Origin of the sequence: Clavibacter sp. VKM Ac-2873 (assembly GCF_015351075.1) — a bacterium.
Classification (GTDB): domain Bacteria; phylum Actinomycetota; class Actinomycetes; order Actinomycetales; family Microbacteriaceae; genus Clavibacter.
This window is the reverse complement of record NZ_JADKRS010000005.1, coordinates 3,577-61,110: the sequence shown is the minus strand read 5'-3', so window position 1 is coordinate 61,110 and position 57,534 is coordinate 3,577. Positions and strand designations below refer to the sequence as shown.

General features: G+C 72.8%; 48 protein-coding genes, 1 tRNA gene, 1 rRNA gene, 1 riboswitch and 1 other annotated feature (2 of these 52 cut by a window edge). Of the genes, 24 read left to right on the top strand and 26 right to left on the bottom strand.

The window, feature by feature from the left end; translation table 11 throughout:
• The 5 genes from ITJ44_RS13660 to ITJ44_RS13640 form a co-directional block, all read right to left on the bottom strand.
• A protein-coding gene (locus ITJ44_RS13660) for a zinc-dependent metalloprotease family protein (protein ID WP_194636099.1) crosses the window boundary here: on the bottom strand, positions 1–80 show its beginning. Its footprint begins 1,276 nt before the window's first position; only the first 80 of its 1,356 coding nucleotides appear in the window; it begins with the start codon at positions 78–80; the stop codon falls past the left edge of the window.
• Positions 81–289: 209 nt separating this feature from the next.
• Positions 290–1,411 (bottom strand): FUSC family protein, encoded by a 1,122-nt coding sequence (locus tag ITJ44_RS13655; RefSeq protein WP_194636098.1) that lies wholly within the window; start codon positions 1,409–1,411, stop codon positions 290–292.
• The gene (locus tag ITJ44_RS13650; protein ID WP_194636097.1) at positions 1,395–2,549 is read right to left on the bottom strand and encodes a folate-binding protein YgfZ; all 1,155 of its coding nucleotides are present in this window, start codon (positions 2,547–2,549) and stop codon (positions 1,395–1,397) included. The genes ITJ44_RS13655 and ITJ44_RS13650 overlap by 17 nt, the downstream gene beginning before the upstream one ends.
• Positions 2,539–3,138, bottom strand: a complete 600-nt coding sequence (locus ITJ44_RS13645; RefSeq protein WP_194636096.1) for an FABP family protein — start codon at positions 3,136–3,138, stop codon at positions 2,539–2,541. The genes ITJ44_RS13650 and ITJ44_RS13645 overlap by 11 nt, the downstream gene beginning before the upstream one ends.
• Positions 3,139–3,310: 172 nt before the next feature.
• Positions 3,311–3,577, bottom strand: coding sequence for a hypothetical protein (locus tag ITJ44_RS13640; protein WP_194636095.1), 267 nt, complete (start codon positions 3,575–3,577; stop codon positions 3,311–3,313).
• A 53-nt stretch (positions 3,578–3,630) separates the two neighbouring features.
• Here ITJ44_RS13640 and ITJ44_RS13635 point away from each other — a divergent pair, with 53 nt between their 5' ends.
• The 8 genes from ITJ44_RS13635 (at position 3,631) to pstB (ending at position 12,811) form a co-directional block, all read left to right on the top strand.
• A complete protein-coding gene (locus ITJ44_RS13635) occupies positions 3,631–4,323 on the top strand; it encodes a response regulator transcription factor (protein WP_194636094.1) in 693 nt (230 codons plus the stop codon).
• Positions 4,292–5,215: a mycothiol synthase gene (gene mshD, locus ITJ44_RS13630; RefSeq protein WP_194636093.1), complete on the top strand. Its 924-nt coding sequence runs from the start codon at positions 4,292–4,294 to the stop codon at positions 5,213–5,215. The genes ITJ44_RS13635 and mshD overlap by 32 nt, the downstream gene beginning before the upstream one ends.
• A gap of 93 nt (positions 5,216–5,308) precedes the next feature.
• Positions 5,309–7,492, top strand: coding sequence for an RNA degradosome polyphosphate kinase (locus ITJ44_RS13625; RefSeq protein ID WP_194636092.1), 2,184 nt, complete (start codon positions 5,309–5,311; stop codon positions 7,490–7,492).
• Between the two features lie 32 nt (positions 7,493–7,524).
• Positions 7,525–8,475 (top strand): NUDIX domain-containing protein, encoded by a 951-nt coding sequence (locus tag ITJ44_RS13620; RefSeq protein WP_194636091.1) that lies wholly within the window; start codon positions 7,525–7,527, stop codon positions 8,473–8,475.
• 199 nt (positions 8,476–8,674) lie between these two features.
• Positions 8,675–9,772, top strand: coding sequence for a phosphate ABC transporter substrate-binding protein PstS (locus ITJ44_RS13615; protein ID WP_194636090.1), 1,098 nt, complete (start codon positions 8,675–8,677; stop codon positions 9,770–9,772).
• 106 nt (positions 9,773–9,878) lie between these two features.
• Complete coding sequence (pstC, locus tag ITJ44_RS13610) at positions 9,879–10,889, top strand: phosphate ABC transporter permease subunit PstC (protein ID WP_194636089.1); 1,011 nt, start codon at positions 9,879–9,881, stop codon at positions 10,887–10,889.
• Positions 10,889–11,989, top strand: coding sequence for a phosphate ABC transporter permease PstA (gene pstA, locus ITJ44_RS13605; protein WP_194636088.1), 1,101 nt, complete (start codon positions 10,889–10,891; stop codon positions 11,987–11,989). The genes pstC and pstA overlap by 1 nt, the downstream gene beginning before the upstream one ends.
• A gap of 42 nt (positions 11,990–12,031) precedes the next feature.
• Complete coding sequence (pstB, locus tag ITJ44_RS13600; protein ID WP_012298002.1) at positions 12,032–12,811, top strand: phosphate ABC transporter ATP-binding protein PstB; 780 nt, start codon at positions 12,032–12,034, stop codon at positions 12,809–12,811.
• Positions 12,812–12,888: 77 nt separating this feature from the next.
• Here the strand turns inward: pstB and ITJ44_RS13595 are convergent, their stop codons facing one another.
• The 3 genes from ITJ44_RS13595 to ITJ44_RS13585 form a co-directional block, all read right to left on the bottom strand.
• On the bottom strand, positions 12,889–13,746 hold the full coding sequence (locus tag ITJ44_RS13595; RefSeq protein ID WP_194636087.1) for an anti-sigma factor: 858 nt from the start codon (positions 13,744–13,746) through the stop codon (positions 12,889–12,891).
• The gene (locus ITJ44_RS13590; protein WP_086514237.1) at positions 13,743–14,345 is read right to left on the bottom strand and encodes a sigma-70 family RNA polymerase sigma factor; all 603 of its coding nucleotides are present in this window, start codon (positions 14,343–14,345) and stop codon (positions 13,743–13,745) included. Before ITJ44_RS13590 ends, ITJ44_RS13595 begins: the two co-directional genes overlap by 4 nt.
• Positions 14,346–14,891: 546 nt before the next feature.
• Positions 14,892–15,524 (bottom strand): DNA-directed RNA polymerase subunit beta, encoded by a 633-nt coding sequence (locus ITJ44_RS13585; RefSeq protein WP_194636086.1) that lies wholly within the window; start codon positions 15,522–15,524, stop codon positions 14,892–14,894.
• Between the two features lie 92 nt (positions 15,525–15,616).
• Here ITJ44_RS13585 and ITJ44_RS13580 point away from each other — a divergent pair.
• Both ITJ44_RS13580 and ITJ44_RS13575 read left to right on the top strand, forming a co-directional pair.
• Positions 15,617–15,689: transfer RNA gene (locus ITJ44_RS13580), tRNA-Lys, on the top strand.
• Between the two features lie 276 nt (positions 15,690–15,965).
• Positions 15,966–16,118, top strand: coding sequence for a hypothetical protein (locus ITJ44_RS13575; RefSeq protein WP_194636085.1), 153 nt, complete (start codon positions 15,966–15,968; stop codon positions 16,116–16,118).
• 17 nt (positions 16,119–16,135) lie between these two features.
• On the opposite strand, the gene ITJ44_RS13570 is transcribed toward ITJ44_RS13575, so the two are convergent.
• The gene (locus ITJ44_RS13570; RefSeq protein WP_194636084.1) at positions 16,136–17,176 is read right to left on the bottom strand and encodes an acyltransferase; all 1,041 of its coding nucleotides are present in this window, start codon (positions 17,174–17,176) and stop codon (positions 16,136–16,138) included.
• Between the two features lie 185 nt (positions 17,177–17,361).
• Between ITJ44_RS13570 and ITJ44_RS13565 the strand changes: the two genes are divergently transcribed.
• Positions 17,362–18,141: an SGNH/GDSL hydrolase family protein gene (locus ITJ44_RS13565; protein ID WP_194636083.1), complete on the top strand. Its 780-nt coding sequence runs from the start codon at positions 17,362–17,364 to the stop codon at positions 18,139–18,141.
• 17 nt (positions 18,142–18,158) lie between these two features.
• Here ITJ44_RS13565 and ITJ44_RS13560 read toward each other — a convergent pair whose 3' ends face one another.
• Positions 18,159–19,535 (bottom strand): hypothetical protein, encoded by a 1,377-nt coding sequence (locus ITJ44_RS13560; RefSeq protein ID WP_194636082.1) that lies wholly within the window; start codon positions 19,533–19,535, stop codon positions 18,159–18,161.
• Positions 19,536–19,776: 241 nt separating this feature from the next.
• On the opposite strand from ITJ44_RS13560, the gene ITJ44_RS13555 reads away from it, so the two are divergent.
• Entirely contained in the window at positions 19,777–20,022 is a 246-nt protein-coding gene (locus ITJ44_RS13555; protein ID WP_228495124.1) for a hypothetical protein, read from the top strand.
• On the opposite strand, the gene ITJ44_RS13550 is transcribed toward ITJ44_RS13555, so the two are convergent.
• Positions 20,019–20,939, bottom strand: a complete 921-nt coding sequence (locus ITJ44_RS13550; RefSeq protein ID WP_194636080.1) for an aldose 1-epimerase family protein — start codon at positions 20,937–20,939, stop codon at positions 20,019–20,021. The two genes, ITJ44_RS13555 and ITJ44_RS13550, sit on opposite strands and share 4 nt — an antisense overlap.
• Before the next feature lie 10 nt (positions 20,940–20,949).
• Positions 20,950–21,774 carry a DeoR/GlpR family DNA-binding transcription regulator gene (locus tag ITJ44_RS13545; RefSeq protein ID WP_194636079.1) on the bottom strand — a complete coding sequence of 275 codons (825 nt, stop codon included), beginning with the start codon at positions 21,772–21,774 and terminating at the stop codon, positions 20,950–20,952.
• Between the two features lie 93 nt (positions 21,775–21,867).
• Here ITJ44_RS13545 and galT point away from each other — a divergent pair, with 93 nt between their 5' ends.
• The 4 genes from galT to ITJ44_RS13525 are packed head-to-tail and all read left to right on the top strand — an operon-like array spanning position 21,868 to position 25,738.
• On the top strand, positions 21,868–23,010 hold the full coding sequence (gene galT / locus ITJ44_RS13540) for a galactose-1-phosphate uridylyltransferase (RefSeq protein WP_194636078.1): 1,143 nt from the start codon (positions 21,868–21,870) through the stop codon (positions 23,008–23,010).
• Positions 23,007–24,167: a galactokinase gene (gene galK, locus ITJ44_RS13535; protein ID WP_194636077.1), complete on the top strand. Its 1,161-nt coding sequence runs from the start codon at positions 23,007–23,009 to the stop codon at positions 24,165–24,167. The genes galT and galK overlap by 4 nt, the downstream gene beginning before the upstream one ends.
• A gap of 40 nt (positions 24,168–24,207) precedes the next feature.
• Positions 24,208–25,122, top strand: a complete 915-nt coding sequence (locus ITJ44_RS13530) for a GNAT family N-acetyltransferase (protein ID WP_194636076.1) — start codon at positions 24,208–24,210, stop codon at positions 25,120–25,122.
• Positions 25,123–25,144: 22 nt separating this feature from the next.
• On the top strand, positions 25,145–25,738 hold the full coding sequence (locus ITJ44_RS13525) for a gamma carbonic anhydrase family protein (protein ID WP_194636075.1): 594 nt from the start codon (positions 25,145–25,147) through the stop codon (positions 25,736–25,738).
• 48 nt (positions 25,739–25,786) lie between these two features.
• Here ITJ44_RS13525 and ITJ44_RS13520 read toward each other — a convergent pair whose 3' ends face one another.
• Both ITJ44_RS13520 and glyA read right to left on the bottom strand, forming a co-directional pair.
• Positions 25,787–26,689, bottom strand: a complete 903-nt coding sequence (locus ITJ44_RS13520) for a bifunctional methylenetetrahydrofolate dehydrogenase/methenyltetrahydrofolate cyclohydrolase (RefSeq protein WP_194636074.1) — start codon at positions 26,687–26,689, stop codon at positions 25,787–25,789.
• Complete coding sequence (gene glyA, locus ITJ44_RS13515) at positions 26,686–27,963, bottom strand: serine hydroxymethyltransferase (RefSeq protein WP_194636073.1); 1,278 nt, start codon at positions 27,961–27,963, stop codon at positions 26,686–26,688. Before glyA ends, ITJ44_RS13520 begins: the two co-directional genes overlap by 4 nt.
• A gap of 32 nt (positions 27,964–27,995) precedes the next feature.
• A riboswitch (ZMP/ZTP riboswitch) is annotated at positions 27,996–28,079 on the bottom strand.
• A gap of 214 nt (positions 28,080–28,293) precedes the next feature.
• Here glyA and ITJ44_RS13510 point away from each other — a divergent pair.
• On the top strand, positions 28,294–29,985 hold the full coding sequence (locus ITJ44_RS13510; RefSeq protein ID WP_194636072.1) for a DUF3459 domain-containing protein: 1,692 nt from the start codon (positions 28,294–28,296) through the stop codon (positions 29,983–29,985).
• 40 nt (positions 29,986–30,025) lie between these two features.
• Positions 30,026–30,565: a hypothetical protein gene (locus ITJ44_RS13505; protein WP_194636071.1), complete on the top strand. Its 540-nt coding sequence runs from the start codon at positions 30,026–30,028 to the stop codon at positions 30,563–30,565.
• Between the two features lie 7 nt (positions 30,566–30,572).
• Here the strand turns inward: ITJ44_RS13505 and ITJ44_RS13500 are convergent, their stop codons facing one another.
• Complete coding sequence (locus ITJ44_RS13500; protein ID WP_194636070.1) at positions 30,573–31,430, bottom strand: LysR substrate-binding domain-containing protein; 858 nt, start codon at positions 31,428–31,430, stop codon at positions 30,573–30,575.
• A 39-nt stretch (positions 31,431–31,469) separates the two neighbouring features.
• Between ITJ44_RS13500 and ITJ44_RS13495 the strand changes: the two genes are divergently transcribed.
• Complete coding sequence (locus ITJ44_RS13495) at positions 31,470–33,056, top strand: MFS transporter (RefSeq protein ID WP_370551703.1); 1,587 nt, start codon at positions 31,470–31,472, stop codon at positions 33,054–33,056.
• Here the strand turns inward: ITJ44_RS13495 and ITJ44_RS13490 are convergent.
• Entirely contained in the window at positions 32,965–33,996 is a 1,032-nt protein-coding gene (locus ITJ44_RS13490; protein ID WP_194636068.1) for an aldo/keto reductase, read from the bottom strand. The genes ITJ44_RS13495 and ITJ44_RS13490 overlap by 92 nt on opposite strands.
• Before the next feature lie 118 nt (positions 33,997–34,114).
• On the opposite strand from ITJ44_RS13490, the gene ITJ44_RS13485 reads away from it, so the two are divergent.
• Positions 34,115–34,789, top strand: coding sequence for a metal-dependent transcriptional regulator (locus tag ITJ44_RS13485; RefSeq protein ID WP_194636067.1), 675 nt, complete (start codon positions 34,115–34,117; stop codon positions 34,787–34,789).
• A 21-nt stretch (positions 34,790–34,810) separates the two neighbouring features.
• Here the strand turns inward: ITJ44_RS13485 and ITJ44_RS13480 are convergent, their stop codons facing one another.
• From ITJ44_RS13480 to ITJ44_RS13470, 3 genes are all read right to left on the bottom strand, one after another.
• On the bottom strand, positions 34,811–36,055 hold the full coding sequence (locus ITJ44_RS13480; protein WP_194636066.1) for an Nramp family divalent metal transporter: 1,245 nt from the start codon (positions 36,053–36,055) through the stop codon (positions 34,811–34,813).
• 134 nt (positions 36,056–36,189) lie between these two features.
• On the bottom strand, positions 36,190–37,110 hold the full coding sequence (locus ITJ44_RS13475; protein ID WP_194636065.1) for a hypothetical protein: 921 nt from the start codon (positions 37,108–37,110) through the stop codon (positions 36,190–36,192).
• Positions 37,111–37,185: 75 nt separating this feature from the next.
• Positions 37,186–38,487 carry an MFS transporter gene (locus ITJ44_RS13470; RefSeq protein ID WP_194636064.1) on the bottom strand — a complete coding sequence of 434 codons (1,302 nt, stop codon included), beginning with the start codon at positions 38,485–38,487 and terminating at the stop codon, positions 37,186–37,188.
• Between the two features lie 78 nt (positions 38,488–38,565).
• Here ITJ44_RS13470 and purU point away from each other — a divergent pair, with 78 nt between their 5' ends.
• Entirely contained in the window at positions 38,566–39,438 is an 873-nt protein-coding gene (gene purU, locus ITJ44_RS13465; protein WP_194636063.1) for a formyltetrahydrofolate deformylase, read from the top strand.
• Between the two features lie 133 nt (positions 39,439–39,571).
• Here purU and ITJ44_RS13460 read toward each other — a convergent pair whose 3' ends face one another.
• The 3 genes from ITJ44_RS13460 to ITJ44_RS13450 form a co-directional block, all read right to left on the bottom strand.
• Positions 39,572–43,189: a S8 family serine peptidase gene (locus ITJ44_RS13460; RefSeq protein ID WP_194636062.1), complete on the bottom strand. Its 3,618-nt coding sequence runs from the start codon at positions 43,187–43,189 to the stop codon at positions 39,572–39,574.
• Between the two features lie 318 nt (positions 43,190–43,507).
• Positions 43,508–47,107: a S8 family serine peptidase gene (locus tag ITJ44_RS13455; RefSeq protein ID WP_194636061.1), complete on the bottom strand. Its 3,600-nt coding sequence runs from the start codon at positions 47,105–47,107 to the stop codon at positions 43,508–43,510.
• Positions 47,108–47,351: 244 nt separating this feature from the next.
• A complete protein-coding gene (locus tag ITJ44_RS13450; protein ID WP_194636060.1) occupies positions 47,352–48,566 on the bottom strand; it encodes an NADP-dependent isocitrate dehydrogenase in 1,215 nt (404 codons plus the stop codon).
• 236 nt (positions 48,567–48,802) lie between these two features.
• Between ITJ44_RS13450 and ITJ44_RS13445 the strand changes: the two genes are divergently transcribed.
• From ITJ44_RS13445 to ITJ44_RS13435, 3 genes are all read left to right on the top strand, one after another.
• Positions 48,803–49,255 (top strand): N-acetyltransferase, encoded by a 453-nt coding sequence (locus ITJ44_RS13445; RefSeq protein ID WP_119402348.1) that lies wholly within the window; start codon positions 48,803–48,805, stop codon positions 49,253–49,255.
• Between the two features lie 3 nt (positions 49,256–49,258).
• The gene (locus tag ITJ44_RS13440; protein WP_194636059.1) at positions 49,259–49,579 is read left to right on the top strand and encodes an MGMT family protein; all 321 of its coding nucleotides are present in this window, start codon (positions 49,259–49,261) and stop codon (positions 49,577–49,579) included.
• A gap of 158 nt (positions 49,580–49,737) precedes the next feature.
• Positions 49,738–50,175, top strand: a complete 438-nt coding sequence (locus ITJ44_RS13435) for a hypothetical protein (protein ID WP_228495123.1) — start codon at positions 49,738–49,740, stop codon at positions 50,173–50,175.
• Positions 50,176–50,251: 76 nt separating this feature from the next.
• Here the strand turns inward: ITJ44_RS13435 and ITJ44_RS13430 are convergent, their stop codons facing one another.
• The 4 genes from ITJ44_RS13430 to rrf form a co-directional block, all read right to left on the bottom strand.
• Positions 50,252–52,060, bottom strand: coding sequence for an ABC transporter ATP-binding protein (locus ITJ44_RS13430; RefSeq protein ID WP_194636057.1), 1,809 nt, complete (start codon positions 52,058–52,060; stop codon positions 50,252–50,254).
• Positions 52,057–53,823, bottom strand: coding sequence for an ABC transporter ATP-binding protein (locus ITJ44_RS13425; protein ID WP_228495136.1), 1,767 nt, complete (start codon positions 53,821–53,823; stop codon positions 52,057–52,059). The genes ITJ44_RS13430 and ITJ44_RS13425 overlap by 4 nt, the downstream gene beginning before the upstream one ends.
• Before the next feature lie 681 nt (positions 53,824–54,504).
• Complete coding sequence (ddaH, locus tag ITJ44_RS13420; protein WP_370551702.1) at positions 54,505–55,833, bottom strand: dimethylargininase; 1,329 nt, start codon at positions 55,831–55,833, stop codon at positions 54,505–54,507.
• Between the two features lie 295 nt (positions 55,834–56,128).
• Positions 56,129–56,245: ribosomal RNA gene (gene rrf / locus ITJ44_RS13415) — 5S ribosomal RNA — on the bottom strand.
• A 119-nt stretch (positions 56,246–56,364) separates the two neighbouring features.
• Positions 56,365–57,534 (bottom strand) — a sequence feature (mutual gap in cmsearch alignment for this rRNA model is longer than 100); it runs 1,603 nt beyond the window's last position.

The following is a 57,534-nucleotide window of genomic DNA, read 5'->3' as shown; positions in this document are numbered from 1 at the left end:
GGCGGCTGGGCATGCGCCGAGACGGCGACGAGCGCGACGGCTGCCGCGGCGGAGATGAGCGTCGATCGGGCCCTGCGCACGCGGTGTCCTGTCGTTCGAGCACGCCGGTCGGCCGTGCGGGGAGGAGGTCGTGCAGGACGTGGCGCCATCGAGCGCCCTTTCGACCGCGGGTGGATCACGCGGATCCCGGCACGGTACCGCTCACCAGACGATCGCCTGGGGGATGCTCAACACGCGACGTCGGGGCGACGGCGCACGCCCCCGGATGGCGCGGGCGCCAGCCCGGTGCTCAGACGTCGGGCAGCGCCGCCCGTGCGGCCACCGCGTCGACGCCCGCCGCCACCTGCAGGTCGACGAGGAGCGGGCGCAGCAGCATCACGAGCATCACCTCGCCGACGGGGGCGCCGGGGATGAGCTCGCGCGGATCCAGCCGCACGGCCACGAGCACGAGGTTCTGCTGCGCGAGGGGCGCGGCCGATGGGTCCGAGAGGCTCTGGCCGAGGAGGTTCACGCCGTTCGACACGGTCGCGAGGAGCTCGGCGAGCACGGGCCGGCGCACCCCGTCGACCACGAGGAAGTCGATGCGGCGCGAGATGACGCGCAGGTTCCGCACCGCGAGGTCCATGCCGTCGAGCACGCGCCGCTGGGCGCGCAGCTCCGGCAGGTGCCGGCGGAGGAACGGCGAGATGCGCGCGATCGACAGGGCCGAGTCGGCCGCGGCGCTCCACGCGTCGATGAGCGGCTGCGTGCGCCGGAGCCGGTCCAGCGCGCGGTCGGCGGCGGTCGCGTCGCCGAGCCGCAGCGCCGTGACGAGCGAGGTGAGCGCGTACGAGCACTCGGAGAACACGCGGCGGGCCTCGCGCAGGGCCTGCCGCCGGGGATCCCGCGGGATGAGCGCCGTCGCGAGGAGCGCCACCGCGCCGCCGACGAGCCCGTCGACGCTGCGGACGAACACGCCGCCGGGCGGCGCGGGCAGCAGCGCCACGAGCACGGCCTGCACCCCGGCGGCGACCGCGAACGCGGAGTTCGACGACAGCAGCCGCGCGACCAGCAGGGTCGCCAGGATGATGACGAACAGCTGCCACGCCCCGCGGCCGATGCCGAGCAGCAGCACCTCGCTGAGCGTGATGCCGACCGTCATGCCGATCGCGGTCTCCAGCACGCGCACCGGCCGCGCGTCGCGCACGAAGCCGAGGCTCGTGATGGTGACGGTCGTCGCGAGGAGCGGGGTGTCGTGGCCGAGGACGTGGTGCGCGAAGGCCCAGCCGCCCGTGGCCGCGATGGCGATCTGCAGGGCGGCGGGCGCGGATCCCCAGAGACGCAGGATCGCGGCGCGCGGATCCGCCCGGTGCCTCAGGGTGCGGGCGGCACGGGCCGACCGCTCCCGCGCGCGCTCAGCGGCGGACCGCACCGAGCCGCGGCAGGCGGGGGACGTCGGCGGAGCGGCCGGCGTCGGTGGGCACGATCACGTCCTGCATGGCCTGCACGCGCACGTCGTCGGCGACGACCTCGAGCTGGAGCGCGGGATCGACGCCGCGGCGGACGACCGCGAGCGCGACCGGCCCGAGCTCGTGGTGCAGCGCGCTCGAGGTGACGGCCCCGACGACCTCGCCCGCGGTGCCGTCGGCGGCGGCGGGGAGCCGCACCTCGGATCCCGCGCCCGGCAGCACCGCATCGGATCCGTCGAGCTGCAGGAGCACCAGGCGGCGCGGCGGCCGGCCGAGGTTGTGCACCTTGGCGACCGTCTCCTGTCCGCGGTAGCAGCCCTTGCTGAGGTGCACGGCGCTCCGCAGCCAGTCGAGCTCGTGCGGGATGGTGCGGTCGTCGACCTCGGTGGCGAACCGCGGACGCCAGGCGGCGATCCGCAGCGCCTCGGCCGCGAGGACGCCCGCGACGGGCAGGTCGCCGGCCGCGGCCCGCGCGACGACGCCCGGCAGCTCGGACCGCGGCACGAGGCGCTCGCTCCAGCTCCAGCCCTCACCCGGGTGGGACGCGGCGGCCGCGTACTGGTGGCCTCCGGGCACGACGTGGGCCCACGGGTCGCGCCACACGAGCGGCACCCCGGCGGGCGCGGCGACGGGGAGGTCGGGCTCGCCCAGCGCGCCGATCACGGCGAGCTCCGCCGTGCGGTCGGCGGGCTCCACGCGGAGCATGAAGCGCATGCGCTGCAGGTACGCGAGCAGCGACGCCGCGTCTCCGGCACCGAGGAGCAGCCACGTGGTGACGCCGTCGTCGAGCACGCCGACCGCGTGCTCCAGGCGGCCGTTCTGGTCGAGGAAGAGCGTCTCGGCCGAGTCGCCCGGCGCGAGGCCGCGCAGCGACTGGCTGGTGATGGAGTCGAGCCAGGTGAGCCGGTCCTCCCCTGTGACCGAGAGGACGGCACGGTGCGACAGGTCCACGATGGCGGTCCCCGCGGCGAGCGCGCGCTGCTCCTGCACGAGGGATCCGAGGTGCGCGGGCACGCCGGCGTCCGGCCCCTCGGCGGCGACGGCGCCGGGCAGGTCGAGGAAGGGCGAGCGGGCGATGGCGGGATCCGGGTCAGTCGACATGCGACACCCGCCCGGAGGCGTGCGTGCGCAGCGGCTGGCCGAGCGCCGCGATGTCCCACGCCCAGAGCAGGTCGCGCTCCACGAGGCCGTAGAGCCGCGTCGCGCCCGTGTACGGCTTGGCGCCCTCGGTGCGGAGCACCGCGTCGGTCGCGAGGTCGATGCGCGCGCTCTTCACCTGCCCGACGTAGAGCTCGCTGACGCCGCCCGGGTGCACGAGCGCGACCTCGACGTCGAAGCCGCCCTCCGCGTTGCGGAGCGTCTCGACCTCGTCGGCCGTCGTGAAGGGGCGCTCCCCGGTAGGCGGCAGCATCGCGGGCCCCGGGTCGCCCTCGGTGACGCGGCGCCGCAGCCGCCAGTAGCCGGTCTCGGTGACGAAGGGGACGGGTCCGTCGTCGCCCTCGACCCATGCGTACGACGAGTAGTTGAGGTGCGGCAGGCCGTCGTGGCTGAAGCTGATGCGCTGTCCGAACTCCCGGCGGACGACCTCGTCCCCGACGGCGTACTCGACGACGCCCGTGCCCTCCCAGACGCCGAGCAGCCAGGACAGGGGGACGAGCTCGGCGGGGAGGCCGGTCGGGATCTCGATCATGCGGCGCGCGGTCAGCGCTGGCCGCGGAAGAGGTTGTAGACCACGACGAGCGACACCCAGCCGATGGAGAGGCTCGCCAGGACCAGCAGTCCGGTGAAGAAGAGTTCCAGAGCAAGCAGCGACGACATGGTGCCCAATCTACCCCACGGGTCGCCGGATCCGGCCGGCCGACCTAGGCGGCGACGGGCACGAGCAGCACGACGGCCGTGGCCGCCGCCAGCACGAGCACGGAGCCGACGACGCTGCCGACCGCCCGGTCGACGAAGCCGGTCTTGCGGGGCAGCGCCAGCTGGATCACGAAGGTCGCGATGACGCACGCGGCGAGGACGAGCGGGAACCACCGCGGGGCCGCGTCGGGGCCGACCGCGACCGCCACCACGACCGCGCCGACGGCGGCGGCCAGCCAGACGGGGAGGAGGCTGCGCAAGGGGGAGGTCACCCTGCAATCCTGCCCCACGTATCATGGGGGGAATTCATCCATGGAGGATCCCTGTGGCCCAGCTGTTGATCCTGACCTCGTCCGCGGACACCGACGTGCTCCCGGCGCTCGGGCTCCTCAGCCACCGGACGCGGCACATCCAGGCGGATGCGTCGAGCCTCGTGAACGCCCCCGCGGCCGATCTCGTGCTCGTCGACGCCCGCCGCGACCTCGCGAGCGCGAAGTCCCTCTGCAAGATCCTCACCACCACGGGCGGCGGCACGCCGCTCATCCTCGTGCTCACCGAGGGCGGGCTCACCGCGGTCAGCGCCGACTGGGGCGCGACCGACGTGATCCTCGACTCCGCCGGTCCCGCCGAGGTCGACGCGCGCGTGCGCCTCGTCATCGGCCGGGCGGCGCTCGAGCACACGGGCAGCAAGATCCAGGCCTCGGGCGTGGTCATCGACGAGGCCAGCTACTCCGCCAAGGTGCACGGCAAGCCGCTCGACCTGACCTTCAAGGAGTTCGAGCTGCTGCGCTTCTTCGCGAGCCACCCGTCGCGGGTCTTCACGCGCGAGCAGCTGCTCAGCGAGGTGTGGGGCTACGACTACTTCGGCGGCACGCGCACGGTCGACGTGCACGTCCGGCGCCTGCGGGCGAAGCTCGGCGACCTCGAGTCGCTCATCGGCACGGTGCGCAACGTCGGCTACCGCTTCAACGTCTACGAGGAGGACGGTGAGCGCGATCCCGCCCCCGCAGGAGCCTGACGCGCCTGACGCCGTCCGCGTCGACCGCGCCCGCCCGACGCCCGACGCCGTGCGCCGGGCCCTCGCGCTCGCGGACCGCGCCCGCGAGGCCGACGGCGTCGCCCCGTTCAACGAGCAGACCCGCCTCACGCTCGGCACCGAGGGCGGGCCCGCCCTCCTCGGCATCGACGGGACGGACGACCGCACGATCGGCGCGGCCGTCGTGGCGCGCGGCGACGGCGGCGTCGAGGCCGAGCTCGTCGTGGATCCCGCCCACCGCCGCCGAGGCATCGGCCGTGCGCTCCTCGACGCCGTGCTCGGGGAGGCCGCGGGATCCCCCGTCTCCGTCTGGGCGCACGGGGACCACCCCGCGGCCCGCGCCCTCGCCGCGGCGACCGGCCTCGAGCGCGCCCGCGAGCTCCTGCAGCTGCGCGCGTCGGTCGCGGAGGCGCGCACCGGGCTCGGCGTGCGCCCGATTCCCGCGGGCCTCGCGCTCTCCTCCTTCACGCCGGAGGACGCCGACGACTGGGTCGCGCTCAACGCGCGCGCCTTCGCGAGCCATCCCGAGCAGGGCCGGATGACCCGCGGCGACCTCGACGACCGCGTCGCCGAGACGTGGTTCGATCCGGCGCTGCTGCTCCTCGCCCGGGACGAGGACGGCCGGCTCGCCGGCTTCCACTGGCTCAAGGTGGAGGGCGGCGAGGCGGAGGTGTACGTGCTGGGCGTGGATCCCGACCGAGGCGCCCGCGGCCTCGGATCCGCCCTCCTCGCGGCCGGCCTCGGCCTGCTCGCCGAGCGCGGGCACGAGGAGGTCGACCTCTACGTCGAGGCCGACAACGCGCCCGCGCTGGCGCTGTACCGTCGGGCCGCGTTCCGCGACGCCGCGGTCGACGTCCAGTACCGCCGCGCCTGATCCCCGTGCCTCCCCCGGCTCTCCCCGGATGCGGTTCACCGTGCGTTCACCTGCCGGAGGTCGGAGCGCGCACTGCGATGCCATGATGGGCGGATGGACAGCGAGACGTACATCGGGGATGCGAAGGCGGTCGCCGAATCCCTGGACGACTTCGACGACGAGGACGAGCTCCTCGAGGACGACGGGACCCTCCCCGAGGGGCGCTTCCTCGACCGCGAGCTGAGCTGGCTGGCCTTCAACCGGCGCGTGCTGGAGCTCGCCGAGGACCCCGAGCTGCCGGTCCTCGAGCGGGCCAACTTCCTCGCGATCTTCGCCAGCAACCTCGACGAGTTCTTCATGGTCCGCGTCGCCGGCCTCAAGCGCCGCATCGCCACGGGCCTCGCCGTCCCCACCAACATCGGCCGCACCCCGGCCGAGGTGCTCTCCGCCATCAACGAGACCGCGTACCGGCTCCAGGTGCGGCACGCGGCCGCCTTCAACGACAGCGTCCGCCCGGCGCTCGAGGAGCAGGGCATCCGCATCGTCCGCTGGGACTCGCTCGACGAGGCGCAGCAGGACCGCCTGCACGAGCTGTTCTCCGAGCAGGTGTTCCCCGTGCTCATGCCGCTCGCGGTGGATCCGGCGCACCCGTTCCCCTACATCTCCGGCCTGTCGCTGAACCTCTCTGTGCGCATCCGCAACCCGAAGACGAACCGCCAGGAGTTCGCGCGCATCAAGGTGCCGCAGATGCTCCCGCGCTTCATGCCGCTCACGCCCGACACACGCTCGGGTCCCATCGACTTCATCGCGCTCGAGGACCTCATCGCGAACCAGCTGCAGACGCTGTTCCCCGGCATGGAGATCGTCGAGCACCACGTCTTCCGCGTCACGCGCAACGAGGACGTGCAGATCGAGGAGGACGAGACCGAGAACCTCATCCAGGCCCTCGAGAAGGAGCTGCTGCGGCGCCGCTTCGGCCCGCCCATCCGCCTCGAGATCTCGGACGACATGGACGCGGTCACGCTCGACCTCCTCATGCGCGAGCTCGACATCACCGAGCAGGAGGTGTTCACGCTCCCGTCCCCGCTCGACCTCGGCGGCCTGTTCGACCTCGCGAAGCTCGACCGCCCGTCGCTGCACTACCCGAACAACGTGCCCACCACGGCCGTCGCCCTGAAGCCCGCCGAGGACAACTCGCGCGCCGACATCTTCCGCTCCATCGCGCAGCAGGACATCCTGCTGCACCACCCCTACGAGTCGTTCACCACGAGCGTGCAGGCGTTCCTCGAGCAGGCGGCGGCGGATCCGCACGTGCTCGCCATCAAGCAGACCCTCTACCGCACGAGCGGGGACAGCCCCATCGTCGAGGCGCTCATCGACGCCGCCGAGGCCGGCAAGCAGGTGCTCGCGCTCGTGGAGATCAAGGCGCGGTTCGACGAGCAGGCCAACATCACGTGGGCCCGCAAGCTCGAGAAGGCCGGCGTGCACGTCGTCTACGGCGTCGCGGGTCTCAAGACGCACTGCAAGCTCGCGCTCGTCATCCGCCAGGAGAAGGGCGGGGTGCTCCGGCACTACAGCCACATCGGCACGGGCAACTACAACCCCAAGACGAGCCGCATCTACGAGGACCTCGGACTCCTCACCGCGGACGACGTCGTGGGCAAGGACCTCACGCGCCTGTTCAACGAGCTCTCCGGCTACGGCATCGAGAAGAAGTTCAAGCGCCTGCTCGTCGCGCCGCTGCACCTGCGCAAGGGCCTGCTCAAGCGCATCGCCGTGGAGACGCAGAACGCGCTCGACGGCAAGCCGAGCGGCATCCGCATCAAGGTCAACTCCATCGTCGACGAGAAGATCATCGACGCGCTGTACCGGGCCAGCAACGCGGGCGTGCCCGTGCAGGTCTGGGTGCGCGGCATCTGCTCGCTCACGCCGGGGCAGCCGGGGCTCAGCGAGAACATCGAGGTGCGGTCGATCCTCGGCCGCTACCTCGAGCACAGCCGCGTGTTCTCGTTCGTCAACGACGGCGACCAGGCCACCTACATCGGCAGCGCCGACATGATGCACCGCAACCTCGACCGCCGCGTCGAGGCGCTCGTGCGGCTCGTGGACCCCGCGCACCTGCAGGAGATCGAGGACCTGTTCGACCGCGCCATGGCCGACACGACCTCCGCCTGGATCCTCGACTCCGACGGGGAGTGGACGCGCCGCAACAAGGGCGCGGACGGCACAACGCTGGAGGACCTGCAGACCGCGGTGATGGGCATCGTGTCCAAGCGCAAGCGGCGCGTGCTCCGCTGAGCACCGCTGCGCCCGGCGCCGATCCCGCTAGCGTGGAGGACGTGCCACCCGCCCCCTCCGTCTTCGCCGCGGGCGCCGTGGTCTGGCGCATGGTCGACGACCGGATCCGGGTGCTCATCATCCACCGCGCGCGCCGCCGCGACACCTCCCTGCCGAAGGGCAAGGTGGATCCCGGCGAGACGCTGCCGCAGACCGCCGTCCGCGAGGTGCACGAGGAGACGGGCCTCCGGGTCGCGCTCGGCGTGCCCCTCGGCGCCATCGAGTACGGCATCTCCGGCGGTCGCCGCAAGTCCGTGAGCTACTGGGCGGCCGAGGCCACGGACGCCATGGTGGAGGCCGGCCGCTTCGAGCCGGACGACGAGGTCGAGAGCGTCGAGTGGGTCTCCCTCCCCAACGCCCGCAAGCGCCTCGACTACCCGGGCGAGGTGCAGATCCTCGACCTGTTCGCCGGGCTCGTGGAGACGGGCGCGCACCGGTCGTTCGCCCTCATCGCGCTGCGCCACGGCCACGCCGTGCAGCCGTACGAGTGGGACGGGCCGGACGCCTCCCGACCGCTCAGCGCGCGCGGACGCGACGAGGCGCGGTCGATCGTGCCGACGCTGCTCGCGTTCGGCCCGCGGGTCGTCACCAGCAGCACCGCCGAGCGCTGCCTGCAGACCGTCGCGCCCCTCGCCGAGGCCCTCGGCCGACGGGTGAAGGACGACGCGGGGATCAGCCAGGACGCGTACGAGACCGACGGAGGATCCGTGCGCGAGACCGTGGCGAAGCGCGTGCGCAAGGCCCGCAGCGCCGTGCTCTGCAGCCACAGCCCGGTGCTGCCGGAGATCCTGCACGAGATCGCCCTCGCCACCGAGACGCCACGCGCGAGCCGCATGCCGCGGGCCGGGATGCTGTCGCCCGCCGAGTTCTCGGTGGTGCACCTGTCGGCGGCGGACCCGGCGGCGGGGATCCTCGCGGTGGAGACGTACGGGCCCTCGGCCTGACGGGCTCGGCCTCCCGACTCCCCGCACGCTGCCCGACCGACCACTGTGCGCCCAGGCGCCTGAGCCCGTGCCCATCCACGCGGTCTGTTCACCTCCCGTTCACCGATATCCGCCGAACCGGTCAAGAGCCCGACATAGCTTCATCGAGGGGCATGCACCTGCCTCCTCACAGCAAGAAATACCCGGAAGGCCTCATCACGTGAAGATCTCGCGTCTCGGCAGCGCAGCAGCGCTCGCCGCCGTCACCGCCATCGCACTCTCCTCCTGCGCCTCCAACGAGGCGCCCGCCGAGGGGGGCACCGCTTCGGAGTCCACCCTGTCCGGCACGCTCAACGGCATCGGCGCCACCTCGCAGGGCGCGGCCCAGGAGGCCTGGAACGCCGCGTTCCAGACCGCCAACCCCGGCGTCACCGTCAGCTACGCCGGCGAGGGTTCCGGCGCCGGCCGCGAGGCGTTCATGGCCGGCGGCCAGAACGCCAACTTCGCCGGCTCCGACCGCGCGCTCAAGACCGACGAGCTCACGGGCACGTTCGGCCAGTGCGCCGACGGCGTCAAGCCGATCGACGTCCCCGCCTACATCTCCCCCATCGCCCTCATGTTCAAGATCGACGGCGTGAAGGAGCTGCACCTCGACGCCGCCACCGCCGCGGGCATCTTCAAGGGCACCATCACGAAGTGGAACGACCCGGCCATCGTCGCGCTGAACCCCGACGCCACGATGCCCGACGCCGGCATCACCGCCGTGCACCGCTCGGACGACTCGGGCACCACCGAGAACTTCGCGAGGTACCTCAACACCACGGCCAAGACGGTCTGGGACGCGGAGCCCAAGGGCGTCTGGCCCTACCAGGGCGGCGAGGCGGCCCAGGGCACCTCCGGCGTGGTCGACGCCGTCACCGGCGGCACCAACATCATCGGCTACGCCGACGCGTCCAAGGCCGGCTCCCTCGGCGTCGCCAAGATCAAGGTCGGCGACGAGTTCGTCGGCTTCTCGCCGGAGGCCGCTGCCGCCGTCGTCGAGGCGTCGCCCGAGGCCTCGGGCCGTGAGGCGAACGACGTCGTCTTCGACCTCGACTACTCCACCACCGAGTCGGGCGTCTACCCGATCGTCCTCGTCAGCTACCTCATCGCCTGCCAGGAGTACAAGGACCCGGCCGTCGGCGAGCTCGTCAAGGCCTACCTCGGCTACGTCACCAGCAGCGAGGGCCAGCAGCTCGCCGCCGACAAGGCCGGCGCCGCGCCGCTCTCCGACACGGTCGCCGCCCAGGTGAAGACCGCGGTCGAGTCGATCAAGTAGCACCCTCCGCCCGCCCCCTGATCCGCGCTCGCGCGGGTCAGGGGGCGTCCCCACGGGCGGACCGCCGCCCGCAGCCCCACCATCCAGACCGTAGGGACCCCGACCCATGACGACCGCCGCCCCGCAGCCACCCCAGGCTCCCGAGTCCGATCGGCCGCGCGACGTCGCCGCCGCCCCCGCAGCTCCCCGCAGCTCTCAGGACGCGAAGCCGAAGGCCCGCGTCGGCGACCGCGTCTTCTCCGGGCTCTCCCGCGGATCCGGCACGCTCATCCTCGTCATCCTCGCGGCCGTCGCGCTGTTCCTCATCGTGCAGAGCATCCCGGCCCTCACGGCCTCGCCCGCCGAGATCTCCGGCGGTGCCGGCTTCTGGGCGTACGTCGGGCCGCTCATGTTCGGCACGGTCTACGCCGCGGCGCTCGCCATGCTCATGGCCGTCCCCGTCGCCATCGGCATCGCCCTCTTCATCTCGCACTACGCGCCCCGCCGCCTGGCGCAGGGACTCGGCTACGTGATCGACCTGCTGGCCGCCGTGCCCTCGGTCGTCTTCGGCCTCTGGGGCATCACGGTGCTGGCGCGGTTCCTGCAGCCGTTCTATGCGTTCCTCACCGACGCGTTCGGCTGGTTCCCGCTCTTCGCCGGTCCCGTCTCCGGCACCGGCCGCACGATCTTCACGGTCGCCGTCGTGCTCGCCGTCATGATCCTGCCGATCGTCACCGCGCTCTGCCGCGAGGTCTTCCTGCAGACGCCGAAGCTGCACGAGGAGGCCGCGCTGGCGCTCGGCGCGACGCGCTGGGAGATGATCCAGACCGCCGTGCTGCCCTTCGGCCGCCCCGGCATCATCTCGGCCTCGATGCTCGGCCTCGGCCGTGCCCTCGGCGAGACGATGGCGGTCGCGATCGTCCTCTCCCCCGCCGCGGTCGTGAACTTCGCCTGGTTCCAGTCGACGAACTCCAACACCGTGGCCGCGAACATCGCGCTGAGCTTCCCCGAGGCGTACGGCCTCAAGATCAACGAGCTCATCGCCTCCGGCCTCATGCTCTTCGTCATCACGCTGGCCGTGAACATGCTGGCCCGCTACATCATCAGCCGCCGCAAGGCCTTCTCCGGAGCGAACTAATGGCGACGACAGCCCCCTCCCGCACGCGGCCCGTCGCGAGCACCCTGCCCAACTCCCTCACCGCCGGCAAGCTGCACCGCTTCACGGCCCCCGCGATCTTCCTCGTGTCCTGGCTCGTCATGGCGGCCATCTTCCTGGTGCTCGAGCTCTCGGGCGCCTCGGACAGCTTCAACATCGTCGGCACCGCGGTGTTCGGCACGATCCTGTTCGGCGTCGCGCTGTTCTGCATCTCGCTCGCCGTGGAGGGCGAGCGGAAGGCGAAGGACCGGGTCATCACGATCCTCGTCACCGTCGCGTTCGTGCTCGCGCTCATCCCGCTGGTCTCGCTGGTGTTCACCGCCCTGACGAACGGCTCCGGGCGCTTCGACCCGCTGTTCTTCAACTCGAGCCTGCGCAACGTCGTGGGCGCGGGCGGCGGCGGCCTCCACGCCATCATCGGCACGCTGATCGTCACGGCCATCGCCGCCGTGATCTCGATCCCCGTCGGCCTCATGGCCGCCATCTACCTCGTGGAGTACGGGCGCGGCCGGCTGGCCCGGGCGATCACGTTCTTCGTGGACGTGATGACGGGCATCCCGTCCATCGTCGCGGGCCTGTTCGCCTACGCGCTGCTCGTGATCTTCCTCGGCCCGGGCGTCCGCCTCGGCTTCGGCGGCGCGCTGGCCCTCTCCGTGCTGATGATCCCCGTGGTCGTGCGCAGCGCCGAGGAGATGCTGAAGCTGGTGCCGAACGAGCTCCGCGAGGCGGCGTACGCGCTGGGCGTGCCGAAGTGGCTGACGATCCTGAAGATCGTGCTGCCCACCTCGCTCGCCGGCATCGTCACGGGTGTCATGCTCGCGATCGCCCGCGTCATCGGCGAGACCGCGCCGCTGCTCATCGTCGCCGGCTTCACGCAGAGCATGAACTACAACCCCTTCAAGGACCAGATGATGACCCTGCCGGTGTTCGTCTTCCGGCAGTACGCCGACCAGGGCAGCGACGCGGCGGCCTACGTCGACCGCGCGTGGACCGGCGCGCTCGTCCTGATCCTCATCGTCATGCTGCTCAACATCGTCGCGCGGCTCATCGCCCGCATCTTCGCCCCCAAGCTCGGCCGCTAGCGCCCGCTCCCCCGGCCACGAACCCGAACGGTAAGGAACCCCTTGTCCAAGAGCATCGAAGTCAACGACCTGAACGTCTACTACGGCAAGTTCAAGGCGGTCGAGGACGTCAACCTGCGGATCGAGCCGCGCACGGTGACCGCCTTCATCGGCCCGTCCGGCTGCGGCAAGTCGACCTTCCTCCGCACGCTCAACCGCATGCACGAGGTGATCCCGGGTGCGTACGTCGAGGGCGAGGTGCTCGTGGACGGCAACGACCTCTACGGCCCCGGCGTCGACCCGGTGCTCGTGCGCCGCCAGGTCGGCATGGTGTTCCAGCGGCCGAACCCCTTCCCCACCATGTCGATCCGCGACAACGTGCTCGCGGGCGTCAAGCTCAACAACCGCAAGATCTCCAAGTCGGACGCCGACGCGCTCGTCGAGCAGTCGCTGCAGGGCGCCAACCTCTGGAACGAGGTGAAGGACCGCCTGGCGCTGCCCGGCTCCGGCCTCTCCGGCGGCCAGCAGCAGCGCCTCTGCATCGCGCGCGCCATCGCCGTGCAGCCCGACGTGGTGCTGATGGACGAGCCGTGCTCCGCGCTCGACCCCATCTCCACGCTCGCCATCGAGGACCTCATCGAGGAGCTCAAGGCGCAGTACACGATCGTCATCGTGACGCACAACATGCAGCAGGCCAGCCGCGTCTCGGACCGCACGGCGTTCTTCAACATCGCCGGCACCGGCAAGCCCGGCAAGCTCATCGAGTACGACGACACCACCACCATGTTCTCGAAGCCCAGCGTGCAGGCCACCGAGGACTACGTCAGCGGCCGCTTCGGCTGATCCGCCGAGCGCACGGAGAAGGCCCCCGCATCCTCAGGATGCGGGGGCCTTCGTCTGCGCGGGATGCGCGGGGTGGATCAGGTGCTGGTGACCGCCACGATGGGCTCGGTCGTGGGCTGCTCGGATCCGCCCTCGGGCTCGACCGTGATGGCCACGGTGTCGCCGGGCGTGTAGCTGCCCTCGAGCACCGCATGACCCGTTCCGTCCGCCGACGGCATGACCCCGGCGGACACGGGTCCGGATGCGCTGACGTACCACATCTGGAGCACGTGGCCCTCGGGCACCGGCGACGCGTCGTTCAGCACGACGGCCGTCTTGGCCTCGGAGGGGGAGAAGTAGACCGTGGCCGTGCCGCCGCCGACGACGTCGCGCTTGTCGATGACGACGTCGGATGCCGTGGTGACCTGCTCGTAGGCGGAGGCGACGGGCGTCTGCGACGTGCCCGGACCGCCCACGTTCGTGCCGACGACCACGCCGCCGACGACGAGCACGACGGCCGCCGCGGCGACGCCGATGAGGGCGCCCGGCCGACGGAACCAGCGGTCGGAGGCGCGGGCGGACGCGGATCCCAGCCGCTCCCGGGGCGCGGACGCCGACGGGGCGACAGGGCCGGTGCCGGTGGACGCCGCGGGACGCAGCTCGGTGACGGGCGCGGAGCGCCGGTCATCGTCCGTCACGGCGGACGGGACGGCGAGCGGCGGCAGCTGCGGGGTGGCGTCGAGCATGGCCATGATGTCGACCTTGAGGCGCGGCGACGGATCGGCCGGCTCGGTGGTCCAGGCGAGGTCGGCCGCGGTGGCCCGCAGCTCCTCGACCTCGGCGCGCAGCATCGGATCGCGCTCGAGCAGCGCCTCGAACTCGGCCGCCTCCTCGGCGTCGACGGCGCCGAGCGCGTACGCCGCGGTGAGCATGCGGATGTCGTCCTCGGTGGTCATGATGCGACCCCCATCTCGTCGCGCAGGCGGATCATGCCGTCGCGCAGACGTGTCTTCACGGTGCCGATGGGCACGTCGAGCATCGACGCGACCTCGCTGTGGCTGTAGCCGCCGTAGTAGGCGAGGGACACTGCCTGGCGCTGGATCTCGGTGAGCTTCGTCATCGCCTTCTTCACCCTCTCGTGCTCGATGCTGATCTCGACGGTCTCGGACACCTGGTCGTAGCCGTGCTCGTGGTCGCGGATGCCGATGCGGACGTCGCGGTCGCGGCTGGACTGGGATGCGCGCACGCGGTCGACCGCGCGGCGGTGGGCCATGGTGAGCACCCACGTGGTCGCTGCGCCCTTGGCGGGGTCGAAGCGGGAAGCGGATTGCCAGATCTCCAGGAAGATCTCCTGCGTGACCTCCTCCGACTGCGCGTGGTCGACGAGCAGCCGACGGACGAGGCCGAGGACACGCGGCGCGAGCTGGTCGTAGAGCTCCGAGAAGGCGCGCTTGTCGCCCTGGGCGACGCGGCCGAGGAGGGCTTCCTTCGACTCGGGGTCCGCCGGACCGGGGAGGTCGGGACGCTCGATCGATGAAGGCACGAGCCCCAGCATCCCAGACGCGCGTGCGAACCGCATGCAGGCAGGGCGGGACCCGGCGAGCTGGGGTGGTGCTGCGGGGAGGTCATGTGATGCTTCCGGTCGGGTGTGGATGGGTGGAGAGCGGGCGTCCGGTGCCCCACATCAGCCGGGATCCCGCGGAACGGGACATCTGGGATGGCCGGGCGGCCTGCCACGCGGGCAGGACCCGACCGATGCGGGTCGCACCCTCGCGGGTGACGGATGCGAGGCGGGTGAGCGCCTCACGATGACTCTTCGGCGCGAGCCGCATCGCGGATTGGTCACAGGCCGTGGGGATTCGCCGGTGCGGATGCGGAGCGCTCGGCCGCTCGCGCGGGGGCCGTGCCTCCACGGTGGGGCAGGAGGGAGATGAGGAGCCGGGCCGCAGAACGCCTCTCGGCGCGAGGCCGCTCGGAGCGGCGAATATTGGTACCCGGGAGTACTGCGGCCCGACCAGGGTCCACTGTAACCGAGTCGGCGCGGGCTGTCGTCCCGGGGGCCGCGCTCACAGCGAACGGGCGGATCCGCGGCGGCGACGGGTCAGTCGAGCCGCTCGCTCCGCCAGAGCCGGGCGCACTGCACGAGGTCGGCCGCCATCTGCGAGAGGCGGAGCGCGCGCGTGGTGAGGTCGCCCGCGCGCTCCGGCGACGCCGTCGCGTCGAGGTCGTCGGCGACGCTCGTGGCACCGAGCGCGGCCAGCCGGCTGAACGCGCCGGCGCGGTCGAGGGCCACCGCGAAGTCGCCCGTGAAGAGGCCCCGGAGGATGCTGTCGGCGAGCTCGACGATCTCCGCGGGCCCCGTCGGCGCGGTGGCTCCGGCGACCACCGGGTCGATGGTCGTGGCCACCTCGGTGCCGCGCTGGTAGAGGAGGCTGATGCCGTCGGGATCCTGGCGGATGAGCGCGCGCATGAGGTACAGGCGCCAGAGCGCGCCCGGCAGGCTGCGCGGGCTGGCACGCGACCAGAGCTCGGCGACCGCGTCGATGCCGTGCTCGTCGGTGTAGGCGATGAGGCGCTCGACGACGGCCGGGTCCGGATCCGCCCGCACGCGGGCCAGCAGGGCCGACGCGGTCTCGTGGGCCACGCGGCTGATGGTGGCGGGATCCTCGCCGCCGAGCATGCTCTCGAACTTGGCCCCGGAGAACTTGGTGGGCTTGTGGTAATCGCCGGACATCCCGGCAAGCGTACGCCGGGGGGCCGCTCCCGGCCGGCGTCGGGCCGATGGCCTCCGGGCGTCCGCCGCCCATCCCGTACCATCGGGGGCGCGGGCCTCTAGCTCAGTTGGTAGAGCAAGGGACTTTTAATCCCTGGGTCGTCGGTTCGAGCCCGACGGGGCCCACCTCCCGCGGGCCATGCGCACGGGGACGATGCTCCGCTCGTCGCATGCCCGTACCCCTCGCGGCGGACGCCCCGCAGGGGGCCCGTCGCTAGCGTCGGGGCATGCCCTCCCGCGCCCGCGGTCGAGCTCCAGTCGGAGCAGGGCCCCGCGTGGACGAAGGAGCAGCTCTGGCGGGCCTGCGTCGACTGGCGGACCGCCGAGGAGGACCGGAACGGCTGGGAGCATCCCGTCGGCTCGTGGAACCAGTGGGACCAGCTCGTCGTCGTCGAGCCGCAGGTGGGCGACGTCCACGACGTCCAGATCCTCGGCCACTTCCGACAGGAGGGCATCCAGGACCCGGTCGGCGCGATCCTGGAGTGCAGCATCGAGGGCACGCCCGAGGAGCCCGTCGTCACGGCCACGGATCCGGAGAAGCACCACTCGGAGTGACGCAAACGGCCCGCCGCTCAGGACCGACCGGCCCGGTCCAGCACGAGGAACGGCGGCGTGCGGTAGAGGAACCGCAGCGGCGTGCGCATCGCCACCGCGTGGATCGCCAGCGACGCCACGATCGCGACCACGCTCACCACGACCGGCAGCAGGTAGGGCACGGCGCCGGACGGCTCGAACTCGACGGCGTCGAGCACGGCGCAGGCCGCGGCGATCACGAGCACGTGCGCCACGTAGATCGGCAGGGTGTTCCGCCCGAGGAAGCGCAGAGGGCGCACCAGCCGCGTGCGCGCGAGCAGGGCAGCCCACAGGACGCCGACCGCCATCGCGAGGCACGAGACGACGAGCAGCACGCCGGGGATGCCGCTGACGCCGGTCAGCTCCACGGCGACCCCCGCCGCCCCGAACGCGACCAGGGCCGCAGCCGCCGCGATCGGCCGCGGGCGCGACGCGACGCGGAACACGAGGTCCTTGGCGTGCAGCCCGATGAGGAAGAAGACGAGGTACTTCGCCATGCCGTCCCAGCTCAGGCTGCCGATGCGCAGCACGCTGAGGAAGAGGGCGGAGACGACGGCCGCGACCGTGAGCTGGATCCACGGCGGCACGCGCCCGTGCGCCAGCTTCGCCAGCACGAGGAACACGGCGAGCGCGTGCAGGAACCACAGGCCGGTGGCCGGGAAGACGAGCGCCAGCAGGAGCGCGCGCGGGTCGCCCTCGTGCGGGCGCGAGTCGAGCGGCACGGCCGAGAAGTAGAGGAAGCGCAGCACGGACCAGATCGTGAGCGCCCAGACGAGGATCGCGATGCGCGAGTTCCAGAGCTCCGGCCAGGAGCGGCGCACGGCGGATCCCGCGAGGAGCCCCGACGCGAGGAAGAAGATCGGCATCCGGAAGGTGACGAAGGCGCTGTTGATGGTCGCCCACACGGGTGACGCGAGGTCCTCCTGCATGAGCAGGAGGCCCGCATGGAAGAGCGCGACCAGCAGGATGGCCATCGCCCTGGCCGCATCCACCCAGTCCGCGCGCGCGGCAGTGATCGTCGTCCCGTCTCCCCCAGACATGATCGGCACGGTATCGGGTCCATGTGTCCGGCTCGTGTCGGAGGCGCCCGACGGCCGTGGACCCAGTGGCGATCCCAGTGGCGCGGAGACCGCGGCTCGGCCGCGGCTCGCGCGCGGTCGGCGGACCCCCGAACGGGGTGGGACGCGGACGCCACCGCCGACCGGGATCGCCGTACGGTTCACAGGTGGGGAAATACGGGTATCGGGCGGGCGCACGGGCGCGGGCAGCATGGCGCATCGCCGGCTGGACGGCCGCGGCCGCCGTCGCGGCGTGCTCGGTCGGCCTGGTGGTCGCGGCGCTCGGGAGCGGCGGGCCGCCCGTCGAGAACGCCGGCGCCGTCGCGGAGTCGGGCTTCGTCTCCGGTCCCGGCGCCACGATCGCGCCGGTGGCGGCGCTGGACCTCCCCGAGGATCCGGCCGTCCTCATGTTCGGCGACTCGTTCATCCTCGGACACGGCATCGAGACGTCGGGACGGCCCGGCTACCCCGCGCTGCTCGCGGACCGCGAGGGGTGGAGCGACGTGCGCCTCGACGCGGCGGCCGGCACGGGCTTCGCGGCCACATCCGATCAGCCGTCGTACCCGGACCGCCTGGCCGCGATGGGCGACGACTTCACGCCCGACCTCGTGATCCTGCAGGGCAGCGTCAACGACATCAAGCCCGGCGAGGTCGCGGTGCGCATGGGCGTGACGAAGACCCTCGCGGACATCGCCGAGCGCTGGCCGGACGCGCAGACCGTGATCATCACGCCGATGACGGGCGTGCGGAGCTACGAGAAGCTCGCGTCCGCGTACACGGGTCCCGCGCTCGGCAAGGCCCACGTCATCGACGCGACGGGGCCGGAGACCTGGCTGCCCGTGGACCGGCCCGACCTCCGCACGGAGGACGAGTGGCACCCCAGCGCGACCGGTCACGAGGCCATCGCCGCCGGGATCCAGGTGGCGCTCACGTCCCTCGCGGGCTGAGCCGGGCGTCGTACCGGTCAGGCCCCCGGGCCCGCGAGCGCGCGGCCGAATCCGTCGACGCTGCGGACGCCCCGGTCCGTGACGACCGACGCGAATGGCGTGTCGGGGTTGTTCGGCAGGGACGGGCGTTCGACGCGGGTGTCGTTCGCGAAGGCGCCCACCACGACGACGCGCTGGGACGGGTAGCGGCTCGGGGTCATGAACATGGTGCCGCGGCCGATGGACGTGTCCTGGGCGAGCCGCCCGCCCTGGTCGACGAGGCCCACCCCGATGCCGTGGGCGCCGCCGTCGCCGCCGGTCACGATGTTGTAGCCGGCCACGGTGGCCCCGACGCCCGCCCCGATCTCCATCTGGTAGCCGCCCGGGCCCGAGTTGCCCTCGAGGCGCATGCCGTTGATGCCGAGCTCGGAGACCATGGACGACGGGTTGCTCGTGGGGATGGCGAGGAAGCCGCGCGCCGCCTTGTTGCCGGCGCCGCAGCCGATGACGCGCGTGTTCTCGAAGCGCGCGTTGGTGGGGGCGATGCGGATCCCGCCCGCGGTGCAGTTCACGATCTCGGTGTCGCGCATCACGATGTCGATGGCGTTGACGCCGTCGCAGTCGACGCCCCAGGTGCCCGCCGTGATCACGCGCAGGCCCTCGATGACGTTCGCGTAGGAGTACTCGTCGCTGGCCGCGGTGAACGCCTGGCGCGCGAAGAAGACGCCGGCGGCGCCGGTGGCGTTGAGCTCGATGTCGGTGATCCGGCAGTGCAGCAGCGAGCGCAGGTACAGCCCGTGACGGCCCGTGCGCGTGCCGGTGATGCTGAAGCCGGTGAGCGAGACCGTGGCCTTGTTGTTCGCGGCGGGCCCGGCGTCGGCGCCGGTCTTCCCCTGCACCGTGAAGACGTCGCCCGTGGATCCCGCGATCTGCCGGATGGTCGTGACGCGCCGCCCGTAGCCCTCGATCGAGATGGCCGGGTACCCGTAGGGCGCTCCCGACAGGGGCTGCTTGGGCCATGCGGCGCCCGAGTAGTCGATCCCGGTGGACGTGACGCGGATCTCGCACGGCGGCAGGATCCCCCGCCCGCCGGTCTTCTGCAGCGCCGCGAAGAACGCGGCCATGGCCTTCGTGTGGTCGGCAGCAGACGGCACGAAGCCGAACTGCTCGGGGTAGTAGACACGCGACTGGTCGCCCACGACGGCGGCGGCCGAGGCGGGCGGCGCCGCGGCGGGCGCGGCGACGACGGCAGCGCCCGCGGTGGCGCCGACGGCCGCCAGGAAGACGGAGCGGCGTCCGAGGAGCGGCGGCCGCTCGGCGGGTGCCGGGGCGCCCGGGGCGAGGGCGCCCGGGGCGAGGGCGTCCGCGGCCAGGGCGGAGGTGGGCGCAGGCGCGTCCGCGCGAGAGTGGAGCAAGGGGGAGCCTTCCGGGTGGGCCGTGCTGACGGGCGCAGTCGGGCGGCGTCGATCCGCTCCCCCGAGCACCGGACGCCCCACGCTGGATAGCGCAAGGGTGCGTCCTGCTGCCGCCCGGAGCGTACCCCCAGTTCGGGGAGGCGCGATCGCGGGTGTGCACGGCGTCCGATCCGCATGGCCAGGGGGATCCCGTCGCCCGCCGCGCGAGGGCCACGGCGGAGGCGATGCGATGCTGGAGCGCATGAGCATGCAGGCCGACGAACTCGTGATCGCGATGCTGACCGCCGAGGAGACGAGCGAGCGCTACGACCTGCTGAAGTCCGCGCTCGAGGAGCACGACGACCGCGGCGTGCAGTACCTGTCGGGCGTCGTCGGCCGGCTGCTCGCCTACATCGACGGGCTGCGCGAGCCCGAGGAGAACCGGCTCGCGCTCGAGCGGTACACGCAGCGGGTGGCGCTGCAGTGGGCGCAGGAGGACGAGGGCTAGAAGCCGGTCGCGCGGATCCCCCAGCTGAGGGTCCACTCCTCGCCGGGCGCGAGGCGTCGCACGCCGACACCGGAGTTGAAGGCGTCGGCCGGGGCGGTCATGGGCTCGATCGCGACGGCCTGCGATCCGTGCGTCGGGAACGCGTGCGGCGTGTAGACCTGCAGGAACCGGAACGACGCGTCCGCCCACAGCTCGACGCCGCGTCCGTCGGGCGCCGTGAGGCCGTGGCGGCTCGTGCCGCCCTCCACGTCCACGTCGCCGTAGCCCGTGTTGAGGTCGAGCTCGCCGACGACGCGGCCCTGGCGGAGGTCCTCGTCGGCGCCGTCGACGCGGTGGTCGGCCACGGGGATGAGCGCGTCGTCGACCTCGGACCACGTGTCGGCCCGGACCGTGAGCGTGAGCTCGGCGGAGGGGACGCCGCCGATGGCGAGGTAGGGGTGCGCGCCGACCGCGACGGGGGCCGCGCGGTCGGAGTCGTTGCGGATCCGGTGCGTGACGACGAGCCCGTCGTCCGTGAGCCGGTAGGTGACGGAGGTGTCGAGGAGGAACGGGTAGCCGTGCTGCGGGAAGACGGTGGCCGAGAGGGTGACGCGGTCGTCGGCGCGGTCGGAGGCCGCGTAGCCCGTGTTGCGGAGGAGCCCGTGCGAGGCGTTGCCGAGCGAGGGCTCGGAGACGTCGAGCGCCTGGGACTTCCCGTCGAGCTCGTAGCGGGCGCCGCGGATCCGGTTCGGCCACGGCACGAGCACCATGCCGGCTCCCATCGGGGCCACGACGTCGTCGCCGTAGGGCTCGACGAGGTCGACGCCGTCGAGGGTCAGGCCGCGGACGGCGGCCGCGAGCTGCACGACGGTGGCGCGGAGCTCGCCGGACGGGCCGGCGTGGACGAGGTGGTGCTGCTCTCCGGTGACGGGTCTCATGGGATCCACGTTAGGGCCGCCCGGCCTCGAGCGACCCGCCCGCCTCGACGACGCGCAGGCCCGCGTCGCGCAGCCGGCCGGCCTCGTGCGGATCCGCGTCGGCGTCCGTGAGGAGCGTGTCGACGAGGTCGAGCGGCGCGACGGATCCGAGGTGGGTGCGCCCGAGCTTGGAGCCGTCGGCGACGACCACCGTGCGCGCGCTCGCGGCGACCATCCGCCGCTTGACCTCGGCCTCCGGGAGGTTGACGTTCGTGACGCCGCGGTCGACGTCGATCCCGTTGCAGCCGATGAACGCGACGTCGGGGTGGAGGCGGTCGAGCACCTCGGCGGCGAGCGGATCCACGAGGCTGTGCTGCAGCGCCCGGAGCGTGCCGCCCGTCACGACCACGGTGAAGCGCGGCATGGCCCGCTCCAGCTCGAGCGCGAGCGTCAACCCGTTCGTGATCACCGTGACGTCGACGAGGTCCTCCCGCGCCACGAGGGCGCGCGCCACCTGGAGCGTCGTGCTGCCGACGTCGAGCAGCACGCTCTGGCCGCTCTCCACCATGTCGGCGGCGGCCCGGCCGATGGCGCGCTTCGCGTCGGCGGCGGACTCGAGCGTCACCTCGAGGCTCTGCTCGCGCGCGCCGAGGCCGGCGCGGAGGACCGCGCCGCCGTGCACGCGCTGGACGGCGGCGGAGTCGGCGAGCGCGTCGAGGTCGGCGCGGATCGTGACGGCGGAGACGCCGGCGTCCGCGGCGAGCTCGGCGACGGTCGCGAAGCCGCGGTCGCCGAGCCGCTCGAGGATGCGCGAGCGGCGGGTCGCCGCGGGGACGGATGCGGAGTCGTCGGCCATGCCGCGAGCTTCCCGCAGTCGCTTACCCGAACGCAAGCCGGGGCTTTCGCGGACGCAGATCCGGACGCGGCGAGCCCGTAGGATCGAGGCATCATGCATGCCGACCAGACCGTCACGACGTCGCCGTCCGGGATCACGCAGCGCCGCACGCTGCTGTCCGACGGCCGCGAGCTCGTCTACTTCGACGACGCCGACACGACCCTCCCACCCGAGCGCGCCGCCGACGCCCGGCCCACAGCGCCCCGCCCGCCCACCGCGACGATGCGGCAGGACGTGCTCACGGGCGAGTGGGTCTCCATCGCGGCCGCGCGCCAGAACCGCGCCTTCCTGCCGCCCGCGGAGCTGGATCCCCTCGCCCCCGCGACCCCGTCGAACCCGTCCGAGATCCCGAGCATGTACGACGTCGCGGTCTTCGAGAACAAGTCGCCGTCCTTCGGGCCGGCCCTCGCGGACACGGCGGGCGTGGACGCGCCCGTCGACGACGACGACCTCACCTCGATCGGCCTGGAGCGCACGCGCACCTCGGTCGGCCGCTGCGAGGTCGTCTGCTTCAGCCCCGCGCACACCGGCTCGTTCAGCGGCCTCACGCCGTCGCGCGCCCGCACCGTGGTGGAGGCGTGGGCCGAGCGCACGCGCGCCCTCTCGGCGCTGCCCGGGATCCGCCAGGTGTTCCCGTTCGAGAACCGCGGCGAGGCCATCGGCGTCACGCTGCACCACCCGCACGGGCAGATCTACTCGTACCCCTACGTCACGCCGCGCACGCGCCGGCTCGTCGAGTCGATCGAGCGGTTCGGGCCGGGCCTGTTCCAGCGGATCCTCGAGACCGAGCAGGCGTCCGAGCGCGTCGTGCTCCGCGGCGAGCACTTCACGGCGTTCGTGCCGTTCGCGGCGCGCTGGCCCGTGGAGGTGCACATGCTCCCCCACCGCCACGTGCCCGACCTCGCGGAGACGACCCCGGCCGAGCGCGACGAGCTCGCGACGATGTACCTGCGGCTGCTGCAGGGGATGGACCGGCTGTACGACACCCCGACGCCGTACATCGCCGCGTGGCACCAGGCGCCCGTGGACGCGCACCGCGACGAGATCCGGCTGATGCTGCAGATCACGTCGCCGCGTCGGGCGGCCGACAAGCTCAAGTTCCTGGCCGGATCCGAGGCGGCCATGGGCGCCTGGATCGGCGACGTGCCGCCGGAGAAGGCGGCCGAGATGATCCGGAAGGCAGTGGAGGACGCATGACCGACATCCGAGACGACGTGCGCGAGGGATTCCGCGCCCGCTTCGAGCGCGAGCCGCACGGCGTGTGGTCCTCGCCCGGGCGCGTGAACCTCATCGGCGAGCACACCGACTACAACGAGGGCTTCGTGTTCCCGTTCGCGATCGACCGCCGCACGGTCATCGCGCTCGCGCCGCGGGACGACGACCGGATCCGCCTCGCCAGCTCCTTCTCCGATGAGGTCGTGGAGGCGCGCCTCGCCGACCTCACCGGCGAGCGCATCGACGGCTGGCAGGCCTACCCGCTCGGCGTCGCGTGGGCCCTCGGCCAGCGCGGGGCCGACCTCGGCGCCGTGCCCGGCTTCGACGTGTTCATCGACAGCGACGTGCCCGTGGGCGCGGGGCTGTCCTCGTCGGCGGCGCTCGAGGGATCCATCGCCCTCGCGCTCGACGACATCTGGCGCCTGGGCCTCGACCGACCGACGCTCGCCGCGGTGGGCCAGCTCGCCGAGAACGAGATCGTGGGCGCGCCGACGGGGATCATGGACCAGTCCGCGAGCCTCCTCGGCCGCCAGGACGCGGGCGTGTTCCTCGACTGCCGCTCGCTCGACTCCGAGGTCATCCCGCTGGGGCTCGAAGCGGCCGGCCTCACCATCGCCGTGATCGACACGCACGTGGCCCACGCGCACGCCGACGGCGGCTACCGCGCGCGCCGCGAGTCGTGCGAGCAGGGCGCGCGCCTGATGGGCGTGTCGTCGCTGCGCGAGCTCACGGTCGACGACCTCGTGCGCGCCCGCGAGGTGCTCGACGACGAGACGTTCCGCCGGGTGCGCCACATCGTCACCGAGAACCAGCGCGTGCTCGACACCGTGCGCGCGCTCCGCGAGGAGGGCCCACGCGCCATCGGCGAGCTGCTCGACGCCAGCCACCGCTCCATGCGCGACGACTTCGAGATCAGCGTCCCCGAGCTCGACCTCGCGGTCGAGGTGGCGCAGAACGAGGGCGCGATCGGCGCGCGCATGACGGGCGGCGGCTTCGGCGGATCGGCCATCGCGCTCATCGACGTCGACGCGCTCTCGCGCCTGCAGGTCGCCATCGACGGCGCGTTCGCCGAGCACGGCTACACGGGGCCGACCGTCTTCACGGTCACGCCGTCGGACGGGGCGAAGGCGGAGCAGTAGGGGCACGGTCGCCGCGCCCCGCCCCCCTAGGGTCGGTGCCATGCGACCACCCGCGGGCCTGACCGAGATCGCCGACGACCGGGACGGGGCGGTCCGCGACATCGCGCGCGCGCTCTCCCCGTGGTTCCCCGCGTCCACCCACCCCGGCGGATTCGCGTGGGAGGCGTCGACCGGCCAGCTGCCCGAGCGGATGGCCGTGGTCCGCGACGGGGCGGGCGCCCTGATCAGCTGGGCCGCCTTCTCCGCGGACGACGCGCGCGTCGAGTGCGCGCCCGGCGACGACGCCACCACCGAGCAGCTCACGGCGTGGATCCTCGACGCGGCAGGCGACGGGCGCGTGAGCGTCGCCGTGCACCGCGGGCAGGGCCGTCTGCGCGGCATCCTGGCCGGTCGCGGCTTCGTCGACGAGGCCGTCCCGCTCGCCGGGCTCCGCCACGCGGCCCGCGACACGGGCGCGCGGCCGCCCGAGGGGTACCGGATCCGCCCGGTCGCGGAGGGCGAGGAGCGGGCCAAGGTCGACGCGCACCGCCGCGCCTGGAAGCCCGTCGAGCTGCCCTTCACCGACGGGTCAGGCGACGGCATCGACCCGGACGCCGAGAGCCGCTTCGACGCGGACGGCTACGCGGCCATGCAGGCCGCCGCCGTGTACCGGCGCGACCTCGACCTCGTCGTCGAGGCGCCCGACGGCTCCCTGGCCGGCACCTGCACGGCCTGGCTCGACCCCGCGAGCGGCTGGGCGGAGCTCGAGCCGCTCGGCATCGTGCCCGCGCACCGCCGCCGGGGCCTCGCGCAGACCCTCGCGCTCGACGTGTGCCGCCGGGTCGGCGAGCTGGGCGGGCACGACGTGTTCATCAACGCCTCGCCGCTCCCCTACTACCGCGCGCCGTGGGACGCCTACGTCGCCGCGGGCTTCGCGCCGATGGAGCGCGGCACGCGGATGCGCCCGGGCGCGTGACCCGGCGGCCTACCCTGGCCGCATGACCGTCGATCCCCAGGCCACCGTCCGCGCGCTCCCCGGATCGCCCGCGCCCGACATCGCGCCCGACGCCCTCGTGGCGGCGGGCGCGCGCGTCGTGGGGCGGGTGACGCTCGGCCCGGGATCCAGCGTGTGGTTCAACGCCGTCGTGCGCGCGGAGGCCGCCGACATCGCGATCGGCGCGGGCTCGAACCTGCAGGACAACGTGAGCTGCCACGTCGACGCGGGCTTCCCGCTCACGGTCGGCCGGGGCGTGAGCGTCGGGCACAACGCGGTGCTGCACGGCTGCACGATCGAGGACGACTGCATCGTCGGGATGTCCGCGACCGTGATGAACGGCGCGGTCGTCGGCCGGGAGTCGCTGCTCGCGGGCGGCACGGTCGTGTTGGAAGGGCAGAGCATCCCGCCGCGCTCGCTCGTCGCGGGCGTGCCCGGCAAGGTGCGGCGCGAGCTCACGGACGACGAGGTCGCGGGGCTCCGCGCGAACGCCGCGCACTACGTGGAGAACGCGCGGCTGCACGCGGGCACGATCCCCACGCCCGCCGTCCTGCTGGGCGAGTCGTCGCAGCCCGGACGCGTGGAGGGGACGGCCTGACCGGCCGTCCCCTCCACGTCCACCGCCGCGCGGTCGCGGCGAGCGCCGTCAGCCGCGGAGCTCGGCGGCCAGGCGCGCGTCGCGCTCGGCGGCCAGCACCACGTTCACGAGCAGCATCGCGCGCGTCATCGGCCCGACGCCACGCGGGTTCGGCGACAGGTGGCCGGCGACCTCGGCGACGGCCGGGTCCACGTCGCCCGTGAGGCGCGCCTTCCCGGTCTCGGGATCCACGACGCGCGTGATCCCCACGTCGAGCACCGCGGCGCCCGGTTTCACCCACTCCGGCTGGATGAGGTGCGCGACGCCGACGGCCGCGACCACGATGTCCGCCCGGCGGACCTCCTGCTCGAGGTCGCGCGTGCGCGAGTGCGTGAGCGTGACGGTGGCGTCGAGGCCCTTGCGCGTGAGCAGCAGCCCCAGCGGGCGCCCGACGGTGAGGCCGCGGCCGACGACGACCACGTGCTGGCCGGCGATCGGCACCTCGTAGCGCTCGAGCATCTCGACGATGCCGGCGGGCGTGCACGGCAGCGGCGAGGTCAGCTCGCCCTGCACGCCGAGCACGAGCCGCCCGAGGTTGGTCGGGTGCAGGCCGTCGGCGTCCTTCGACGGGTCGATGAGCTCGAGCATCGCGTTCTCGTCGATGCCCGCCGGGAGGGGCAGCTGCACGATGTAGCCCGTGACGGCGGGATCCGAGTTGAGGCGCTCGATGGCCTGGCGCACGTCGTCCTCGGTCGCGTCGGCCGGGAGGTCGACGCGGATGGACTCGATGCCCACCTCGGCGCAGTCGCGGTGCTTGCCCGCGACGTACGAGCGGGATCCCGGGTCCTCGCCCACGAGGAGCGTGCCGAGACCCGGGACGAGGCCCTGCTCGCGGAGGGCGCGGATCCGCACGGCGAGCTCCGACTTGACGGCCGACGCGGTCGCGACGCCGTCGAGCACGACCGCGGTCACTGGGTGAGGCCCTCGTAGAGCGGGAAGCCGTCGGTGAGCGTGAGCACGCGCGCACGCAGGGCGGCGAGGTCGCTGCCGGGCTTGAGGGTCTCGGCGATGATGTCCGCCACCTCGGTGAACTCGGCCTCGCCGAAGCCGCGGGTCGCGAGCGCCGACGTGCCGATGCGGACGCCGGAGGTGACCATCGGCGGGCGCGGGTCGAACGGCACCGAGTTGCGGTTGACCGTGATGCCGACCTCGTGCAGCGCGTCCTCCGCCTGCTTGCCGTCGATGGGCGAGTCCCGCAGGTCGGCCAGGACGAGGTGCACGTCGGTGCCGCCCGTGAGGACGGAGACGCCGGCCTCGGTGGAGTCGGCCGCGACGAGGCGCTCGGCGAGGATCTGCGCGCCCTGGATGGTGCGGCGCTGGCGGTCCGCGAACTCCTCGGTGGCCGCGATCTTGAACGCCGTCGCCTTGGCCGCGATGACGTGCATGAGCGGCCCGCCCTGCTGGCCGGGGAAGACGGCCGAGTTGAGCTTCTTGGCGAGCGCGGTGTCGCGGCTGAGGATCACGCCGGACCGGGGACCCGCGAGGGTCTTGTGCACGGTGGAGGAGACGACGTCCGCGTACGGGACGGGCGAGGGGTGCACGCCCGCGGCGACGAGGCCCGCGAAGTGCGCCATGTCGACCCAGAGCTTCGCGCCGACCTCGTCCGCGATCGCGCGGAACGCGGCGAAGTCGAGGTGGCGGGGGTACGCCGACCAGCCGGCGATGATGACCTGCGGGCGGTGCGCAAGGGCCTTCTCGCGCACGACGTCCATGTCGATGAGGAAGGTGTCGGGATCCACGCCGTACGCGGCGGCGTCGTAGAGCTTGCCGGAGAAGTTGAGCTTCATGCCGTGCGTGAGGTGGCCGCCGTGCGCGAGCTCGAGGCCGAGGATCGTGTCGCCGGGCTGCGCGATGGCGGCGAGGACGGCGGCGTTCGCGGTGGCGCCCGAGTGCGGCTGGACGTTCGCGAACTCGGCGCCGAAGAGGCTCTTGGCGCGGTCGATGGCGAGCTGCTCGGCGACGTCGACGAACTCGCAGCCGCCGTAGTAGCGGCGGCCAGGGTAGCCCTCCGCGTACTTGTTGGTGAGCACGGATCCCTGCGACTGCAGCACCGCGCGCGGCACGAAGTTCTCGCTGGCGATCATCTCGAGGGTGCCGCGCTGGCGGCCGAGCTCCTGCTCGAGGACGGCCGCGATCTCCGGGTCGACCTCGGAGAGGGGGGCGTTGAAGGACTGGTCGACGGGCATGGGACTCCTTGTGCACGGTGGACGAGCGGATGCGTCGTGGCCCAGGCGTACGGCCACCAACCGTGTGAGTCGCTCCCCGATGGTGACCCATCCGAACGCCAGTCGCGACGGGTCCGATCCTACCCGGGCGAGCGCGCGCCCGCGAGGCGCGCCTCCGCGCGGGCGGACCACCGTCCGGACGCCGGGATGGTCGCCGGGGCGGGCTCCGGGCTGGCCGCCGGGCGACGGGATCCGATGGGCACGAACGATCCCGGGGTCACGCGACCCGCCCGCCCGTAGGATCAGGGGGTCGGGCGACGGTGCCCGCCGGATGCGGAGGAAGGACCGAGCATGGGGAGCGCAGCGCTCACGACCGATCCCGCGGCAGGCGGACACGACCGCGACGACGCGCGCGCGGACGCCGTCTCCGTCGCCGGGACGGACGCCCCCGTCGAGCCGCCCGCCGCGCCCTCGTTCGACCGCGACGCCCTCGCCGCCGACCTCCGTCCGCTCGTCGGCGACGACGCCGACGCCCTCGCCGATGCGGTGGCCGCCGACCTCCGCGACGTGCGCGCCCGCCCGGCCGTGCCGACCCCCGCCGACCTCGACCTCGACCTCGGCCTCGACCGCCGCACGGGCGGCGTCTGCTACGTCGACCGGTACGCCGACGACCTGCGGGGCCTCGCCGCGCGGATCCCCGCCCTCCGCGACCTCGGCCTCACCCACCTCCAGATCACGCCGGTCGCCGAGCCCGCGCCCGCGGGCGACGCGGACGCGGACGACGCCGACACCGACACCGACGCGCTCCTCGCGCCGGGCGTCCGCGTGCGCGCCGGCCTCGGCTCCGCGGCCGACCTGGGCGACCTCGTGGACGCCCTGCACGACGCCGGCCTCACGCTCGCGGTCGACCTCTCCCCCGCGGATCCCGACGCCGCGCTCGCCGACCGGATCCGCGTCGCCGTCCGCGAGGCCGTCGCCCTCGCTGCCGTCGGGGTGGACGTGGTCCGCGTGGATCCCGCCGCCGTCCTCGGCGAGCGCCCCGACGCCGACCGGCCCGTCGATGACCGGTCCGCCCTGCTCCGCGCGATCGCCGCGCTCGGCCGCCGCGTCTCCCCCACGCTCGCGCTCGCCGTCGCCGCCGACGCCGATCCGCGCGGATCCGCCGAGCTCCTCGACGGCGACGCGGTGCGCCTCGCGGACGACCCGGCGCTGACCGCGCTCGTCTGGGAGGCCCTCGCCACCCGGTCGGCCGGGCTCCTGTCCCGCGCCCTCGAGCGTCGCGGCGACGTGCCGACCGGATCCGCCCGCACCGCGCGCGTCCGCAGCCACGACGCCCTCCGCTGGGCCTTCGACGACGACGACGCGCGCGCCATCGGCATCGACCCCGACGAGCACCGCCGCTTCCTCGCCGACTTCCACCTGGGCCGCTTCGCCGGCAGCCACGCCCGCGGCGTCGCGCACGCGGACGGCGCGGTCGCCGGCACCACCGCGTCCCTCGCGGGCCTCGAGCAGGACGACCCGGGCGCGGTCGAGCGGATCCTGCTGGCGCACTCCATCGCGCTCAGCACCGGCGGCCTCCCGCTCCTCGTGCTCGGCGACGAGGTCGGCCAGCTCAACGACTACGGCTACGACGACGTCCCCGCGCACGCCGAGGACAGCAGGTGGGTGAACCGGCCGCTCTACCCGTTCGACCGCTACGACGAGCGCGACGACCGCACCACGAGCACGGGCGTCATCCACGCGGGGATCCGCCGGCTCATCGCGGTCCGCCGGGCCACGCCCGCGCTCGGCGGCACGCGCGTCGTCGGCTTCGACGCGAACGACCCGCACGTGCTCGGCTACCAGCGCCCGCACGCGGACGGCACGGTGCTCGTGCTCGCGAACCTCGGCGACGAGCCCGCGACGGTGTCCGCCGAGACGCTCGGCGGCTTCGCCGAGCACGCCGTCGACCTCGTGCGCGACGAGCGCCTCCGCCTCACGAAGGGCATCGTCCTCAGCCCGCGCACGTTCGTCTGGCTCCAGGCCGCTCACGACCTCGCGTGACACACTCGCAGGCACGGACGGGTCGGCACGGAGGAACGGCATGAGCGACGAGGGACGCGGGACGGACGAGCCCCGGGAGCAGGCGCGCCCCGCATCGGGATTTGCCTGGCCCATGTGGGTCAACATCGGCTGGATCGCGCTCGGCGCCTGGCACATGCTCGCGCCGGTCAACGACGCGTCCGGCTGGCTCGGCCTGTTCCAGATCGCGGTGGGCGCCTTCGGCATCCTCGCCTCGCGCCGCCGCGCGCGCCGGCTCGCCGAGGCGGAGGCCGACGCGCTGCCGCTCGACGAGGTCACGCGGATCCCCGCCGACGTCGACGAGGAGCGCGCCCGGATCGCCGAGGCCGCGGCCGCGCACGCGGAGATGGACGCCCGGCTCCGCGCGCTCGCCATGCAGCTCGAGCAGCCCGGCACGCCCGGCGCGGATCCCGACAAGCCCGAGCCCCCGCACCAGCCCGCCGGCCACCGCCGCGGCTGGGGTCGCGGACGGAGTGACCGCGCCCGCGATGGCCGCGCTCGCGATGGCCGCGCCCGCGAGGTCTGGCCCGACGACGACATGCCGCCCGTCGCCCGCTGGTAGGCGCGCGTCAGCTGGCGCGCGTCACCCCGCGCGACATGATCGCCGAGGTGAGCGCCTCGATGGAGGCGCGCGGCCCCGCCGGGTTGTCCATCAGCACGTAGTCCACCTCGTCGAGCTCGGGCAGGCCGAGGCGCGAGGTGACCTTCACGAGGTCGGTGGGGATCAGCGCCTGGGGCAGCACCGCCACGCCCATGCCCGCGCGCACGGCGGCCAGCACGCCGTTCACGTCGCGCGTGCTGCACGTGATCCGCCAGGTGCGGCCCTCCCGCTCCAGCGCGTCCATGGCCATCTGCCTGCTGATGCTCGGGGCGCGGTACGCGATGAGCGGCACGATGGCGCCGGGTTCCACGAGCGTGCGCTCGAGGCCCACCCACACCATCCGGTCGCGGCCCACGAGCCGCGCGCCCGGCTGCTCGTCGACCGTGGTCTTGGTGAGGATCAGGTCGAGCTGGCCCGCCAGCAGCCGCCGGTGCAGCGGGCCGCTCTGCGTCACCGTGAGCTCCAGCTCGATCTGCGGGTGCAGCTGCCGGAAGTGGCGGAGGATCCGCGGGAGCTGCGTGATCGCGAGGTCGTCCGCGGTGCCGAAGCGGAGGCGGCCGCTCACCTCGGATCCGCCGAAGTAGCTCTCCGCCGCGCGGTGCGCCGCGAGGATCGTGCGCGCGAAGCCGGCCATGGCGTCGCCCGCGTCGGTGAGGCGCATGGCCCGGGTGTCGCGCGCGATGAGCGTGCGGTCGACCGCGCGCTCCAGCCGGCGCACCTGCTGGCTCACCGTCGGCTGGCTGATCCCGAGCCGCGCGGCCGCCTGCGTGAAGCTGCGGGTGTCGGCGACGGCGAGGAAGGTCGCCAGCAGGGTGGGGTCGAGCACGGCGCCTCCCGGCCATTCGAGAACGTGATGCCACTCATCATGTCGAGACGGGATCCGAATGGGAAGCCCGCGGGTAGCGTCGATCGCGGCTCGACGCCGAGCCCCATCCATGCAGAACCGACGCCACCCATACGCAACCGCCACCGCAGGAACACCGTGACCCCGCCGCCGAACGCCTTCCCCCCGACCGCCCCGCTCCCGACCCAGACGCAGCGCCCGCCGTGGCGCCACACGCTCATCGCCCTGAGCGTGCCGAACTTCCGCCGGTTCACGGCGTCCAACGTCATCGCCATGACCTCGGGCTGGATGCAGCGCATCGCCCAGGACTGGCTCGTGCTCGAGCTCACCGGCAGCGTCACCGCGGTCGGGATCACGGTCGCCATGCAGTTCGCGCCCATGCTGCTCTTCGGCCTCCTCGGCGGCGTCATCGTCGACCGGTGCTCGAAGCGGATGCTGATGATGATCACGCAGGGCACGTACGCGCTCCTCAGCGCGCTGCTCGCCGTGCTCACGCTCTCGGGCGCCGTCGAGGCGTGGCACATCTTCGCCATCGCGTTCGCGACCGGGCTCGTGACGGTGATCGACAACCCGGCTCGCCAGGTGTTCGTCACCGAGATCGTCGGCCAGCAGCACCTCCGGAACGCCATCAGCGTCAACTCCTCCGTGTTCCAGCTCGGCGGCATGGTGGGGCCCGCGCTCAGCGGGATCCTGCTGCTGGCCGTCGGCGCCGGCTGGTCGTTCGCGATCAACGCGCTCGCGTGCGTCGTGGTGGTGCTCACACTGTGGAGCCTGGAGACCCGCGACCTGATCCGCATCCCGCCCGCCCCGCGCCGCCGCGGCCAGCTCGCGGAGGGGCTCAGGTACGCCCGGTCGAAGCCGACCATCCTGTGGCCGGTCGTGCTCGTGGCCGTGTTCAGCGTCTTCGGCCTGACGATGCCCGTGCTGCTCGCGGCGTTCGCGAGCCAGGTCTACGACGTGGGCGCGGGCGGATACGGCTTCTTCAACTCGATGGTCGCGATCGGCGCCCTCACGGGCGCGCTGCTCTCGACCCGCCGGGCGACCGTGCGGCTGCGGACCATCGTGGTCGGCGTCGGGATCACGGGCCTCCTGCAGGCGGCCGCGGGGCTCATGCCCGGCATCGCGCCGTTCGCGGTCGTCCTCGTGACGGTGGGGATGGCGTCGCTGCTGTTCCAGACGGCCGCGAACTCGCTCGTGCAGCTCTCCAGCAACGTCGCCATCCGTGGGCGCGTGATGAGCGTCTACGTGCTCGTGCTGCTCGGCGGCCAGGCCGTCGGGGGCCCGCTCATGGGCGGGATCGTCGAGGCGTGGGGCGTGCACGTGGGGATGGTCGTCTCGGGCGGCGTCCCCGCGCTGGCCGCTGCGGTGGTCGCCGTGGTGCTCGCCAGGCGCGGGCAGCTGACCCTCGAGGTCGTGGTGCGCCGGCACGTGCCGCGCGTGCGGATCACGCCCCGGGCGCCGGGGGCCGGCCGCCCCCGCGTCGCCGGAGCGGACGAAGGGGCGGCAGGCGGCGGGCTCAGCCGCGCACGTCGATCGCGCGGTGGCGCTGCTGCACGCCGGCCGGGCCGTACGGGTAGTCGGACACCACGGGTGCGCTCACCGCGCTGAGCGACGCGATCTCGTCGGCCGTGAGCGCGAGGTCGGCCGAGGCCATGTTGTCCTCGAGCTGCTCCACGGTGCGGGCGCCGAGGATCACGCTGGTCACCGCCGGCTGCGCCTCGAGCCACGCGAGCGCGACGCGCGCCGAGCTGGATCCGTGCGCGTCGGCGATCCGGCGCACCTCGTCGAGGATCGCCCACGTGCGCTCCTGGCCGTTCCGGGGCGTGAAGGCCTCCATGCCGCGCTCCGGGTCCTCGCCGAGGCGCGTGGCGCCCGTCGGCGTCTCGTCGCGGCGGTACTTGCCGGTGAGCCAGCCGCCCGCGAGCGGCGACCACGGCAGCAGGCCGATGCCCGCATCCAGCGACGCCGGCACGATCTCCGACTCGATCTCGCGCACGAGCAGCGAGTACTGCGGCTGCAGCGTCACGGGCGGCGTGTACCCGAGCGCCTTCGCGAGCCCCACGGCCTTGGTCAGCTGCCAGCCGAGGTAGTTCGAGAAGCCGTAGTAGGAGATCTTGCCGGCGCGCACGGCGTCGTCGAGGAAGCGCAGGGTCTCCTCGAGCGGGGTCACGGCGTCCCAGGCGTGCATCTGGTACAGGTCGATCGTGTCGACGCCGAGGCGACGGAGCGAGTCGTCGAGCGCGCGGGTGAGGTGACGGCGCGAGGTGCCGACGTCGTTGTTGCCCTCCCCCATCGGGAAGCGGCCCTTCGTGGCGATGACGAGCTGGTCGGCCTCGGTCGGGTGCGCCGCGAGCCACCGGCCGACGATCTCCTCCGAGACGCCCGACGTGTAGACGTCCGCCGTGTCGATGAACGTGCCGCCGCCGGCGACGTACGCCTCGAGGATGCGCCCCGAGGTCTCCTCGTCCGCCTCCGCGCCGAAGGTCATGGTGCCGAGCGCGTAGGTCGAGACGACCGCGCCGCTGTTCCCGAGATTCCGGTAGTGCATGTGGTTCCTCCATCGGATCCGCCGCGGGCGTCCCTGCCCGCGGTCCGCATCCAGCTTGCACCGCGCGGCGGCGCCGCGTGGCCGCGGGCCGACAGGGAGCGCTCGGTACCATGGCGCCATGTCCGTCGACGAGCTCTCCAGCGCCGCGCAGGACTACCTCAAGCTCATCTGGTCGGCGACCGAGTGGACCGACCAGCCCATGACCGTGAGCCGCCTCGCGGAGCGGCTCGGGATCCGACCCGCCACCGCCTCCGACGGGATCCGCCGCCTCACCGCGCAGGGCCTGGTGGAGCACCGGCCGTACGGCAGCATCGAGCTCACCGACGACGGCCGCCGCCACGCGATCCAGATGGTGCGCCGCCACCGCCTGCTCGAGACGTTCCTCGTGGAGGTGCTCGGCTACGGGTGGGACGAGGTGCACGACGAGGCCGAGGTGCTCGAGCACGCGGTCTCCGACGACTTCGTGGCGCGCATCGACGCGCACCTCGGGCACCCGTCCCGGGATCCGCACGGCGACCCCATCCCCTCGGCCGACGGCGAGCCGCACCTGCCCGACGCGACCCAGCTCGCGGAGGCCGCCGCCGACCGGCCCATGCGCGTGCGGCGCATCTCCGACGAGGATCCCCGGCTGCTGCGCGAGCTCGCCGACCACGGCATCGGGCTGGACGCGACGCTCGTGCGCGAGGCCGCGGCCGGCTCTCCCGGCGCCGTGCGCGTGACGGTCGACGGATCCGCGGCGAGGCCGCTCACGCCCGCCGCCGCGTCCGCGGTCTGGGTGTCCGACGCCGACTGACGCCCGGCCGACCCGCGTGCGTCAGCCCGTGAAAGTCAGCACCACGAGCGCGACGTTCAGCACCACCACGAGCGACACCCCGACCCACGCCGCGACGCGCGTGAGCGGCCGGTCGACGTGCGCGCCCATGACACGGCGGTCGCCCGTGAGGCGGATGAGCGGGACGAGCGCGAACGGGATCCCGAGGCTCAGCACCACCTGGCTGATCACGAGCGCGGTCGTCGGGTCGACGCCGATGGCGAGGATCGCGAGCGCGGGGATCAGCGTCACCACGCGCCGCGCGAGCAGCGGCACCTTGACGTGCAGCAGCCCGCCCATGATCGCCGCGCCCGCGTAGGCGCCCACCGACGTCGACGCGAGCCCCGAGGCGAGCAGCCCGACCGCGAAGACGATGCCGACGACCGGCCCGAGCGACGCCGTGATGGCCGCGTGCGCGCCCTCGATCGAGTCGGTGCCGGGCACGCCGCCGAGGCTCGCGGCCGCGATCAGGAGCATGGAGACGTTGACGGCGCCCGCCACGGCGAGCGCCGTGACCACGTCCCAGCGCGTCGCCCGGATGAGGCGCCGGAGCACGCCGTCGTCGGTCTGCACGCCGTGCCGGTCGCGGCTGAGGGACGAGTGCAGGTAGACGGCGTGCGGCATCACGGTCGCGCCGAGCATGCTCGCGGCGAGGAGGACGCTGTCCGGCCCGTCGAAGCGCGGCACGAGGCCGCCCGCGATGCCCGACGCCGACAGCGGGCTCACGACGAGCCCGGTGAGGAAGCCGACGGTGATCACGACCAGCAGCGCCCCGATCACGATCTCGAACGGCCGCTGCCCGTGTCGCGACTGGACGGCCAGCAGGCCGATGGAGACGAGGCCGACGATCACGCCGCCCGCGACGAGCGGGATGCCGAACAGCAGGTGCAGCGCGATCGCCCCGCCGATGACCTCCGCGAGGTCGGTGGCCGCGGCGATCAGCTCGGCCTGCACCCAGAACGCGCGGCGGCGCCCGGTCGGCAGCCGCTGCCCGAGCAGCTCCGGGAGGCTACGGCCCGTGACGAGCCCGAGCTTCGCCGACTGGTACTGCACGAGCACGGCGATGGCGTTCGCGGCGACGAGCACCCAGACGAGCAGGTAGCCGTAGCGCGCGCCCGCGGTGAGGTTGGCGGCGACGTTGCCGGGATCCACGTAGGCGATGGCCGCGACGAACGCCGGCCCGAGCAGGAGCACGAGCCGCGGGCCGGCGACGGGCCGGCGCGCGCGCTCGGGGGCGGTGCGGGTCATGGCGGCCTCTCCGTCGAAGTGTTAGCCGAAGCTAACATCCGTTCGCGCACACGCGGAAGGGCCCGTCCGCATGCGGACGGGCCCTCGGGGGATGCGGCGAGCGCGGCGGGCGGCCGCGCGCGGATCGACGCGGATCAGCTCGCGGAGCGCCCCGGCGCGAGGAACGCGGAGTCGTCCTCGGCCTCGCCGCGCACGATGCGCACCCACTGCGTTAGGAGGGCGGCGCCCGCCGCGTCGTGGATCAGGTCGCCCGCGGTGAGCACGGGATACGGCGTCGCCGGGATCCCGTCGGCCGGTCGCACGTCGACGTGCGCGACCTCGTGCCCGTTCTCGTGCAGCCAGCGGGCCATCGCGTAGTCGGTGCGCGAGTCGCCTACCGTGCGCCAGCGCAGCGGCAGCGGGCCGCTGTCGGCCAGGAGCTCCAGGGCGCGCGCGGCGCCCAGGTCCTTGCCCAGGCGGATCGACTCGACGTCGGTGGAGATGATCGTGGGATCCACGCGCACCTGCACGTTCCCCTCCGCGTCCGGCACCTCCACGCCCTCCAGCACCGAGCCGAGGCCGTGGGCCGTGAGCATCTCGACCGCGCGCGCGTCGAGGTCGGGCTGCACGCGGAGGTAGTCGGCGGAGGAGACGCTCGTGAGCTGCTCGAGCGAGACCATCGCGTGCTTGGTGGTGTCGAAGAACATCCAGTCGGCGAAGCTCTCGGCGACGAGCCGCTCCATGTCGCGCATGTACGCCTCCGGCAGCGCGAGCGACCGGTCGACGTGCACCTCCCCCGCGCCGTCCGGCGTGATGGAGAACCACGACGCGCCCTTCTCGCACACGGCGTGCACGCGCGCGCCCGCCGTCAGGCCCGCGTCGAGCAGCGGGCCGACGACCTGGTCACGGATGAAGGCGTCCGAGCGCCCCGTGTTGAAGACGACGGGCACGCCGGCGGCCGCGAGCTCCACGAGGTCGGCGGCGATGCTCGGGATGGCGAGCGTGCGGGTGAGCGGGCTGGCGATGGGGCCGTCGACGTCGAGGAGGAGGCCGAGGGGCGCGGGGGTCGTGGTCACGACTCCATCCTCCCGCAGGCCGGAGGGGACCCGATGCGGATGGGGACGCCGGCGGCCTCCCGCCGTCGCGAGGCGTCAGCCAGCCGCGCGCGCGGCCGCGCGACCCCGGGCGGCGCGGCCCGCGGATCCGACGACCAGCACGACCGACACCGCCATCACCGCGAGGAACGCGCCCGGCAGCGCGGCGATCCCGAGCCCGTCGAGCAGCGCGCCGCCCACGAGCGCGCCGCCGCCGATGCCGACGTTGAACGCGGTCGTGTAGAAGGAGCTGGCCGTGTCCCGGAACGACGGGTGCGCGGCGTGCAGCATGCGCGTCTGGAGCAGGGTCGGGATCGCGCCGAACGCGAGTCCCCAGAGCAGGAAGCCGGGGATCGCGACCGCCCAGAGCCCGGGCACGGACGCGAGGGCGCTGACGCCGAGGGCCGCTGCCGCGAGCCCCGCGAGCACGCCCAGCTGCGGGCGGCTCGCGAAGACGGTGCCCGCGATGAGGAGCCCGACCGCGCCGGCGATGCCGTAGCCGAAGAGCATGGCGCTGAGCTGCTGCTCGGGGATGCGCATCACGCGCGTGACGAACGGGTCGACGTACGTGTAGAGGCCGTAGTGGCCGATCATGATGACCATCGCCGTGAGGCACACGAGCAGCACGCCGCCGAGGCCCTGCCCGGCCATGCGCTGCCGGATCCCGACGCGGCCGCCCGCGGGCGCGTCGACCGGCGCCTCCCGCTCGGGCCGCCCGACCGCCGGCAGGAACCGCCACACGAGCAGGATCCCGAGGAGCGTGAGCACGCCGATCCCCGCGAACGCCGCCCGCCAGCCGAACGCCTGCCCGGCCGCGGTGCCGAGCGGCACGCCGAGCACGAACGCGAGGCTGCCGCCGCCGACCGTGAGCGCGACCGCACGGCCGATGAGCGCGGGCGGCACGAGGTGGGCCGAGTACGCGCCGACGACCGCCCAGAACAGGCCGTGCGCGAGGCCGCCGAGCACGCGCGTCGCGGTGACGAGCTCGAACGTGGGCGCCAGGGCCGTGAGGAGGTTGCTCGTCGCGAAGACCGCGAGCACCGCGAGCAGCAGCGCGTGCCGCGGCACCCGGCGGGTGAGGGCCGCGAGCGGCGCGCTGGAGACGACCACCGCGACCGCGAACACCGAGACGAGCAGGCCCACGCGCGACTCGTCCACGCCGAGGTCGCCGCTCATCTCGCTGAGGAGGCCGGTGGGCAGCATCTCGCTGGTGACGCTGAGGAACACGCACGCGGCGAGCGTGAGGATCCCGACCCAGGGGAAGCGGAACGACGGGTCGACGCCGGGCCGTGGACGGCGGCGGCCGGAGCGCTCGGCGCGCTCGAGGTCGGGCAGGAAGATGGGGGAGGTGTTCGTCATGGGACCTGTGGGGGACGTGACGGCGGGAGGGCTCCCGGGGCCGGCGGGATCCGCGCAGCCAGGCAATAGCCTAGACGGATGACCGACCAGGCCACCCGCGCGCGCCCGCCGCACCGCGTCCTCAGCTTCTCCTGCGACGACCGCCCGGGCATCGTGCACGCCATCGCGGGCGCCATCGTCGAGGCCGGCGGCGACATCACCGAGTCGCAGCAGTTCTCGAGCGCCGACACGGGCCGGTTCTTCATGCGCCTGCAGATCCAGAGCGCCGCCGACGACGACCGGCTGGCCGACGCCCTCGCCGCCGTCGTCGAGCGCTACGACGCCACGTGGCACCTCGACGAGGTGGGCCGGCCGCTGCGCACGCTCGTGCTGGGATCCACCGCCGAGCACTGCGTGAACGACCTGCTGTTCCGGCAGCGCGCGGGGCAGCTGCCCGTCGACATCCCGCTCGTGCTCAGCAACCACGACAGGCTCGCCGACCTCGCGGGCTTCTACGGCGTGCCGTTCGAGCACGTGCCCGTCGCCGACGAGGCGTCGAAGCGGGCCTTCGAGGAGCGCGTGATCCGCGCGGTCGAGGAGCACGACATCGAGCTGGTGGTGCTCGCGCGCTACATGCAGATCCTCTCCCCCGAGCTCTGCGCGCGCCTCAGCGGCCGGATCATCAACATCCACCACTCCTTCCTGCCCGGCTTCAAGGGCGCGAACCCCTACAAGCAGGCGCACGCGCGCGGCGTGAAGCTCATCGGCGCGACCGCCCACTTCGTCACGAGCGACCTCGACGAGGGCCCGATCGTGGAGCAGAACGTCGTGCGCGTCGACCACTCGCGCAGCGCCCGCGAGCTCATGGCGATCGGCCAGGACGAGGAGTCGCGCACCCTCACGCAGGCCGTGCGCTGGTTCGCGGAGCACCGCGTGCTGCTCGACGGGGCGCGGACGATCATCTTCCGCTGAGGCCGACGCCGGCACCGGCCCGGGCCGGCCCCGCGCATGGTGCCGGCCCCGCGCATCCGCCCGGACACGCCACGAGGGGGCGGGCGCCTCACGGCACCCGCCCCCTCGGCGGTCACTCCGGGTCAGCCGCGGATCAACGGCTCACGTAGAGGTACTTCGGGGCGCTGGTCTTCGCCGCGTTCGCGGTGTCGCCCGCGTACGTCGCGGTGACCGCGTACCGGCCCTTCGCGTACGCCGGCAGCTCGAGGCGGCCGGTGCCCGCCGCATCCAGCGCGACCTCGAACGCGTCCGCGCCGACCTTCACGGTGACGCTGCCCGTGGGCGCCGCCTTCGCCGTGCTGTCGACCTTGACCGTGACGACGGCCTTCTGCGCGCTCGTGAGCACCGACGGCTTGACGCTCACCGTGATGGTGCTCGCCAGCTTGATCACGACGGCCTCGCTGGTCGCGGTGCCCGAGGGGCCCGTGGCCGGCTTCGCCGTCACGACGACGGTGATCGACCCGCCCGAGACCGACGGCGAGACCTTGTAGGTCGCGCGCGTCTGGCCGGCGAGCGCCTTCCCGTCCGCGAACCACTGGTAGGAGAACGTCAGGCCCTCCTGGTCCCACGTGCCGGGTGATGCGGTGAGCGTCTGACCGGCGACGGGCGTGCCCGAGATCACGGGAGGCGCGGTCGCGGCCGGGGCCGGGATCGCCCCCGACTCGACGCGCACGTAGGTCAGCGCATCCGTGCCGGCGTAGGCGACCCGGCCGAGGTACGCGGTCTCGGGCGCGAGCCCGCTCCACGACGCCGTGTACGTGACCGGTCGGCTCTGCACGGCGTCGAGCGGGTTCGGGGACACCTGGAAGGCGCCCTCGTCCGTCGACGCGGAGAGGTCGAACTGCGTGAGGGTGAAGTCCTGCGTCGTCGCGCCCGCGGGGAGCGAGAAGACCGACACGACCACCACGTAGTCGCCGGCCTCCGGCGTCTCGATGGTCACGGACTCGTCGGCCGACTCGGTCGCCGAGTCGAACTGCTCGACCGGCTGCCCGTCCTCGAGGCGGAACACCGAGAGGTCGAGGTCGGCCGCGTCGTCGGCCGAGTCGAGGTCGATCCGGGTCGCCAGCTGGCCGGCGGGGACGGTGGTCGCGTACTGCAGCTCCGCCTTGGCCGCTCCGGTGCCCGAGATGGGCGAGGACGCGTCCGCCGGGTTCGCGTACACGCGGCCGGCGGTCAGGCCCTCCGCGGTGAGCGCGATCGGCCCGGTGGTGCCGGGCGTCACGGTCACGTCGACGGATCCCGTGATCCCCTTCCCCTGCACCTCGTCCGGCGCGGCGATGGAGACCGGGTTCACCGCGATCGGGCTGCGCACCGTGGTGGCGCCGCTCGTCCAGGTGAGGGATCCGGTGGCGTAGGCGTCGACGGCCGCCGTGGTGCGCGTGAACGCGACCTCGAACGACTTCGTCTGGCCCGCCTCGGTGAACTCGAGCGTCTTCGGGGTCACCTCGGCGGTGACGCCCGCGAGGCCCTGCACGCTCGCCGTGTACGTCCCGGCCCGCGTGGAGGTGACCTCGCGCGTCACGGTCTCGGAGCCGGTGAGGGCGCCGATCGCGATGCTCGCCAGGTTGAGCTCCGACGGGTCGACCGGGTCGATGCCCGAGGCGTAGCCGGTGGCCGCGAGGTACGCGAGCCAGTCGGCGCGGTCGTTGAGGTAGAGCAGGCCGGGGTCGAGGTACCGGCGCGCGTCCACGTGGCCGGCGCCCTGGGTGAACGGGTCCGTCACCTTCGCGCCGTCCTCGTCCAGCGTGTCGTAGGCGGTGGTCATCATCGCCGACTTGATCTCGGCGGGCGTCGCCTTCGGGTGCTCGCCGAGGTACAGCAGCGCGAGGCCGGCGATGTGCGGGGCCGCCATCGAGGTGCCGGAGAGGAGCGCGAAGGTCGGCTCCTCGCCCTCGGCGTTGTTGGTCGCCGCGATGATCGAGACGCCGGGCGCCGTGATGTCGGGCTTCAGGATGTCGCTGCCGTCCGCGAGCACCGGGCCGCGCGAGCTGAAGCCCGCGACCTGGGGCGCCGCGGCGGTGACGCCCGTCGTGTTGTCGGGCACCAGCGTGACGGTCGCGCCGGGCGTCGCCGCGTAGGCGGAGACGGCCGCGTAGACGTCGGCGTCGAGGTGGACGGTCGGCACGGAGTGCGTGTCGGCGTCGACCGAGTTGGGCGTCGGGTTCACGAGCACCATGCCGATGCCGCCCGCGCGCTCGACCTCGGCCGACTTCGCGACCCGGTCGAACGTGCCGCGCTCGCAGAGGACGATCTTCCCCGCGGTCTTCGTCGGGTCGAGCACGCCGGGTCCGCAGAGGGCCGGCGTGGTGGCGCCGGCCGCGGCGACGGAGGCCGCCGTGACGAAGGCGCCCGCGACCGGCTCGGTCACCGTGATGGACGAGCCCGCGTACTGCTGCCCGTCGCCGAGCTTCGCGGTGGCCTCGAAGTTGCCGGCGACCGTGCTCGCGGCGACCGTGGTGATCCACGGCGACGCGTTGTCGAGCGTGGAGGCGCCCGGGCCGGAGTTGCCCGCGGAGGCCGACACGAAGATGCCCGCGCTGGCCGCGCCGAGGAACGCCTTGTCGGTCGCGGAGAACGTGGTCTGCGCGGATCCGCCGCCGATGGAGTAGTTGATGACGTCGACGCCGTCCTTCGTCGCCTGCTCGATGGCCGCGACGAGGTCCGCCCCGGCGCAGCCGTCGTCCGTCTGCACGGCCGGGTCGGGACCCGACCAGCAGACCTTGTAGGCCGCGATCTTGGCGGCGGGCGCGACGCCCGAGATCTCCCCGAGGTCGTTGCCGTCGATGGTCGCCGTGACGCCCGCGTCGCCGGCGGCCGTGGATGCGGTGTGCGAGCCGTGCCCGTCGCCGTCGCGCGGGGAGACGTACTCGCCCGTCGCGGCGGTGCCGATGTTCCCCTGGCCGAAGCCCGTCACGAAGTAGCGCGCGCCCACGATCTTCGTGGAGCAGTCGGCCGCCGTGAACTGCTCGCCGGTCTGGCAGGCGCCGCGGAAGGTGGTGCCGTCGGCCTTGGCGTACGCGATCGCGGATCCGTCGCGGTACGGCTCGGCGCCCGCCGTCGTGCCGAGCAGGTCGCCCGCGAACGCGGGGTTCTCCGGCGCGATGCCGGTGTCGATCACGCCGATGACGGCGCCCTCGCCCGCCTTCTCCCGGCCGCCCGTCTTCGCCCACACGCCGTCGGCGCCCGAGAGGCCGAGGAAGTCGGCGGCCGGGGTGGAGGTGGGGTGGTAGATCCGGTCCTGCTCGACGGAGGCGACCTTGCGGTCGCCGGAGAGCTTCGACGCCTGCTCGGCCGTGAGGTCGGCGGAGAAGCCGTTGACCGTGAGGGAGTAGGAGTAGTCGATGTCGGCGCCGACGCTGGCGGCCACATCCTCCTGCTGGTCCTGGAGGTAGTCGGTGTACGCGACGACCGGGCCGGCCTTCGCGTCGAGCTGCGCGCCCGAGCGGGCCTCGGTCGCGGGGAGCCCGTCGACGCCGCCGCGGTAGGTCGCGGCAGCCTCGTCGGCGAGGGTCACGATGTAGCGGCCGTCCTCGAGAGCGGACGCCGGCGTCGCGACCGTCGGCGCCGGGGCGGCCATGGCGCCTCCGGCCCCGAAGGCGACGAGGCCGGCGGCGACGAGCGCGGTGGCGGCGACGGAGGCCGTCGCCCGACGCAGGGATGATGCGCGGTCGGACTCCGAGCGGAGCCGGGGGGAGCGTGGGATCACGAACACGTCCTTCGAGAGGGGATGAATGGCCCGCGCGTACCCCGTGTGACACGCGCGAATCCTCAACATACCCCGGGTATTCGCCCTGAGAACGGATCGGTGTTACCGCCGTGTAACAGTTGCGTCCGGCCGCGGATCCCCGCCAGGGCGACCATCGCGCCCCGATCGCGGATCGCGTGCCGCATCGCCCCACCACCTGCCGCACGGATGCCTTTCAGGCACAGCCACCCTCTCTCGTGTAGTGGGCCGGGTGCCGCGCGCACGACGGAGGGCGGGTGCCGTCCGGCACCCGCCCTCCTGTGGTCGCTCGCGCGATCCGCGCGATCAGCGCACGACGATCCTCTGCGCGCGGCTCGTGCCCCCGCCGACGAGGTTGTCGCCCGCGTAGGAGGCCTGCACCGTGCGGGTCCCCGGGGCGATGCCCGTGATGTCCGCGCACCCGTTGCCCGAGCCGTCGAGGGGCACGTCGTGCTCCGCGCCGTCCACGGTCACCCGCACCACGCCGGTGGCCGCCTGCTTCGCGGCCGACGTCACCGACACCTGCACGTGCACGCTGCCGCTCGCCGCGCCCCGCGGGTGCGTCGCCTGCAGGTGCACCGTCGCGACGTCCCGCGCGGTGACGGTCGGGCTCGTGGCGACGCCCGTCTGCCCGTCGGACGCGGTGGCCGTCACCTGGGCGGCGAGCGCCGTGCCCGCGACCGCCGAGGTCACGCGGAAGGTGGATCCCGTCGCCCCGGCGATCGGCGTGCCGTTGGACAGCCACTGCGTGGCCAGCGTGACGCCCTGCGGCGTCCACGCGCCCGTCGACGCCGTGAGCGTCTGCCCGACGTCCGGCGTGCCCGTGATGGCGGGCGCCGTCGTCGCGACGGGAGCCGCCGAGGCCGCGGGCGTGGTGACGCCCACGACCGTGGTGGCGGCCGTCCCGCCGTAGCTCACGACGCCGACGTACGACTTCCCGGCGGCGAGACCCGACCACGAGGCCGTGTAGGTGGCCTTCTTCCCCGCGGTGACGGGGAGCTGGGCCGGCGAGACCGCGAAGGATCCCTCCCCGCCCGTGCTCTGCACGTCGTACCGCGTGAGGTCGAAGTCGACGCTCGTCGCCGAACCCGCGAGCTTCGTCGCCTCCACGCCGACGATGTAGTCGCCCGCCTCCGGTGCCGGCACGACGATGCGCTCCGACAGCGAGGACGTCTGCTGCAGGCTGATGAGCTTCCGGTCGTCGTCGGTCTTGCCCACCTTCTGCAGATACAGCGCGAGGTCGGATGCCCCGTCGACCGGCACCGCGTCGAGGACCAGCGCCTTCTCGCCCGCCTTCACCGTGATCTCGGCCCCATCGGCCTCGGTGGCGGTGACGTTGCCGGAGTGGCCGGAATGACCGGTGTCACCGTCGCTCAGCAGCTCCCCTGGCGTGAGCCCGGCGGTCGTCAGCGGGATGCGGCCCGTGACGCCCGCGTCGACCGAGACGTCGACCTTCCCGCTCGTGCCGGTGCCGTCGACCGACGCCGGGGCGACGATCGCGGTGGGCCGCACGGCGATGGGGCTGCGGACGGTGCCGGCGGATCCGGTCCAGGTGAGCGACCCGGTCGACCACGCGTCGGACGGCGCCCCGCGCTTCGCGGTGATGCGCACCTGGAAGGACTTCGTCTGGCCAGGGGCCGTGAACGTCAGCCGCGCCGGCGTCACCTTCACGTCGGCCTGCGACACGCCCTGCACGGAGGCCGTCCAGGTGCCCGCGGTCAGCGACGTCACGGTGCGCGTGACCGTCGTGGATCCCATGAGCTTCCCGACGCCGATGCTCGGCAGGTTCAGCTGCGACGGCGCCACGGGCGCCACCGGGTGCGGCAGCTCGAGGCCCGTGGCCGCGGCGTAGCCGGCCCAGTCCTTCGCGCCGCTCGGGTAGAAGAGACCCGGCTCCAGGAACCGGTCCGGCGCGATCTGCCCGGCTCCCTGGGCGAACGGATCCGTGGCGGGCTTGCCGTTCGCGTCGAGCGTGTCGGTCGCGGTCGTCATGAACGCCGACTTGACCTCGGCCGGCGTCGCCTTCGGGTGGACGCCGAGGTAGACGAGCCCGAATCCGGCGATGTGCGGCGAGGACATGGACGTGCCCGACTCCGGGGCGAACGCGGGCTTGCCGTCCTCGTCGCTGACCGCGGCGAGGATCCCCACGCCGGGGGCCGTGATGTCGGGCTTGATGGTGTCGCCGCCGTCGACCGCCTCCGAGGCACCGCGGGAGCTGAACCCCGCGACCTGCGGCGCCGGGCGCTCGACGCCCGTCGTGTTGCCGTCCGTCAGGGTCACCGTGGCGCCCGCCTTCGCCGCGTAGTCGACGATCGTCTGCCGGGCGTCGGAATCGAGGTGCACCGTGGGGACGGTGTGGATGTCGAGGTCCTGGGAGTCGGGCTTCACGTTGGTGAGCACCATGCCGATGCCGCCCGCGCGCTTCACCTCGGCGCTCTTGTCGATGCGGTTGACGATGCCGCGGTCGCACTGCACGATGCGGCCGCGGACCTTGTCCGGATCCAGCGTCCCCGCGCCGCACAGCTCGGGGGACGTGGCCCCCGCGACCCCGGAGTCCACCGCGCGCACGAGGGGGCCCGACACGGGCGACCCCACGGTCGCGGAGGCGCCGGCGAACTTCGCCCCGTTGCCGAGGGTGACCGTCCCGGAGTAGTTGTCCGGCACGCTGCTGGCCGCGACGGTGGTGATCCACGGCTCGGTGTTCGCGACCGTGCCGACGTCGGGGCCGCTGTTGCCCGCCGACGCGGCGACGAAGATGCCGGCGTCCGCCGCACCGAGGAGGGCGCGCTGGAACGCGTCCTCGGTCTTGCCGGGGCCGCCGAGCGACATGTTGAGCACGTCGACGCCGTCGGCCGTGGCCTGCTCGATCCCGGCGACGATGTCCGACGTCTCGCAGCCGTCGTCCGTCTCCTTCGTCAGGTCGGGTCCGCTCCAGCACACCTTGTAGGCCGCGATCTTCGCGGCGGGGGCGATGCCGGCGATGGTCTCCTGGATGGTGCCCGCGGTCGCCGCCACGCCCGCGTCGCCCGCGGCCGTGCTCCCGGTGTGGCTCCCGTGGCCCTCGGTGTCGAGGGGGGACACCTTCTCCTGCGGCCCGATCGGCTCGCCCGAGGCGGCACGGCCTGCCTCGAACGCGCGCGCGCCCACGATCTTGGTGGAGCAGTCGGCGGCGGTGAACCCGTCGCCCGTCTGGCACGTGCCGTGGAAGACGGTGCCGTCGCCCTTGCGGTAGTCGATGCGGGAGCCGTCGAGGTACGGATCCGTCCCGGGCGCGGTGCCGAGGGGCTTCCCCGCGAAGGAGGGGCTGTCCGGGGAGATGCCGGTGTCGAGGACGCCGATCACCGTGCCCTCGCCCGCCTTGTCGGAGCCGCCCACCTTCGACCAGAGGCCGTGGTCGCCCTCGAGGCCGATGAAGCGGGAGTCCGGCGTGGACGTGGTGTGCAGGGTCTGGTCGGGCTCCACGCTCAGCACGTCGCGATCGTGGCCGAGCGCCTGCACCTGCGCCGCCGTCAGCTTGGCCGAGAAGCCGTTGACGGTGAGGGAGTACCGGTTGGTCGGGGTCACGCCCGCCGCGCTGGCGGCCGAGTCCTGGATCCGGGTGAGGTGGTCGGAGTAGCGCTGCACGGCGTCCGACTGCGCGTCGAGGCGGGCGCCGGACTCGACCCGCGTGGGCGCGAGCCCGTCGAGGGTGCCGTCGTAGGACGCGGCGGGCTGGTCCCGCAGGGTCACGAGGTAGCTGCCGTCCTGCGCGCCGAGGGGGACCGCCGCCGTGGGCGCGTCCGCCGCGCTGGCTGTGGTGGCGCCGGCCGCCACGAGCGCGAACGCGAGGGCGCAGGCCGCCAGGGGCCGGGCCGCGCGCAGGCGGCTCCTCCGGCCGGGCCGGGATGGGTCTCGTTGGATGGGCATGGCTGTTCCCCCCTGTCGCCGGCGTCGGCCGGCTCGTGGATCCGCGGAGCACGAGATGCGCAGGACGCGCGAGCGCCCTCGCGGAGTCGCGTCGTCGACGCGATGGGCAGAACCGTAGGGAGGAATCGACGAACGGCGTCGGCCCTCTGCACACGCGACGCGCACCCGGGCACGCGAGAGGCCCCGCCCCCGGATCGGGGGCGGGGCCTCTCGGCGTGCGTCGGCGTCACGCGACGCCGCGGGATCAGGCCAGGCGCGTCTGCAGGTTGTCCGCGAGCGACGCGAGGAACTCCTCGGTCGTCTGGTACGGCTGGTCGGGGCCGATGAGCAGCGCCAGGTCCTTCGTCATCTTGCCGCTCTCGACCGTCGTGATGACGACGTCCTCGAGGGTGTCCGCGAAGGTCTTCAGCGCGTCGTTGCCGTCGAGCTTGGCGCGGTGCGCGAGGCCCCGTGTCCAGGCGTAGATGGACGCGATGGGGTTCGTCGACGTGGGCTTGCCCTGCTGGTGCTGGCGGTAGTGGCGCGTGACGGTGCCGTGCGCGGCCTCCGCCTCGACGACCTTGCCGTCGGGCGTGGTGAGCACGCTCGTCATGAGGCCGAGCGAGCCGAAGCCCTGCGCGACGGTGTCGGACTGCACGTCGCCGTCGTAGTTCTTGCAGGCCCAGACGTAGCCGCCCTCCCACTTGAGCGAGGCGGCGACCATGTCGTCGATGAGGCGGTGCTCGTAGGTGAGGCCCGCGGCGGCGAACTGGTCGGCGTACTCGGCCTCGAAGACCTCCTGGAACAGGTCCTTGAAGCGGCCGTCGTAGGCCTTGAGGATCGTGTTCTTGGTGGAGAGGTACACGGGGTAGCCACGGGCGAGGCCGTAGGAGAGCGACGCGCGCGCGAAGTCGCGGATCGAGTCGTCGAGGTTGTACATGCCCATCGCGACGCCCGATCCGGGGCTCTGGAACACCTCGAACTGCTGCGGCTCGGAGCCGTCCTTCGGCGTGAAGGTCATCGTGAGCGTGCCCTCGCCCTCGAAGCGGAAGTCGGTGGCGCGGTACTGGTCGCCGAACGCGTGGCGGCCGACGATGATCGGCTTGTTCCAGCCGGGCACGAGGCGCGGGATGTTGCTGATGATGATGGGCTCGCGGAAGATCGTGCCGCCGAGGATGTTGCGGATGGTGCCGTTCGGCGAGCGCCACATCTTCTTCAGGCCGAACTCCTCGACGCGCGCCTCGTCGGGCGTGATGGTCGCGCACTTGACGCCGACGCCGTGCTTCTTGATGGCGTTCGCCGCGTCGATCGTGATCTGGTCGTCGGTCTCGTCGCGCTTCTCGATGCCCAGGTCGTAGTACTCGAGGTCGATGTCGAGGTACGGGTGGATGAGCGTGTCCTTGATGGACTGCCAGATGATGCGCGTCATCTCGTCGCCGTCGAGCTCGACGACGGTCCCCTCTACCTTGATCTTCTCCACGAAGTCCTCCTCATGCTCGTCGGTCGCCTCCGGTGCGCGTCTCCGTCGGCGCGCGTCGGGTCCGGCTCGTCGCCGGTGGATCCGCAGGCCAGCCTACCCGGCGGGCCCTGTCTCTCGACATCGAGACATCGGCGGGTCCCTGTCGGATCCCCGCCCTCGCAGCGGCTCCCGACGCGACCTCGCGGACGGGCCGGCGGCACCTGGCCCGGAGGTGGCCCGCCCGATACCCTGTGCCCATGAGCGACATGACACTCGAAGAGCTGAGCGCCCGCACGATCGTGGCGGCCAACACGCTGACGCTCAAGCCGGGTCAGGAGAACTACGTCGCCCCCGTGTCCCACTCCATCGCCGAGGCCTACGTCAACCCCACCACCGCCTGGCCGCGCGTGGTCGTGGAGGACGGCGAGGTCGTCGGCTTCATCATGGGCAACTTCGACCCCGAGGCCCACGAGGAGATCTTCCGCAGCTGCATCTGGCGCATCAACGTCGACGCCGACGCGCAGGGCCACGGCGTGGGCCGGTTCGCGGTCCTCGCCCTCGCGGACGAGGCGCGCTCGCGGGGATTCGAGCGCCTCACCGTCGTGTGGGAGCCCGGCGAGGACGGCCCCGAGGAGTTCTTCACGCACGTCGGCTTCGAGGTCATCGGCGAGACCCAGTACGGCGAGGCCATCGGCGCGCTGGCGCTCTAGCGCGTGGCCGTCTTCGCCACCCCGGGCGAGTTCACCGACCGCGTGCTCGAGGTGGTCGCCGAGATCCCGTCGGGCCGCGTCATGACCTACGGCGACGTCGCCGCCGTCTTCGGCCGCCGCGGCGCCCGCGCGGTGGGCATGGTGCTGCGCTACCACGGCGCCGGGCTCCCGTGGTGGCGCGTGCTCCGGGCCGGCGGCCACCCGCCGACCGGGCTCGCCGACGAGGCGCGGCCACGCTACGAGGCCGAGGGCACGCCGCTCCTCGACGCCCCCACCGACGCCGGGTACCGCGTCGACCTCGAGGCGGCCCGCTGGTTCCCGTGATCCGCTGACGGCCCGCCGGCCGCCCGTCCGCCTCGCGGGCGACCGTCCGCCTCGCGGGCGACCGTCCGCCTCGCGGGCGACCGCGGATCATGCTGCGGGACCAGGGCCGGGGCCTCGCGGCCGATGCGCGGTGCGCCCTGCTCCGCTGGACTGGGACCATGCCCCATCGCCCGTCCCCCCGCCACCTCGTCGCCGTCCCCCTCGCGATCGCCCTCGTGCTGGCGCTCGGCGGCTGCGGCGCGGCGAGCGCGATCGGCGGCATGACCACCCCGGCGGATGCGCGCGTCTACGCCACGGCGGCGGACGCGGGCGGCCGGATCCCGGCGTGGATCCCCGCCGACGCGACGGACGTCCGCATCAAGACGTCGCTCCGCGGCGACGGCGCGATCCTCGAGTTCCGGTCCGCGACGCCCGCCGATCGACTGGGCTGCGCGGCCGCGCCCAGCGACGCGCCTGCGCCGTCCGTGCAGGACACGTGGTGGCCGGATCCGTCCCCCGCCGCCAGCATGACGTGCGGCGACGGCTGGCTGGCCGCCGCGGACGGCGACGCCGTGCACGCGTGGCTGCCGAAGGGCTCCCCCGCGGTCGACCTCTGACCGCGTCGCACCGGACGCGACGCGGCCCGGGCGCCTCCCCGCAGGGGAGCACCCGGGCCGTCATGGCGCGACCGCGCTAGACCAGCGACTCCCGCCATGCGGCGTGCAGCTGCGAGAACCGTCCGGTGCCCTGGACGAGCGACTCCGGCGTGCCGTCCTCGACGATGGTGCCCTTCTCCATCACGAGCACGCGGTCCGCGATCGCGACGGTCGAGAGCCGGTGCGCGATGATGATCGCCGTCCGGTCCGCGAGCAGCGTCGTGAGGCCCTGCTGCACGAGCCGCTCGCTCGGGATGTCGAGCGAGCTCGTCGCCTCGTCGAGGATCAGCACGGCCGGGTCCGCGAGGAACGCCCGCGCGAACGAGATCAGCTGGCGCTGACCCGCCGACACCCGACCGCCGCGCTTGTTCACGTCGGTGTCGTAGCCGTCGGGCAGCGATTCGATGAAGGTGTGCGCCCCCACGGCTTCCGCCGCCGCCCGGATCTCACCCCGGGTCGCGTCGGGCTTGCCGATCGCGATGTTGTCCGCGACGGATCCGGAGAAGAGGTACGCCTCCTGCGTCACCATCACGATGGCGCGGCGGAGGTCCTTCGGGTGCAGGTCGCGCAGGTCGATCCCGTCGAGCGCCACACGCCCGTCCGACGGGTCGTAGAACCGGGAGATGAGCTTCGCGAGCGTCGTCTTGCCCGCCCCGGTGGATCCCACGAGCGCGATGGTCTGCCCGGCGGGCATGTCGAGGTCGAAGCGCGGCAGGATCGTCTTGCCCTTCCCGTAGCCGAACTCGACGCCCTCGAAGGAGACGTGTCCGGTCGACTCCCACAGGTCGACGGGCGTCACGGGATCCGGCACGCTCGGCTCCTCCTCGAGCACGCCCGAGATCTTCTCGAGCGCGGCCGACGCGGACTGGTAGCTGTTGTAGAACATCGCCATGTCCTGCGCCGGCCCGAAGAACTGCCGCGTGTAGAGCACCACCGCGAGCAGCGCGCCGATGCCGAGCTGCCCGTCCGCGACGCGCAGGCCGCCCACCAGGAGCACCACGGCGACCGTGACGTTGCCGATGAGGATCAGGCCCGGGTCGAAGATGCCGAAGACCTGGATCACGCGCATGTTGGTGTCGCGGTACCCCTCGACGTGCTCGGAGAACTCCTCCGCGTTGCGCTTCTCCTTGCGGAAGGCCTTCACCGCGCGGATGCCCGTCATGGTCTCGACGAAGTGCACGATCAGCCGCGCCGACTTCACGCGCGTCTGCCGGAACAGCGCCTGCGACTTCACGGCGAACCAGAGGCTCAGGAAGAACAGCGGCACGAGCGCCGCGAGCAGCACGAGGCCGGAGACCCAGTCGAACGAGAACAGCGCGATCGCGGTGAACGCCATGTAGAGGGCGCCCTGCACGAGCTGGTTGATGCCGCCGTTCAGCAGCTCCCGGATCGAGTCGAGGTCGCTCGTCTGGCGGGAGATGATCCGGCCGGACGTGTACGTCTCGTGGAACTCCAGGCTCAGCTTCTGCGTGTGCAGGAACATGCGCTTGCGGAGGTCGAGGAGGATCTCCTGCGCGATGCGCGCCGACATCACCTGGTACTTCGCCACCAGCACCGCGCCCGTGACCGCGACCAGGACGTACGCCCCGATGACGAGCGCGAGCAGCGTGGCGTCGCCCGTACCCAGCAGCGACGGCAGCGCGCGGTCGAGGCCGACGCCGATGAGCGCGGGGCCGGCGACGTTCGCGGCGGTGGCCACGAGGATCGTCGCGGCCGTGAGGATCAGCGTCCGCTTGACGGGCTGGATCGTGCTGACGAGCAGGCGCGTCGAGCGCTGGCGGATCTGCTTGCTCTCGGCGCGGGAGAAGTCGTCCCTCTCCTCGCCGGTGACTCCGGTGACGCTCATGCTGAGGCCTCCTCGCGCACGGTGTTCCCTTCCACGTCCAGGCTCGAGATGACGAACCGGTAGTGCTCGCTCGTGGCGAGCAGGTCGGAGTGCCGGCCGACCGCGGTGATGCGGCCGTCCTGCATGAGCGCCACCCGGTCCGCGAGCATCACGGTCGAGGGGCGGTGCGCCACGATGAGCGCGGTGGTGGAGGCGAGCACGCGCCGCAGCGCCGCCTCGACGAGCGCCTCCGTGTCGACGTCGAGCGCCGAGAGCGGGTCGTCGAGGACCAGCACGTCCGGCGCCGCCGCGACCGCGCGGGCGAGCGCGAGCCGCTGCCGCTGGCCGCCGGAGAGGCTGAGCCCCTCCTCGCCGACGGTCGTCTCGACGCCGTCGGGCAGGTCGTGCACGAAGCCGGCCTGCGCGATGTCGAGCGCCTCCTGCAGCACGCGCTCCGCCTCGGGCCCGCCGTCGGCGAGGTCGGGGCGGCCGAGCAGCACGTTGTCGCGGACGCTCGAGGAGAAGAGCGTCGCGTCCTCGAACGCCATGGCGATGCGGCTGCGCAGCTCCTCGAGCCCCAGGTCGCGGACGTCCACGCCGTCGAGCTCGATGCTGCCGCCCGTCACGTCGTAGAGGCGGGTCGTCAGGGCCGTCAGCGTGGACTTGCCGCAGCCGGTGATCCCGACGAGCGCCATGGTCTCCCCCGGCTGGAGGTCGAGGTCCACCCCGTCGATGAGGTCGGGCTGGCCCGCGACGGCGTCCTGGTACCGGAAGCGCGCGCCGCGGAAGACGAGGTGCCCCCGGGGCTCCCGGATGCGGACGGGCGTCGCGGGATCCGTGATCGCGTCCTCCTCGTCCATCACCTCGAAGTAGCGGTCGATGGCGGTCCGCGCGTCGAAGGTCATCGACAGCAGGAAGCCCACCGACTCGATGGGCCAGCGCAGCACCGCGGCGGTCGCGAAGAACGCCACGAGGTCGCCCACCGAGATCTGCCCGCCGGCCGCGAGCAGCACGCCGCCGAGCAGCGCCAGCGCGAAGGTCAGGTCGGGCACCAGCAGCAGCCACAGCCAGATGCCGGCGATGGCCTTCGCCTTCTTGATCTCCGTGCCGCGGAGCTCCTCCGCCTGCTCGGCGAACGCGTCGTGCATGTGCTTGCCGCGACCGAACGCCTTGAGCACGCGGATCCCGTGCACCGACTGCTCGACGCTCGTGGCGAGGTCGCCGGACTGGTCCTGGCTGAGCCGCGCCACGGACGAGTACTTCTGCTCGAAGAGGTAGCCGTAGACCCACAGCGGGATGGAGCAGACGAGGAAGCCGAGGCCCAGGCGCCAGTCGATGGACACCAGGAAGCCGATGCCCACGAGGATCGTGAGGATGTTGACGATGAACAGCACGAGGCCGAACGCCATCCAGCGGCGGATGAGGTTGAGGTCGCTGACCATGCGCGACAGCAGCTGTCCGCTCTGCCACCGGTCGTGGAACGCGACGGGGAGTCGCTGCAGCTTCCGGTAGAACGCGTTCCGCATGTCCGCCTCCATGAGCGTGCCCGGCTTCAGCACGAACCAGCGGCGGAGGGCGATCATGGCGGCCTCGAGGATCCCGAGGCCGAGGATGAGGAGCACGGCGGGCACCACGGCGGCCGCGTCGCCGTCGCCGAGCGGTCCGTCGACGAGCCCGCGGAGGATCTGCGGGATCACGAGCGACAGCAGCGAGCCGATGAGCGCGACCACCATCCCCGCGATGATGCTGGGCATGGCGGGCCGGGCGAACGGCAGCAGCCGCATGAGCACGGCGATCGTGCCGGGCCGGGGGCCGTGCCGCTCGGACGGCGCCTGGTCGGGCGATGCGGGCGGTGAGGTGGACACGTGTCATTCCTTCTGTAATCGGCCGATGCGCGGCCGGACGTGCTCTGCGGGCGCGGACGCGAGGACGTGCGCGACGGAGGATCAGGGGGATGGAGAGACGGGCAGGTCCGGCGCCCGAGGGACGACGGGGCGGATCGGAGGGACGGAGGGGACGGGCGGCCGGGGCCGTGCGTGCGGCGCGGGCGGTAACGGGCCGCACGCGACGGGTCGGCGCCGACGCCCCCTGTCGGATGGCGGAGCGACCGAGCCCGCTCTGGCCGGACCGGATACCGGTCGCAGGTCGCAGCCGGCGCGGGGATCCGCTCGTCGAGCGGGGTGGCCTGCTAGCGGAGAGGACCGCGGAACGCGGGGAGCACGCGCGCGGCCGCGGCGCCGATCCGGCTCGAGGTCGTGCGTGCGTGCGTCGATGTCGTGGTCATGACACCCTCCCTGGCTGCGTATGCGATTCACGTATGGGCCGCACCGATGGACCACGCGAATGGTCGCCACAGGCAGCCTTCCAGGATACGGAGCGCAGGCCACGCGCACAAGAGCCCGGCCCGCATCCGAGGATGCAGGCCGGGCTCGCGAGGTCGCACGCGGTCGCGCGCGCTGCGGGGATCAGCCGATGCGGACGGAGAGGCAGGTGACGCAGCCCTCGAGCTTCTCGAACTCGCTGATGTCCACGGTGACGACCTCGTAGCCGAGGCTCCGGAGCAGGTCGGCGGTCCGCGGTGCGGCGGCCGAGAGGAGCAGCGTGTCGTCACCGAGCGCGACGACGGCCGTGCCCTCCGCCTCGGGCACGGGCAGGAACGACGGGAACAGCCGCGGCTGGTCGACGAGCGGCTCGTATCCGATGACGGTGCCGTCCGGAAGCGCGGTGACCTGCGACTTGAGATGCAGGGTCCGGCTGACCGGGACGCCGACGACGGCGTAGCCGAGCGGGGTGGCGATCTCACGCAGGCGCTGGATCCCGGCGGCGTTGGTCCGTGAGCTGGAGCCGACGTACAGGGTGCGTCCGACCTCGAGCACGTCTCCCCCGTCGATGGTCGCCGGCAGGTCGATGGACGTCACCTCGAGGTCCATGTCCTCGAGCGCGCGCTCCACGCCGATCCGCTCGCCGCGCCGCGAGTCCGCCCCGGACGTGAGCAGGACGGCTGTCGTGCCCAGGACCAGCACCGCGTCCTCGACGAACACGGAGTCGGGGTGGTCGTCGGCCGGCGGCACCTCGCGGGTCGACCATCCGCCCTCCTCGAGCGCGAGGACGTAGCGCTCCCACTGCTGATCCGCGAGCTCGGCGTCCACGGGACGGCGCTCGATGTGCGTGAGCTCACCGTCCGCGAGTCGCGACGAGGGGATGCGCACGAGCGCGACACGCTCTCGGGCGACCTCCTCGCCACCCGCTCCCCCGAGCCGGATCCAGATGCGCCGACCGAGCAGGATCGACGCGAGCGACACCCCGAGCACGAACATGAGGTTCAGACCGAGGAGCGTCTCCAGGAGCGGGCCCACGATGTCACCCGAGATGGTCGCGCCCTGGCCCATGGCGCCGACGAGGCTGCCCGTGAGCGCTCCGACGACGGCGGCAGCCACCGATCCGACGATGGACGTCCACAGTCGCCGATGGAATCCGACACCTGCCAGCGCCGCGAGGAGCACGAAGGCCACCAGGGTGTGCACGGTCCAGTAGTCGAGGAGCGTCCCCAGGACAGCAGCAGCCGGCTGGTTGGCGCTGAAGAGCGTGAGGACGCTGAAAAGCAGTCCGAGGATCGCGGAGACGCCCGCGGACACGAGAGCGGCCGACAACGCCTTCCCCAGCGGAACGCCTGCCGTCGGTCGCGACCCCCGCGGGGCGGGCTTCGGGGACACGACGGAGGTCGTGGATGCGCCATCCGCCTCATCGTCTCGGGGCTGGCCGGGCGTGCGGTCGTTCTCGGAGGATTCGGTCACGAACGACGACGATAACGGCACCGGTTATGACCGCCATGTGAGGCGGCTGACAGACGAGAGGTCGACGAACGGGGCATCTCGCTCGTCCTCGTCACGTGGAGAACGGCTAAGCGGCGCGGGCACCCTTCGGTCCTGCAGACGCCGGGCACCTGCGCGAGACACCCTGTGCCACCCGATTCCACGCCTAACCGCTCCCGGGTCCTGCCCGAAAGGAGCACGGGCCTGTGTGGGCCGTTAACGCAGGAAGGCCCGCCGCACGATGTGCGACGGGCCTCCCCGATCATTCTCAAGTTAAGTCCGGCGGTGTCCTACTCTCCCACAGGGTCCCCCCTGCAGTACCATCGGCGCTGAGAGTCTTAGCTTCCGGGTTCGGAATGTGACCGGGCGTTTCCCTCTCGCTATGGCCGCCGAAACACCTCATACACACCCCTACAAGGGGCATGAAATCTGTGATGAATCGACCAGTCAAGCTGGTTGTTCAATTAGCACCCGACCGTATATCGGGAACCACATAGTGGACGCAAGCAAAGTGTTTTCAAGATATCGGCTTATTAGTACAGGTCAGCTCCACGAGTCTTTAGTCCTCGCTTCCACATCCTGCCTATCAACCCGGTAGTCTAGCCGGGAGCCTTCACCCTGAAAGGGATGGAAATCTCATCTCGAAGCCGGCTTCCCGCTTAGATGCTTTCAGCGGTTATCCGTTCCGAACGTAGCTAATCAGCGGTGCTCCTGGCGGAACAACTGACACACCAGAGGTTCGTCCATCCCGGTCCTCTCGTACTAGGGATAGATCTTCTCAAATTTCCTACGCGCGCAGCGGATAGGGACCGAACTGTCTCACGACGTTCTAAACCCAGCTCGCGTACCGCTTTAATGGGCGAACAGCCCAACCCTTGGGACCTACTCCAGCCCCAGGATGCGACGAGCCGACATCGAGGTGCCAAACCATGCCGTCGATATGGACTCTTGGGCAAGATCAGCCTGTTATCCCCGAGGTACCTTTTATCCGTTGAGCGACAGCGCTTCCACAAGCCACTGCCGGATCACTAGTCCCGACTTTCGTCCCTGCTCGACTTGTCAGTCTCACAGTCAAGCTCCCTTGTGCACTTACACTCGACACCTGATTACCAACCAGGTTGAGGGAACCTTTGGGCGCCTCCGTTACTTTTTAGGAGGCAACCGCCCCAGTTAAACTACCCACCAGGCACTGTCCCTGAACCGGATTACGGTTCGAAGTTAGATATCCAGAGTGACCAGAGTGGTATTTCAACAATGACTCCACCCGAACTAGCGTCCGAGCTTCACAGTCTCCCACCTATCCTACACAAGCCACACCGAACACCAATACCAAGCTGTAGTAAAGGTCACGGGGTCTTTCCGTCCTGCTGCGCGTAACGAGCATCTTTACTCGTAGTGCAATTTCGCCGAGTTCGCGGTTGAGACAGCTGGGAAGTCGTTACGCCATTCGTGCAGGTCGGAACTTACCCGACAAGGAATTTCGCTACCTTAGGATGGTTATAGTTACCACCGCCGTTTACTGGGGCTTAAATTCTCAGCTTCGCACTTGCGTGCTAACCGTTCCTCTTAACCTTCCAGCACCGGGCAGGCGTCAGTCCGTATACATCGTCTTGCGACTTAGCACGGACCTGTGTTTTTAGTAAACAGTCGCTTCCCACTGGTCTCTGCGGCCTTCAAACGCTT

Coding starts and splice junctions, on each gene's coding strand:
- ITJ44_RS13435 (WP_228495123.1), top strand. CDS start 49,738: ATGCCCCATCGCCCGTCCCCCCGCCACCTCGTCGCCGTCCCCCTCGCG.
- ITJ44_RS13525 (WP_194636075.1), top strand. CDS start 25,145: ATGACCGTCGATCCCCAGGCCACCGTCCGCGCGCTCCCCGGATCGCCC.
- ITJ44_RS13550 (WP_194636080.1), bottom strand. CDS start 20,939: ATGAGACCCGTCACCGGAGAGCAGCACCACCTCGTCCACGCCGGCCCG.
- ITJ44_RS13645 (WP_194636096.1), bottom strand. CDS start 3,138: ATGATCGAGATCCCGACCGGCCTCCCCGCCGAGCTCGTCCCCCTGTCC.
- ITJ44_RS13570 (WP_194636084.1), bottom strand. CDS start 17,176: ATGTCTGGGGGAGACGGGACGACGATCACTGCCGCGCGCGCGGACTGG.
- ITJ44_RS13505 (WP_194636071.1), top strand. CDS start 30,026: ATGAGCGACGAGGGACGCGGGACGGACGAGCCCCGGGAGCAGGCGCGC.
- ITJ44_RS13490 (WP_194636068.1), bottom strand. CDS start 33,996: ATGCACTACCGGAATCTCGGGAACAGCGGCGCGGTCGTCTCGACCTAC.
- ITJ44_RS13430 (WP_194636057.1), bottom strand. CDS start 52,060: ATGAGCGTCACCGGAGTCACCGGCGAGGAGAGGGACGACTTCTCCCGC.
- ITJ44_RS13530 (WP_194636076.1), top strand. CDS start 24,208: ATGCGACCACCCGCGGGCCTGACCGAGATCGCCGACGACCGGGACGGG.
- ITJ44_RS13650 (WP_194636097.1), bottom strand. CDS start 2,549: ATGTCGACTGACCCGGATCCCGCCATCGCCCGCTCGCCCTTCCTCGAC.
- ITJ44_RS13510 (WP_194636072.1), top strand. CDS start 28,294: ATGGGGAGCGCAGCGCTCACGACCGATCCCGCGGCAGGCGGACACGAC.
- ITJ44_RS13585 (WP_194636086.1), bottom strand. CDS start 15,524: ATGTCCGGCGATTACCACAAGCCCACCAAGTTCTCCGGGGCCAAGTTC.
- purU (WP_194636063.1), top strand. CDS start 38,566: ATGACCGACCAGGCCACCCGCGCGCGCCCGCCGCACCGCGTCCTCAGC.
- ITJ44_RS13590 (WP_086514237.1), bottom strand. CDS start 14,345: ATGCTGGGGCTCGTGCCTTCATCGATCGAGCGTCCCGACCTCCCCGGT.
- galT (WP_194636078.1), top strand. CDS start 21,868: ATGCATGCCGACCAGACCGTCACGACGTCGCCGTCCGGGATCACGCAG.
- ITJ44_RS13425 (WP_228495136.1), bottom strand. CDS start 53,823: ATGCGGCTGCTGCCGTTCGCCCGGCCCGCCATGCCCAGCATCATCGCG.
- pstC (WP_194636089.1), top strand. CDS start 9,879: ATGACGACCGCCGCCCCGCAGCCACCCCAGGCTCCCGAGTCCGATCGG.
- ITJ44_RS13595 (WP_194636087.1), bottom strand. CDS start 13,746: ATGACCACCGAGGACGACATCCGCATGCTCACCGCGGCGTACGCGCTC.
- ITJ44_RS13470 (WP_194636064.1), bottom strand. CDS start 38,487: ATGACGAACACCTCCCCCATCTTCCTGCCCGACCTCGAGCGCGCCGAG.
- ITJ44_RS13545 (WP_194636079.1), bottom strand. CDS start 21,774: ATGGCCGACGACTCCGCATCCGTCCCCGCGGCGACCCGCCGCTCGCGC.
- ITJ44_RS13555 (WP_228495124.1), top strand. CDS start 19,777: ATGAGCATGCAGGCCGACGAACTCGTGATCGCGATGCTGACCGCCGAG.
- glyA (WP_194636073.1), bottom strand. CDS start 27,963: ATGCCCGTCGACCAGTCCTTCAACGCCCCCCTCTCCGAGGTCGACCCG.
- ITJ44_RS13495 (WP_370551703.1), top strand. CDS start 31,470: ATGTCGAGACGGGATCCGAATGGGAAGCCCGCGGGTAGCGTCGATCGC.
- ITJ44_RS13445 (WP_119402348.1), top strand. CDS start 48,803: ATGAGCGACATGACACTCGAAGAGCTGAGCGCCCGCACGATCGTGGCG.
- pstA (WP_194636088.1), top strand. CDS start 10,889: ATGGCGACGACAGCCCCCTCCCGCACGCGGCCCGTCGCGAGCACCCTG.
- ITJ44_RS13485 (WP_194636067.1), top strand. CDS start 34,115: ATGTCCGTCGACGAGCTCTCCAGCGCCGCGCAGGACTACCTCAAGCTC.
- ITJ44_RS13455 (WP_194636061.1), bottom strand. CDS start 47,107: ATGCCCATCCAACGAGACCCATCCCGGCCCGGCCGGAGGAGCCGCCTG.
- ITJ44_RS13480 (WP_194636066.1), bottom strand. CDS start 36,055: ATGACCCGCACCGCCCCCGAGCGCGCGCGCCGGCCCGTCGCCGGCCCG.
- galK (WP_194636077.1), top strand. CDS start 23,007: ATGACCGACATCCGAGACGACGTGCGCGAGGGATTCCGCGCCCGCTTC.
- ITJ44_RS13625 (WP_194636092.1), top strand. CDS start 5,309: ATGGACAGCGAGACGTACATCGGGGATGCGAAGGCGGTCGCCGAATCC.